The 57,232-nt window shown below is 63.3% G+C and carries 45 protein-coding genes and 1 pseudogene (1 of these 46 cut by a window edge); 25 read left to right on the top strand and 21 right to left on the bottom strand.

Annotated features, from left to right (window positions below):
- The 3 genes and pseudogenes from AC5ZG5_RS34770 to AC5ZG5_RS34760 all read right to left on the bottom strand — a co-directional run.
- Positions 1-1,287, bottom strand: the 5' portion of a protein-coding gene (locus AC5ZG5_RS34770; RefSeq protein WP_456645437.1) for a PQQ-dependent dehydrogenase, methanol/ethanol family. It extends 900 nt beyond the left edge of the window; only the first 1,287 of its 2,187 coding nucleotides appear in the window; its start codon is at positions 1,285-1,287; its stop codon lies off the left edge, out of view.
- A 254-nt stretch (positions 1,288-1,541) separates the two neighbouring features.
- Positions 1,542-2,103: pseudogene (locus AC5ZG5_RS34765) on the bottom strand (carboxymuconolactone decarboxylase family protein).
- A gap of 116 nt (positions 2,104-2,219) precedes the next feature.
- Positions 2,220-2,684 carry an Lrp/AsnC family transcriptional regulator gene (locus tag AC5ZG5_RS34760; RefSeq protein ID WP_208829249.1) on the bottom strand — a complete coding sequence of 155 codons (465 nt, stop codon included), beginning with the start codon at positions 2,682-2,684 and terminating at the stop codon, positions 2,220-2,222.
- 161 nt (positions 2,685-2,845) lie between these two features.
- Here AC5ZG5_RS34760 and AC5ZG5_RS34755 point away from each other — a divergent pair, with 161 nt between their 5' ends.
- Together AC5ZG5_RS34755 and AC5ZG5_RS34750 are read left to right on the top strand one after the other, a co-directional pair.
- Positions 2,846-3,859 (top strand): 1-aminocyclopropane-1-carboxylate deaminase, encoded by a 1,014-nt coding sequence (locus AC5ZG5_RS34755; RefSeq protein ID WP_130226718.1) that lies wholly within the window; start codon positions 2,846-2,848, stop codon positions 3,857-3,859.
- Between the two features lie 224 nt (positions 3,860-4,083).
- Positions 4,084-5,358: a S1C family serine protease gene (locus tag AC5ZG5_RS34750; RefSeq protein WP_456645438.1), complete on the top strand. Its 1,275-nt coding sequence runs from the start codon at positions 4,084-4,086 to the stop codon at positions 5,356-5,358.
- A 228-nt stretch (positions 5,359-5,586) separates the two neighbouring features.
- Here AC5ZG5_RS34750 and AC5ZG5_RS34745 read toward each other — a convergent pair whose 3' ends face one another.
- Entirely contained in the window at positions 5,587-6,528 is a 942-nt protein-coding gene (locus AC5ZG5_RS34745; protein ID WP_456645439.1) for a metallophosphoesterase, read from the bottom strand.
- 53 nt (positions 6,529-6,581) lie between these two features.
- Positions 6,582-8,444 carry a DNA helicase RecQ gene (gene recQ / locus AC5ZG5_RS34740; RefSeq protein ID WP_456645440.1) on the bottom strand — a complete coding sequence of 621 codons (1,863 nt, stop codon included), beginning with the start codon at positions 8,442-8,444 and terminating at the stop codon, positions 6,582-6,584.
- 107 nt (positions 8,445-8,551) lie between these two features.
- Between recQ and AC5ZG5_RS34735 the strand changes: the two genes are divergently transcribed.
- From AC5ZG5_RS34735 to AC5ZG5_RS34725, 3 genes are read left to right on the top strand one after another with little or no spacing between them, the layout of a single operon-like run.
- Positions 8,552-9,901: a cytochrome c gene (locus tag AC5ZG5_RS34735; protein WP_456645441.1), complete on the top strand. Its 1,350-nt coding sequence runs from the start codon at positions 8,552-8,554 to the stop codon at positions 9,899-9,901.
- Positions 9,898-10,392: a (2Fe-2S)-binding protein gene (locus tag AC5ZG5_RS34730; protein WP_028168700.1), complete on the top strand. Its 495-nt coding sequence runs from the start codon at positions 9,898-9,900 to the stop codon at positions 10,390-10,392. The genes AC5ZG5_RS34735 and AC5ZG5_RS34730 overlap by 4 nt, the downstream gene beginning before the upstream one ends.
- Positions 10,389-12,611, top strand: a complete 2,223-nt coding sequence (locus AC5ZG5_RS34725; protein WP_456645442.1) for a xanthine dehydrogenase family protein molybdopterin-binding subunit — start codon at positions 10,389-10,391, stop codon at positions 12,609-12,611. The genes AC5ZG5_RS34730 and AC5ZG5_RS34725 overlap by 4 nt, the downstream gene beginning before the upstream one ends.
- Positions 12,612-12,869: 258 nt before the next feature.
- Here the strand turns inward: AC5ZG5_RS34725 and AC5ZG5_RS34720 are convergent, their stop codons facing one another.
- The 3 genes from AC5ZG5_RS34720 to AC5ZG5_RS34710 all read right to left on the bottom strand — a co-directional run bounded on the left by AC5ZG5_RS34720 (position 12,870) and on the right by AC5ZG5_RS34710 (position 15,688).
- The gene (locus AC5ZG5_RS34720; RefSeq protein WP_456645443.1) at positions 12,870-14,249 is read right to left on the bottom strand and encodes a vWA domain-containing protein; all 1,380 of its coding nucleotides are present in this window, start codon (positions 14,247-14,249) and stop codon (positions 12,870-12,872) included.
- A 5-nt stretch (positions 14,250-14,254) separates the two neighbouring features.
- Entirely contained in the window at positions 14,255-15,202 is a 948-nt protein-coding gene (locus AC5ZG5_RS34715; protein ID WP_456645444.1) for an AAA family ATPase, read from the bottom strand.
- Between the two features lie 231 nt (positions 15,203-15,433).
- Positions 15,434-15,688, bottom strand: coding sequence for a hypothetical protein (locus AC5ZG5_RS34710; protein WP_456645445.1), 255 nt, complete (start codon positions 15,686-15,688; stop codon positions 15,434-15,436).
- 137 nt (positions 15,689-15,825) lie between these two features.
- On the opposite strand from AC5ZG5_RS34710, the gene AC5ZG5_RS34705 reads away from it, so the two are divergent.
- The 4 genes from AC5ZG5_RS34705 (at position 15,826) to AC5ZG5_RS34690 (ending at position 19,960) form a co-directional block, all read left to right on the top strand.
- Complete coding sequence (locus AC5ZG5_RS34705) at positions 15,826-17,214, top strand: FAD-dependent oxidoreductase (protein ID WP_456645446.1); 1,389 nt, start codon at positions 15,826-15,828, stop codon at positions 17,212-17,214.
- 11 nt (positions 17,215-17,225) lie between these two features.
- The gene (locus AC5ZG5_RS34700; protein ID WP_456645447.1) at positions 17,226-18,230 is read left to right on the top strand and encodes an ABC transporter substrate-binding protein; all 1,005 of its coding nucleotides are present in this window, start codon (positions 17,226-17,228) and stop codon (positions 18,228-18,230) included.
- A 136-nt stretch (positions 18,231-18,366) separates the two neighbouring features.
- On the top strand, positions 18,367-19,140 hold the full coding sequence (locus AC5ZG5_RS34695) for an ABC transporter ATP-binding protein (protein WP_456645467.1): 774 nt from the start codon (positions 18,367-18,369) through the stop codon (positions 19,138-19,140).
- Entirely contained in the window at positions 19,133-19,960 is an 828-nt protein-coding gene (locus AC5ZG5_RS34690) for an ABC transporter permease (protein ID WP_165435163.1), read from the top strand. The genes AC5ZG5_RS34695 and AC5ZG5_RS34690 overlap by 8 nt, the downstream gene beginning before the upstream one ends.
- A gap of 124 nt (positions 19,961-20,084) precedes the next feature.
- On the opposite strand, the gene gtdA is transcribed toward AC5ZG5_RS34690, so the two are convergent.
- Positions 20,085-21,125 (bottom strand): gentisate 1,2-dioxygenase, encoded by a 1,041-nt coding sequence (gene gtdA, locus AC5ZG5_RS34685; protein ID WP_456645448.1) that lies wholly within the window; start codon positions 21,123-21,125, stop codon positions 20,085-20,087.
- Between the two features lie 104 nt (positions 21,126-21,229).
- Between gtdA and maiA the strand changes: the two genes are divergently transcribed.
- From maiA to AC5ZG5_RS34670, 3 genes are read left to right on the top strand one after another with little or no spacing between them, the layout of a single operon-like run.
- Positions 21,230-21,862: a maleylacetoacetate isomerase gene (gene maiA, locus AC5ZG5_RS34680; RefSeq protein WP_130225259.1), complete on the top strand. Its 633-nt coding sequence runs from the start codon at positions 21,230-21,232 to the stop codon at positions 21,860-21,862.
- Positions 21,852-22,367: a MarR family winged helix-turn-helix transcriptional regulator gene (locus AC5ZG5_RS34675; RefSeq protein ID WP_028167905.1), complete on the top strand. Its 516-nt coding sequence runs from the start codon at positions 21,852-21,854 to the stop codon at positions 22,365-22,367. Before maiA ends, AC5ZG5_RS34675 begins: the two co-directional genes overlap by 11 nt.
- A complete protein-coding gene (locus AC5ZG5_RS34670; RefSeq protein WP_456645449.1) occupies positions 22,367-23,554 on the top strand; it encodes a 3-hydroxybenzoate 6-monooxygenase in 1,188 nt (395 codons plus the stop codon). The genes AC5ZG5_RS34675 and AC5ZG5_RS34670 overlap by 1 nt, the downstream gene beginning before the upstream one ends.
- A 271-nt stretch (positions 23,555-23,825) precedes the next feature.
- On the opposite strand, the gene AC5ZG5_RS34665 is transcribed toward AC5ZG5_RS34670, so the two are convergent.
- The 3 genes from AC5ZG5_RS34665 to AC5ZG5_RS34655 all read right to left on the bottom strand — a co-directional run bounded on the left by AC5ZG5_RS34665 (position 23,826) and on the right by AC5ZG5_RS34655 (position 27,485).
- On the bottom strand, positions 23,826-25,436 hold the full coding sequence (locus AC5ZG5_RS34665) for a benzoate-CoA ligase family protein (protein ID WP_456645450.1): 1,611 nt from the start codon (positions 25,434-25,436) through the stop codon (positions 23,826-23,828).
- Positions 25,433-26,563: an FAD-dependent monooxygenase gene (locus tag AC5ZG5_RS34660; RefSeq protein WP_456645451.1), complete on the bottom strand. Its 1,131-nt coding sequence runs from the start codon at positions 26,561-26,563 to the stop codon at positions 25,433-25,435. Before AC5ZG5_RS34660 ends, AC5ZG5_RS34665 begins: the two co-directional genes overlap by 4 nt.
- 145 nt (positions 26,564-26,708) lie before the next feature.
- A complete protein-coding gene (locus tag AC5ZG5_RS34655; protein ID WP_456645452.1) occupies positions 26,709-27,485 on the bottom strand; it encodes a cysteine rich repeat-containing protein in 777 nt (258 codons plus the stop codon).
- 232 nt (positions 27,486-27,717) lie between these two features.
- Between AC5ZG5_RS34655 and AC5ZG5_RS34650 the strand changes: the two genes are divergently transcribed.
- Both AC5ZG5_RS34650 and AC5ZG5_RS34645 read left to right on the top strand, forming a co-directional pair.
- On the top strand, positions 27,718-28,917 hold the full coding sequence (locus tag AC5ZG5_RS34650) for an efflux RND transporter periplasmic adaptor subunit (protein WP_456645453.1): 1,200 nt from the start codon (positions 27,718-27,720) through the stop codon (positions 28,915-28,917).
- Positions 28,918-28,927: 10 nt separating this feature from the next.
- Positions 28,928-32,086 (top strand): efflux RND transporter permease subunit, encoded by a 3,159-nt coding sequence (locus AC5ZG5_RS34645; RefSeq protein ID WP_456645454.1) that lies wholly within the window; start codon positions 28,928-28,930, stop codon positions 32,084-32,086.
- Between the two features lie 180 nt (positions 32,087-32,266).
- Here the strand turns inward: AC5ZG5_RS34645 and AC5ZG5_RS34640 are convergent, their stop codons facing one another.
- Positions 32,267-33,268 (bottom strand): NADP-dependent oxidoreductase, encoded by a 1,002-nt coding sequence (locus AC5ZG5_RS34640; protein WP_456645455.1) that lies wholly within the window; start codon positions 33,266-33,268, stop codon positions 32,267-32,269.
- A 212-nt stretch (positions 33,269-33,480) separates the two neighbouring features.
- On the opposite strand from AC5ZG5_RS34640, the gene AC5ZG5_RS34635 reads away from it, so the two are divergent.
- Entirely contained in the window at positions 33,481-34,770 is a 1,290-nt protein-coding gene (locus tag AC5ZG5_RS34635) for a dicarboxylate/amino acid:cation symporter (RefSeq protein WP_028167897.1), read from the top strand.
- A 12-nt stretch (positions 34,771-34,782) separates the two neighbouring features.
- Positions 34,783-35,694 (top strand): amino acid ABC transporter substrate-binding protein, encoded by a 912-nt coding sequence (locus AC5ZG5_RS34630; protein WP_456645456.1) that lies wholly within the window; start codon positions 34,783-34,785, stop codon positions 35,692-35,694.
- A gap of 234 nt (positions 35,695-35,928) precedes the next feature.
- On the opposite strand, the gene AC5ZG5_RS34625 is transcribed toward AC5ZG5_RS34630, so the two are convergent.
- The gene (locus AC5ZG5_RS34625; RefSeq protein WP_456645457.1) at positions 35,929-36,882 is read right to left on the bottom strand and encodes an ATP-grasp domain-containing protein; all 954 of its coding nucleotides are present in this window, start codon (positions 36,880-36,882) and stop codon (positions 35,929-35,931) included.
- 286 nt (positions 36,883-37,168) lie between these two features.
- Between AC5ZG5_RS34625 and AC5ZG5_RS34620 the strand changes: the two genes are divergently transcribed.
- Together AC5ZG5_RS34620 and AC5ZG5_RS34615 are read left to right on the top strand one after the other, a co-directional pair.
- Complete coding sequence (locus AC5ZG5_RS34620) at positions 37,169-37,942, top strand: ferredoxin--NADP reductase (protein ID WP_028163358.1); 774 nt, start codon at positions 37,169-37,171, stop codon at positions 37,940-37,942.
- 318 nt (positions 37,943-38,260) lie between these two features.
- Positions 38,261-39,886 carry an FMN-binding glutamate synthase family protein gene (locus tag AC5ZG5_RS34615; RefSeq protein WP_456645458.1) on the top strand — a complete coding sequence of 542 codons (1,626 nt, stop codon included), beginning with the start codon at positions 38,261-38,263 and terminating at the stop codon, positions 39,884-39,886.
- Positions 39,887-40,106: 220 nt separating this feature from the next.
- On the opposite strand, the gene AC5ZG5_RS34610 is transcribed toward AC5ZG5_RS34615, so the two are convergent.
- From AC5ZG5_RS34610 to AC5ZG5_RS34595, 4 genes are all read right to left on the bottom strand, one after another.
- On the bottom strand, positions 40,107-41,420 hold the full coding sequence (locus tag AC5ZG5_RS34610; RefSeq protein ID WP_130225267.1) for an ABC transporter ATP-binding protein: 1,314 nt from the start codon (positions 41,418-41,420) through the stop codon (positions 40,107-40,109).
- 104 nt (positions 41,421-41,524) lie between these two features.
- Complete coding sequence (locus tag AC5ZG5_RS34605) at positions 41,525-43,513, bottom strand: carbohydrate porin (protein ID WP_456645459.1); 1,989 nt, start codon at positions 43,511-43,513, stop codon at positions 41,525-41,527.
- Between the two features lie 490 nt (positions 43,514-44,003).
- Positions 44,004-44,279 carry a hypothetical protein gene (locus tag AC5ZG5_RS34600; protein ID WP_456645460.1) on the bottom strand — a complete coding sequence of 92 codons (276 nt, stop codon included), beginning with the start codon at positions 44,277-44,279 and terminating at the stop codon, positions 44,004-44,006.
- A gap of 119 nt (positions 44,280-44,398) precedes the next feature.
- The gene (locus AC5ZG5_RS34595; RefSeq protein ID WP_456645461.1) at positions 44,399-45,232 is read right to left on the bottom strand and encodes a creatininase family protein; all 834 of its coding nucleotides are present in this window, start codon (positions 45,230-45,232) and stop codon (positions 44,399-44,401) included.
- Between the two features lie 114 nt (positions 45,233-45,346).
- Between AC5ZG5_RS34595 and AC5ZG5_RS34590 the strand changes: the two genes are divergently transcribed.
- Genes AC5ZG5_RS34590 through AC5ZG5_RS34570 form a run of 5 tightly spaced genes read left to right on the top strand, consistent with a single transcriptional unit; the run spans position 45,347 to position 49,679 of the window.
- A complete protein-coding gene (locus AC5ZG5_RS34590) occupies positions 45,347-46,366 on the top strand; it encodes an ABC transporter substrate-binding protein (protein ID WP_456645462.1) in 1,020 nt (339 codons plus the stop codon).
- Between the two features lie 20 nt (positions 46,367-46,386).
- Positions 46,387-47,196, top strand: a complete 810-nt coding sequence (locus AC5ZG5_RS34585; RefSeq protein ID WP_130225272.1) for an ABC transporter ATP-binding protein — start codon at positions 46,387-46,389, stop codon at positions 47,194-47,196.
- Positions 47,193-47,981 carry an ABC transporter permease gene (locus AC5ZG5_RS34580; protein WP_208829218.1) on the top strand — a complete coding sequence of 263 codons (789 nt, stop codon included), beginning with the start codon at positions 47,193-47,195 and terminating at the stop codon, positions 47,979-47,981. The genes AC5ZG5_RS34585 and AC5ZG5_RS34580 overlap by 4 nt, the downstream gene beginning before the upstream one ends.
- On the top strand, positions 47,981-48,967 hold the full coding sequence (locus AC5ZG5_RS34575) for a 2-hydroxyacid dehydrogenase (protein WP_028163367.1): 987 nt from the start codon (positions 47,981-47,983) through the stop codon (positions 48,965-48,967). The genes AC5ZG5_RS34580 and AC5ZG5_RS34575 overlap by 1 nt, the downstream gene beginning before the upstream one ends.
- Before the next feature lie 13 nt (positions 48,968-48,980).
- Positions 48,981-49,679: an AprI/Inh family metalloprotease inhibitor gene (locus AC5ZG5_RS34570; protein ID WP_456645463.1), complete on the top strand. Its 699-nt coding sequence runs from the start codon at positions 48,981-48,983 to the stop codon at positions 49,677-49,679.
- A 249-nt stretch (positions 49,680-49,928) separates the two neighbouring features.
- Here the strand turns inward: AC5ZG5_RS34570 and AC5ZG5_RS34565 are convergent, their stop codons facing one another.
- Positions 49,929-51,596 carry a methyl-accepting chemotaxis protein gene (locus AC5ZG5_RS34565; RefSeq protein WP_456645464.1) on the bottom strand — a complete coding sequence of 556 codons (1,668 nt, stop codon included), beginning with the start codon at positions 51,594-51,596 and terminating at the stop codon, positions 49,929-49,931.
- A 321-nt stretch (positions 51,597-51,917) separates the two neighbouring features.
- On the opposite strand from AC5ZG5_RS34565, the gene AC5ZG5_RS34560 reads away from it, so the two are divergent.
- Positions 51,918-52,292 (top strand): hypothetical protein, encoded by a 375-nt coding sequence (locus AC5ZG5_RS34560; RefSeq protein WP_028163370.1) that lies wholly within the window; start codon positions 51,918-51,920, stop codon positions 52,290-52,292.
- A gap of 89 nt (positions 52,293-52,381) precedes the next feature.
- On the opposite strand, the gene AC5ZG5_RS34555 is transcribed toward AC5ZG5_RS34560, so the two are convergent.
- Positions 52,382-52,573, bottom strand: a complete 192-nt coding sequence (locus AC5ZG5_RS34555; RefSeq protein WP_130225277.1) for a hypothetical protein — start codon at positions 52,571-52,573, stop codon at positions 52,382-52,384.
- Between the two features lie 202 nt (positions 52,574-52,775).
- Here AC5ZG5_RS34555 and AC5ZG5_RS34550 point away from each other — a divergent pair, with 202 nt between their 5' ends.
- A complete protein-coding gene (locus tag AC5ZG5_RS34550; protein WP_456645465.1) occupies positions 52,776-56,642 on the top strand; it encodes a DUF4082 domain-containing protein in 3,867 nt (1,288 codons plus the stop codon).
- Between the two features lie 60 nt (positions 56,643-56,702).
- Here the strand turns inward: AC5ZG5_RS34550 and AC5ZG5_RS34545 are convergent, their stop codons facing one another.
- Positions 56,703-57,131 (bottom strand): GNAT family N-acetyltransferase, encoded by a 429-nt coding sequence (locus AC5ZG5_RS34545; RefSeq protein ID WP_456645466.1) that lies wholly within the window; start codon positions 57,129-57,131, stop codon positions 56,703-56,705.
- Positions 57,132-57,232: the final 101 nt, after the last annotated feature.

Below are 57,232 nucleotides of genomic sequence, written 5' to 3'. Positions count from 1 at the left end.
GTCGCCGCGCGCAGGCGGCAACTCGATCGGCCGCCCGTTGGCGTCGTATCCCGTCGCCCAATTCACATCGACGAAGTTCTTCGCCGAGATAAACTTGCCGTTGGTACGATCGATAACGAAGAAGAAGCCATTCTTCGGCGCGTGCAAGATCACCTTACGCAGTACACGGTCGATCATGATGTCGGCGAGGATCATCGGCTGGGTTGACGTGTAGTCCCAATTATCGCCGGGCGTCTCCTGGTAGTGCCAGATATATTGGCCGGTGTCGGCGTTGAGCGCGACGAGCGAGGCGAGGTAGAGATTATCGCCGCCCGACGGACTGCGGAATTTGCGATTCCAGGGAGAACCATTTCCAGTACCGATATAGACCATGTTCAAGTCGGGATCGAACGTGATCGCGTCCCACGGAGTCCCGCCGCCACCGTTGATCCAGTATTTGCCTGCCGGGTCCCAGGTCTTGGCCGCGGCTTCCATCGAAGCGTCTTCAAACGGCTTCGATGGATCCCCGGGCACAGTGAACCAGCGCCAGAGTTGATTACCTGTCTCGGTGTCGTAGGCCGTGACATACCCGCGCGCACCGTACTCGGCGCCGCTCTGGCCGATCACGACCTTGCCGTTGAACGCGCGAGGCGCGCCGGTGATCGTATAGGAATGCGCGTGGTCGATCAGCGTATCTTTTTCCCAGACCTTCGCGCCGGTCGCGGCATCGAGCGCGATCAGGCGGCCGTCATAGGCCCCCACGAATACCTTGCCCTTGTAAATGGCGACGCCACGGTTGACCACGTCGCAGCAGCCCTTGTAGCCCTTTGACCGGTCGACACCTGGATCGAACGACCAGAGTTTTTTTCCGGTCCGCGCGTCAATCGCATGGACCACGCTCCAAGGCGCCGACTGATACATGATGCCGTCGACGACGACGGGTGTCGCCTCGACACCGCGTGATGATTCAAGATTGTAGCTCCAGACCAGCCCAAGATCCTTCACGTTGTCGGTGTTGATCTGATTGAGCTTGCTGAACCGCGTTTCGGCGTAGTCGAGGCCGATGGTTGGCCAATCCTTGGATGTTGTGGCGTTTGCCTTGATGAAGTTGCTGTCGACCGCCGAGGTACTCGCCTTGATGCGGTCGAGCGTCGCGTCGGTGATGCTCTGCGCCGATGCATTGAAAGGGAGAGAAAGACCAAGGAGAACCGCAAGAACAACTTTTATGTTATTGGAGGAACTCTGGATCTTGAACCGATATCCAGGTGTCGTCCCTGGCCATTCACCCTTCAAGTTTGATAGCGCCATGTGTCGTCCCCGGCCTACGCCTTGCGCTGGTTGATATGGCGTATTCAAACTGTCTTCCCGCTACGGCACTATTTCAGTCTCCCGAAAAACGGTTGCAGTTGTAGGCGTGCGGCCGTCACATGGCGGGGACTGCCGATGCCGTTGCCCGGGTGGAGCGTTAGCGTAACCCGGGGCTGCTCGTCGTGTTGATACGGATGTCCCGGGTTTCGCGTTCGCTCCACCCGGGCTACGCAGAGAGACGAACTCGGCTCTTGTCAATCCGGCACCGGCACGTCGAACGTGTTCAGCGTGACAGAGACCATGCAGTAGATGCCGACGAGATAGGACAGCTCGGCTGCGCCGTGCTCGCCGAACTCCTGCACCGCCGCGCGATAGGTCAGTTCCGGCAGCACGCCGCCGTTCACGAGCGCCGAGGCCATGTCAAAGGCGACCGCTTCCTGCCGAGTCAGGTCGACCGGGCGCTGGCCGGCGACGATGGTGGCGAGCTTTTCGTCGGAGAGGCCGCGCGCCTCGGCGACCAGCACGTGAGCATAGAGCTCATAGCCCGAGCGAAAATGCGACCCGGTGACGAGGATCGCGACCTCGCGCACCGGTGCCGGCAGCAGCGGGTTCGAGGCGACGGCCTTCACCAGATCCCAGACCGGCTTGCCGAACCTCGGCTCGCGCAGCCAGGGATTCCAGGGGCCGAGCAGCGCGCCGTCGGCGCGCATGTTCACGAAGCCCTTGAAAATGGCGTTCGATGCCCTTGCGCATGTCATCGTAGAGCGGCTTCTGCTCGTCGGTCAGTTCGGTCGGATCGAGGATCGGAAGGCGCACGGCAAAGCTCCTCTCTCTGATGAAAGCCCAAAGAAGAGTTGAGCGTCGCGTGCATGGCGGCACGAAGCAAGTGAAGTTGCCGTGACATGCGATCGGCAAGATGCGGCCGATCCGGTTCAAAACTCCAGCGGTGCATTGTCCACCACCTCCTTCATCACGAAGAAGGTTCGCGTCTGCCGGACGCCAGGCAGCGCGATCAATTGCTCGCCGTGGATGCGGTTGAAATCTTCCATATCGCCGACGCGGATTTTCAGGAAGTAGTCGAAGTCGCCGGCGACGAGGTGACAGTCGAGGACGAATTTGAGCTTCGCGATCGCCTGCTCGAAGGACGCAAAGCTTTCGGGCGTGGAGCGATCGAGTACGACGCCGACCATGACGAGCGCGCCCTTGTCCACCTTGCGTGGGGCGACGATCGCGCGGACTTCCCTCACGAAGCCTTCCTCGAACAGGCGCTGGGTGCGGCGGTGACAGGTGGCGGGGCTGACGCCGGCCTTCTCAGCCAGTTCGGCGTTGCTCAGTCGGCCATTCTTCTGCAGCAATCGCAGGATCTTGAGGTCGATGCGATCGAGCTTGGCAGTCATGGAAGATTCCTTCATTATTCGACCGGTCTGTGAGAGAAATGGCGGCATGAACGCACATTTGGCGTAGCAGAGCATAAAGCAGTCACTCGAAATAGAGAGCACCTTTCGCGCAGCCGGTGCTAGGAATCCGCATCGACACCACGCCATCAAGGGGGACCACGATGCTGGAAAAATTCGCGCGCTATCCGCTCACCTTCGGGCCGACGCATATCGAGAAACTGGAGCGGCTGTCGAAGCATCTCGGTGGCAAGGTCGAGATCTTTGCCAAGCGCGAGGACTGCAATTCGGGGCTCGCCTTCGGCGGCAATAAATTGCGCAAGCTGGAATACATCATTCCTGATGCGATCGCGTCCAACGCTGACACGCTGGTTTCGATCGGCGGCGTGCAGTCGAACCACACCCGCATGGTCGCGGCCGTCGCCGCCAAGCTCGGCATGAAGTGCCGCCTGGTGCAGGAAAGCTGGGTGCCGCATGAGGACGCGGTCTATGACCGTGTCGGCAACATCCTGCTCAGCCGCGTGATGGGCGCCGACGTGCGGCTGGTCGATGACGGCTTTGATATCGGCATCCGCAAGAGCTGGGAGCAGGCGATCGAGGAGGTGAAGGCCGCGGGCGGCAAGCCCTATGCGATTCCGGCTGGCGCCTCCGTGCACAAATATGGCGGGCTCGGCTATGTCGGCTTCGCCGAGGAGGTGCGGGCGCAGGAGAAGCAGCTGGGCTTCAGCTTCGACTACATCGTGGTCTGCACCGTGACCGGCTCGACCCATGCCGGCATGCTGGTCGGCTTCGCCGCCGACGGCCGCGCGCGAAACGTGATCGGCATCGATGCCTCCTTCACGCCGGCGCAGACGAAGTCGCAGGTGCTCTCGATCGCACGCAATACCGCCGCTCTCGTCGAGCTCGGCCGCGAGATCGTCGAGGACGATGTGGTGCTGCTCGAGGATTACGCCTATCCCGCCTACGGCGTGCCGTCGGACGCGACCAAGGAAGCGATCCGGCTGTGTGCACGGCTGGAAGGCATGATCACCGACCCCGTCTATGAGGGCAAATCCATGCAAGGCATGATCGACCTCGTGCAGAAAGGCTTCTTCCCGGCCGGCTCACGTGTGCTCTACGCCCATCTCGGCGGCGCGCCGGCGATCAATGGGTATGCTTACACGTTCCGAAATGGGTGACGGCATCCACCCCACTGCCGTAGCCCGAATGGAGCGCAGTGCAATCCGGGATTGGCGCGCCCGCGGCATGAGGCCCCGGATTGCGCTTCGCTCCATCCGGGCTACGGGAAACACTTTGTGGTTGACGGATTTTGATTCAAAGAACAAAATAGGAACATTGCGCGCGCAACTTGCGGATGACTTGCGAAGCTTCCTATGATGGGGCGCTGGCTGGGGAGTGAAGTATGAGGTTTGCGATCAGCGCGGTTGTCGCGGCCGCGTGCGTTGTTTTGTCCGTGACGTCGTTGCATGCGCGCGGGCCGTATGGCTCGATCACGATAGGCAACTGGCAGGGCGGCGCCTATACCGACGACAACAGCGGCAACTTCACGCATTGCGCCGCCGGTGCCTCCTACCAGAGCGGCATTTATTTTCTGGTCCTGATCGACGCCCGCGGCAATTGGCGCCTGGGATTTTCCCATCAGGGCTGGCGGTTGACGGCCGGCGAATCCTTTCCGATGACGCTGACCTTTGACGGCCAGCAGCCCTTCAACGTGTATGGGCGGCCGCTTGGGACACAGCTCGTAGCGGTCGACATGCCGCTCAATTCGGCGCTCATCAATCAATTCCGCAAGGCGCGGACGATGAGCGCGTTCGCCGAGGGCCAGCTCTTCCAGTTCAACCTGAACCAGACCGCGCAGCTATTGCCCGCGCTGGTCACTTGCGTCGAAAGCGTCAGGAAGAACGGACTCGCCAATGCCGGTGAGTTCGCGGTCGCACCGCCGAAGCCGGCCCCATCAACGCCGGCCGCGCCGAGTGCCGCCGCACCCAATGCTGCCGCACCGAAGCAGGCCAGGGGCCAGACCGGCACCGGCATCGTGATCTCCAGCAATGGTCACGTGGTCACCAATCACCATGTCATCGATGGCTGCGGCGAGATCACGGGCAATCTCAGCGGCGAGGCACCCGTCAAGCTGCGGCTGGTTTCCGGCGACGAGACCAACGACCTCGCACTGCTGCAGGCGCCGACCCCGTTCAAGGAGGCCGCGGTGATCAGGGAAAATTCCGTGCAAACCGGGGACGGCGTGATCGCGATCGGCTATCCCTTTCACGGGCTCTTGACGTCCGATTTCACCGTGACCACGGGCATCGTCAGTTCGCTGAGCGGCGTTTTCAACGACACCCGCCATTTGCAGATCAGCGCGGCGGTGCAGCCGGGCAATAGCGGCGGGCCGCTGCTCGACTTCACCGGCGCTTTGGTCGGCGTGGTCGCAGCCAAGCTGAACGCGCTCAAGGTCGCGCGGGCAACCGGCAACATCCCCGAGAATATCAACTTCGCCATCAAGACCGGCGCGCTCAGGGATTTTCTCGACAACAGCGTCGTGATGTACCGGGTGACCGAGCGGCGCGAGATGAAGAAGGAGACGGCCGAGATCGCCAAAAGTGCCCGCGGCTTCACGCTTCTGATCTCCTGCACGGCGAATGAGCAAAACGCCAGCGCGAAGAAGCCGGGCAATTAGTCCAACGCATGATTCGAATCAGGTTGAACTGTAGCCGCGGTGAAGCTGCGCTCCCTCTCCCGCTTGCGGGGGAGGGCTGGGGTGGGGGTGCCTCCGCATTGGGACTCCCCGAGTGGAGAGAGCCCCACCCGGCGCTTGCGCGCCGACCTCCCCCGCAAGCGGGAGAGGTGAAGCCAATCCGTAACCGCTTCAATCTGATCGGCTCTCGCTCTGACGCGCGCCTGCGCGTCACTCCGCCCCTCGCAACGTGTGCAGCGTGATCTCCGCCGGGCAGTTGAGGCGAACCGGCAGCAGGCTAGTGCCGGCGCCCACCGAGGTGTAGCCGGCCATCTTGCCGTAGCGCCAGGCGCCGGCGCCGAACTTGCGCGGCAGCCAGGCTTCGAGCTTGATCGCGATGCCGCCGGGCAGGCAGAGCTGGCCGCCATGGGTGTGCCCGCTCAGCATCAGGTCAAAGCTTGCGGCTGCCGCCGCCCGGTACACTTCCGGCGTATGCGAAAGCAGGATTGAGAAGGCGTCGGCTGGAATCGGAGCGGCGGCCTTGCCGATGTCGTCGGCGCGATAGAAATGCGCATCGTCGACGCCGGCGAGATAGATTGCCTCATTGCCGCGCCGGATCACTTCGCACTCGTTGAACAGCATCCGGATGCCCATCGCTTCCAATGCCGGTGTCATTCGGATCGTGTCGTGATTGCCGAGGATGCCGTAGACCGGCGGCTTCAAAGCCGCGATCACCGGCGCAAGATAGTCAAGGCTCTTGTCGAAGGGACCAAAGGTCTGACCGCGATAGTCACCGGTAAGCACGCAAATGTCGTAGGCGAGATCGGCGACCATGCCGGGCAGCCGCCGCATGGCGCCAGCGCTCATGTCGGCGTGCAGGTCGCTGATATGCAGGAGAGTGAAACCGTCAAAGCTCTTCGGCAGCACGGTCGAGGCAAGTTCGTTGCGCCTGATGCACACGAGGTCCGCGTTCTGCCGCGCGCGGCCGTACAGCCCGGTGACTTTCAGCGCCGTCGCGATGACGCCCGGCGCAAGCAGCGAGTTCTCCAGGTTGAAGAACAGCGTGCCCTGGCCGAACAGTTGAGCCTCATGCTCGGTCTCGTCGTTCAGGCGCCGCCGGACATGCTCGGCGCCGATCCGCTTGATCAAGTCCTGAAGGCCCAATTCGTGCATGGCTGCCACCATAGCAAACGGGGATGTCGCCGCCTAACGCCGAGATCGAGGACTTATCCCTCAGTCCTCTTCACCACCGCAACCAACTCGTCGCCGTAATGCTCGAGCTTCTTGTCGCCGATCCCGGCGATGCCGCGAAGCCGGTCGAGCGTCGTCGGGCGCACGGCGGCGATGCCGTCGATGGTGGAATCGTGCAGCACGACATAGGCCGGCACGCCCCGCTGCCGCGCCACCTCGGAACGCCAGGCGCGCAGCGCGGCATGAAGCGCGGGGTTCGCTGCCTTGCCCTGGCCGGTCGCGACCGGCGCTAGCTCGCCGCGCCGCGACTTGGAACGGATGGCGCGGTTGCGCGCGCCTTCCGCCTGCTCGCGCAAGAGAACTTCAGTCTCGCCCTTGAGGACGCCGCGCGCGCTCTCCGTCAGTTTCAGCGCGCCGAAAGCCTCGCCGTCGGCCCAAAGATGCCCCATCGCGACAAGCTGGCGCAGCACCGCGCGCCACTGCTTCTCGTTGAGCTCGCGGCCGACGCCGAACACCGAGAGCTTGTCGTGCCCAAACTGGGTTACGCGCTCGGTGAGGCGGCCGACCAGCACGTCGATCAGGTGCATGGCCCCGAAGCGCTGGCCGGTGCGGTAGACGCAGGACAGCATTTTCTGCGCCAGGATCTTGCCGTCGCGGACGCGCGGCGGGGACAGGCAATTGTCGCAATTGCCGCAATTCTCTTCTGTCAGCGTCTCGCCGAAATAGGCCAGCAGGCGCCGCCGGCGGCAGCCCACGGTTTCCGCCAGCGCCACCAGCGAATCGAGCTTGCCGATCGAGACGCGCTTATAGGCATCCGAGCCGGTGGACTCGTCGATCATGCGGCGCTGCTGCACGATATCGGAGAGGCCATAAGCCATCCACGCGCTGGACGCCTTGCCGTCGCGCCCCGCGCGGCCGGTCTCCTGGTAATAGGCTTCGATGCTCTTCGGCAGATCGAGATGGGCGACGAAGCGCACGTCCGGCTTGTCGATGCCCATCCCGAAAGCAACCGTGGCGACGACGACGATGCCGTCCTCATTGATGAAGCGGTCCTGGTTGCGTGCGCGCACGCTGGGCTCCAGCCCGGCGTGATAAGGCAGCGCCGGGATGCCGGCCGCGCTGAGCGAGGCTGCGACGTCTTCCACCTTGGCGCGCGACAGGCAATAGACCACGCCGGCCTCGCCCGCATGCCGCTCGGTGATGAACGCCTTCAACTGCGCCATCGAATTCACCTTGTCGATGATCTCGTAGCGGATGTTCGGTCGGTCGAAACTCGACACGAAGCGCGGCGCGTCGGTGAGTGACAGCCGTTCGGCGATCTCCTCGCGGGTCAGTTCGTCGGCGGTCGCGGTGAGCGCCATCCGCGGCACGTCGGGAAAGCGCTCGGCGATCACGGAAAGGCCGATATATTCGGGCCGGAAATCATGGCCCCATTGCGAGACGCAATGCGCCTCGTCGATCGCAAACAGCGCGATCTTCGCCTGCGCGAGCAGACTGAGGCAGCGCGACGTCACCAGCCGCTCCGGCGCGACGTAGAGCAGATCGAGATCGCCTGCGATCAGGCGGCGCTCGACTTCGCCTGCTTCCTGCGGCGACAGCGTCGAGTTCAGCACCGCCGCGTTGACGCCGGCCTCGGTGAGGCCCGCGACCTGGTCGCGCATCAGCGCGATCAGCGGCGAGACCACGATGCCGCAGCCCTCGCGCAGCAGCGACGGCAACTGGTAGCAGAGCGATTTGCCGCCGCCGGTCGGCATCAGCACCAGGCAATTGCCGCCATCGGTCACATGCCGAATGATCTCTTCCTGCGCGCCCCGGAACGCGGTGAGGCCGAACACGGAATTGAGCACGCCAAGCGCATCGCTGGTCTCGCCGGACGGACGGTTGAGGACAGAATCCATGTCGGTTTCAGACGCAGTCAAGAAGCGGTGATCGGGAGCCCCGCCGGCGAACGATGCCGGGATATCCGTGTTAAAACACGGTCCAACCACAAACTCAAATGGCCGGCATGGCGAGATCGCCACGGATCATCGCAGGCATTGTCGCTGTCGCGCTGGCCGCAGGCGCAGCGGCGGCCTTTGCGATCGTGTGGCAACCCGCAATCGCCGCGATCGAACCGCCGCCACCGGCATCGTTCGATCCGGCCGTTGTCAAGCGTGGCCGCGAGCTCGCTGCACTGGGAAATTGCAGTAGCTGTCATACCGTGCGTGGCGGCCAGGATTTTGCCGGCGGCGTGCCGGTCCCGACCCCGTTCGGTGTGGTCTTCTCCTCCAACATCACGCCGGATCCGGAGACCGGCATCGGCAGGTGGTCGGAAGAGGCTTTCGGGCGTGCCATGAGCACCGGCGTCAATCGCGAGGGCCAGCATCTCTATCCGACCTTCCCCTATGACCACTTCACCAATGTCACCGATGAGGACGACCGGGCGCTTTATGCGTTCCTGATGACCCGGCCGCCGGTGCATGCGGTGGCCCGGCCGAACGAACTCGTCTTTCCGCTGGATCAGCGACCCATCATCGCCGGATGGAAATTGCTGTTCCTGCGCCGCGAGACGTTCCAGCCGGATCCGGCAAAGAGCGCCCAATGGAACCGCGGCGCCTATCTGGTCGACGGCCTCGCCCATTGCGGCGCCTGCCACACGCCGCGCAATGCGCTGGGCGCCGAGCGTGTGAGCGCGCAGTTTGCCGGCGGCGAGGCCGACAATTGGCACGCTTATGCCCTTAACGACCGCGCGCATGCGCCGGTGCCGTGGAACACGGAGTCACTTTATGCCTATTTGCGCAACGGCTGGCATCCCGATCATGGCACCGCGCGCGGGCCGATGGCGGAGGTGGTGAGCAACCTCTCCACGGTGCCCGACACCGACGTGCGCGCCATCGCCATCTATATGATGGACGTCTCCGGCGCGGCGAAGCCGGAACGCGATCGCAGCGCTGTGCTCGCCCAAGCCGAATCAGCACCGGCGCAAGGAGACCCGACGGGTGCCGCGATCTACGTCGCGGCCTGCGCCTCCTGCCATGAATCCGGCCGGCCGCTGCCTTATGGCGGCGTCAACCTTGCGCTGAGCACTGCGGTCACCAGTCCTGATCCCCGCAACCTCGCCAATCTCATTTTGGCCGGCGTTCCGGCGGTGGCGGGCGAACGCAGTCCGATCATGCCGGGCTTCGCCGACAGCATGACCGACGCGCAGGTTACTTCGCTCCTCAATTACCTGCGCACGCGTTTCAGCAAGGAACAGCCCTGGACTGACGTTGAAAAGACCGTTGCGGATGCGCGCCGCACCCAGACCGCGCTTCTCCAGACTTCCATTGGGCCGCGCAATGCGGCAGCCGACCCTTCGCAGCGAGACCAGCCATGATGACATTGAAGGTCAACGGCCAGGAAAATCACATCGATGCCGATCCGGATACGCCGCTGCTCTACGTGCTGCGCGACGACCTGAAGCTCAACGCTGCCAAGTTCGGCTGCGGGCTCGGCCAATGCGGCTCGTGCACCGTCATCGTCGATGGCAAGGCCGTGCTGTCCTGCGTGACGCCGCTGGTGCTGCTCGAAGGCAAGCAGGTGACGACGCTGGAAGGTCTCGGCACCGTGTCCGCGCCGGCGCCGATCCAGCGCGCCTTCATGGAGGAGCAGGCGGCGCAATGCGGCTATTGCATCGCCGGCATGATGATGCGGGCGCAGGCGCTGCTGCTCAGGAATCCGAAGCCGACCGATGCGCAGATCCGTGCCGAGCTGCAACCCAATCTTTGCCGTTGCGGCACCCATATGCGCATCCTGCGCGCGGTGCATCGCGCCGCGCGATTGATGGATACGGCGGATGCATCCGCAAACGAGAGGAGCGGCCAATGAATGCGCCTGTCATCCTCGATCGCCGCCGCGTACTGCAGGGTGGCGGCGCCCTCGTTGTCAGCTTCTCGCTCGGCCGTGCATTCGCGGAAGAAGGGACGCCGGCGGCTGCAAAGCGGCCGGGCAGCCTCGCGACCGCGCCCTATCTCGATTCTTGGCTCCGCATCGACGCCGATGGCCGCATCACCGCCTTCACCGGCAAGGCGGAGCTCGGGCAGGGATTCAAGACGGCGTTCCAGCAGATCGCCGCGGAACAGCTCGATGTGCCTTTTGAGGCGATCCACGTCGTCACCGCGGACACGCAACTCACGGCCAACGAGGGTTATACATCAGGCAGCCACTCGATGCAGGATTCCGGCACCGCGATCCTGAATGCCGCCGCGCAGGTACGCGAACTCCTGATCGCGGAGGCGGCGCGGCGGTTCGCCCTCGCCGCCGAGAGCCTGAAGACCGACAACGGCGCGGTCGTTGCTCGGGATGGCAGGCGGCTCACCTACGGTGAACTGGTCGCTGCCGACATGCTTCATGTGCAGGCGCAGCCGCAATCGAAATTGAAAGATCCGGCGACTTTCAAGATCATGGGCCGCCCCGTGCCGCGCGTGGACATCCCGGCGAAGGTCACGGGCGGCGAAGCCTATGTACAGGACACGCGGCTGCCTGACATGGTGCATGCGCGCGTGGTGCGGCCGCCGAGCTATGGCGCGCAGCTCGTCGAATGCGACAGCTCGTCCGTCGAGAAACTGCCCGGCGTCGTCAAGGTGGTGCGCGATGGCAATTTTCTCGCTGTCGTCGCGGACAAGGAGTTTCGGGCGGTCAAGGCGATGAACGCGCTCGCCGCCGCCGCGAAATGGAAGGAAAGCCCGAGCCTGCCGAAGCAGGATGATCTGCTCGATGTGCTCACGAGCTTGCCTTCCCATGATTCCACCATCTTCAATCGCAGCGATCCTTCCGTCTCCGGTCGAAAGACCGTTGAGGCCACTTACACGCGCCCCTATCAGTCGCATGGCTCGATCGGGCCATCCTGCGCGGTGGCGCATTTCGTGGGCGACGCAATGACGGTCTGGACGCACACCCAAGGTGTCTGCCCGGATCGCCAGGCGATTGCGGAGATGCTGCGGATGCCGCCCGCGAGCGTCCGCCTGATCCATGTCGAGGGCTCCGGCTGCTACGGCCACAATGGTGCCGACGACGTTGCGGCCGACGCCGCGCTGATCGCGCGGGCGCTGCCCGGGCGGCCTGTGCGCGTGCAATGGATGCGCGAGCAGGAGCACGCCTGGGAGCCGTTCGGGCCGGCGATGGTGACGAAGCTGAAGGCCTCGCTCGACGCCGATGGCCGCATCGCCGACTGGAATTTTGCGGTGTGGAGCAACACCCATTCGATGCGGCCGGGCAACGCCGGCACGCTGCTCGCCGCGCAGCACATGGCGCAGGGCTTTGCCGTTCCGCCGCCAAAGCCGTTGCCTTTGCCGGAAGGCGGCGGCGACCGCAACGCGATCCCGCTCTACAATTTTGCCAACGCGCACGTGGTGCATCATTTCATTCCAGCGATGCCGCTGCGGATTTCGGCGATGCGCGCGCTCGGCGCCTATCACAATGTGTTCTCGATCGAGAGCTTCATGGATGAGCTTGCCGGGCTCGCCGGCGCCGATGCGGTCGAGTTTCGCTTGCGGCATCTCGAGGACGCGCGCGGACGCGACGTCATCGAAAAGGCCGCGCAGGAATTTGGCTGGACGCGAGATCAGAAACCGCAAGCCGGCCGCGGCTACGGCTTTGCCTTCGCGCGTTACAAGAACCTTGCGGCCTATTGCGCCATCGCTTCGGAAGTCGAAGTCAATCGCGAGACCGGACGTGCGCGGCTGCTGCGCGCGGTCGCCGCTGTCGATTCTGGGCAGGTCGTCAATCCGGATGGGCTGACCAACCAGATCGAGGGCGCGATCATGCAATCGATGAGCTGGACGCTGTATGAGAGCGTCAGCTTCGACGACACCAGGATCACCAGCATCGACTGGCAGACCTATCCGATCCTGCGCTTCGACGCGGTGCCTGACCGCATCGATGTCCACATCATCAACCGCCCTGGCCAGCCGTTCCTCGGCAGCGGCGAGACCGGTCAGGGCCCCGCCGCAGCCTCGATCGCCAACGCCATCGCCCACGCCACCGGCAAACGTCTGCGCAACCTGCCGCTGACGCGCAAACGCATCAAAGACGCGATCGACGCGTGAACGGTAAGAGTATCGCGCTGACATCGTGCGCGCCGTCTCCACTTGTTCGGACGCGCCTCTCCCCTTGTGGGAGAGGCCGTATCGCATGCAGCGAAGCGGAATGCGATGCGGGTGAGGGGTCTCTCTCCACGCACTGTGCTCGCGGAGGCGGACCCCTCACCCGGAATTCAAGCTGCGCTTGAATTCCGACCTCTCCCACAAGGGGAGAGGTGGCGTTCGCCGCGCCAGCGTCGCGCAACGTTTCACGCCGCCCGCGGTTTATTGATAAGTCGCGACGATATCGGAGACCGCGCGTTCGAGCTGCTGGGCGGTGGCGCATTGCCGCACCACGCTGCAGAAGGTCGCGTAGCGCGGCATCTCGGAATCGCCGAAGCCCCAGGTCAGACGGCCTTCCGGGTTGAGCCAGACCAGGCGTTTCGAACGCTCGGCGATGCGGCGCAAGATGTCGGCGCGCGGATCGAGGTTGTTGCTGCGGGCGTCCCCGAGCACGATCACGGTGGTCTGCGGCGTGATCGTGTCCATCCAGCCCTTCTCGAAATCGGCAAGCGAATTGCCATAGTCGGAAGAGCCGAAGCCGACCTTCGACATGATCTCGGCCATCGCCGCCTCAGGCGATTTGTCCTCCAATATGTCGCTCACCTCGATCAGATGGCCGGAGAAGGCAAAGGAGCGGACATCGTCGACCACTTCGTGCAGCGAGTGGATCAACAGCAGGAAGAAATCGGACACGCGCGCGACCGAGCCGGAGACGTCGCAGAGCGCGACGATCTTCGGCCGGTCGCGGTGCTTGCGCTTCCAGGCGGTCAGGAAGGGCACGCCGCCCCAGGCCGCGTTTCGCCGCAGCGTGCGGCGCACGTCGAGATGGCCGCGGCGCTGGCGCTTGCGCGGCTTGGAGTAGCGTTCGCGCAGGCGGCGGGCGATCTGGCGGATCAGCGCGCGCATCTGCTCGACCTGGCGCGGCTCGATCCGGGCGAGCGGCGCATTGCGCAGGATCTCGTTGCGCAGGTTCTCTGTCTCCTCGCGGCCGTAGAGCAGAAGCGCCTGCGAGACCGTGTCGCGGACGGTGCCGCGCAATCCGTCGAGTGCCGCCTGCAGCCGCTCGGCCAATGCCGGATTGGTCGCGGTCAGGTTGTCGAGATCGTCGCGCAGGCGCTGGATGCCCATGGCGTCCAGGATGCGGCCCGAGAAGATGCCGCGTTGGGTGAAGTATCTGATGTTTGAGAGCGAGGCCGCGCCGGAGGCGTTGGCGATCGCCGCCGCTATCGCATTACGGTCCTGCGACAGCAGCATCTGCGCGAGGGGGCCAAGATTCTGGGCCTGATCGCCGCTGCCGCTTTCGCTCGAGGAATCAGAGCCAGCGCTTGAATCCGCCCGCTCGGCATCGTCCGACTTGCTCTCGTCCTGCGCCGTATCCTGCGCCGGCTCGGGCTGGCTGAAGAACAGATCAAAACATTCGCCGAGCGCGCGCTTCTCGTCCTGCGACTTCGCAAGCGTCAGCAGGAAAGTGTCGCGCAGGACGCCGCGATCGGCAAAGCCGACCTTTGAGACCGCGCGCATCGCATCGATGCTTTCGGCAGGCGAGACCCGGACCCCGGCTCCGCGCGCGGCACGAAGGAACCGATGCAGGTTCTCGCGCATGGCGTCTACCCGAACACGCCCTGCCGCGACGCCTTGGCGATGAAGGTGGTGAGTTGCGGCTGCGCGGCCTCGATGTCGGCCTCGTATTTGAGCAGGACGTTCAGCGTGTCCTTGACGATCTCGTGGTCGAGCTCGGTTGCCTGCAGCAGCACCAGCACGCGCGCCCAATCGATGGTCTCGCTGACCGACGGCAGCTTCTTCAGGTCGAGGGTGCGGATTTCATGAATAAAGCCGACCATCTGCCGGCGCAGCGTCTGCGAGATGCCGGGCACGCGGCTCTCGACAATGCGTTCTTCCAGCTTCTGTTCGGGAAAGCCGATATGCAGATGCAGGCAGCGCCGCTTTAGGGCGTCGCCGAGATCGCGCTCGCTGTTGGAGGTCAGGATCACGGTCGGCGGCGCGATCGCCGAAACCGTGCCGAGCTCGGGAATGGTGACCTGGAAATCGCTGAGGATTTCGAGGAGCAGCGACTCGAACTCGGCGTCCGACTTGTCGATCTCGTCGATCAGGAGCACGCAGCCCGCCGGCTGCTCCAGCGCCTGCAGCAGCGGCCGCGGCTCGACGAATTCCTTGGAGAAGAACACGTCGCCGAAGGTGTGGAGCTGGTCGAGCGCCTGATGCAGCGTCTGCGCGCCGCCCAGCACCTCGCCGAGCTTGTCCTTCAAGATCTGCGTATAGAGGAGCTGTTTGGCGTATTTCCACTCATACAGCGCCTTGGCCTCATCGAGGCCCTCATAGCACTGCAGGCGGATCATCTTCATGCCGCGCCAGGCGGCGATCGCCTTCGCCAGCTCGGTCTTGCCGACGCCCGCGGGCCCTTCGACCAGGATCGGTTTCTCGATCTCTCGCGAAAGATAAACCGCGGTCGCGATCTGCCGGCTCGCGATATAGCCTTGCGCGGCGAGGCCGCTTTCGACGGCCTCGATCGAGGCCGCAGGCCGATTGTCAGCCACCGATGTGAGCTCCGGATTTGCCTTGGTGCATCAGGTTGTTCTGCCTCCCTCCCCGGCAAAGCACAAGGCTCATTTGCGCGAGGGCGGACCTGGTTCCGGGATTTTCCGCCTAGCGATATTTGTTCTCCAACCGGGAGCCCCCCGCGATTCCATCTGTCACGGTGTTTGCGGAGGCCGCCCCAACCCTCCCCCCGTAAGAATGGGGAGAGGGGGAAGTACCGTCGACGCCGCTCAGCAGCCGCGGCAGATGCTGCGCAAGCTCTTGTAGACTTCTTCGTCATCCCGCCGCATCTGCTGCAGCGATTCCATCGGCTTGCTGTCGTAGACCGGCTCCGGCTTGCGCTTGGCCTCGAGCGCCACGGCCTGCCGCTCATAGCAGGCTTCCCGCTCGGCTTTCGCCTGGATGAACCGGCATTGCTCGACCGCTGCCGAGGGAGGGGCGAAGCCGACCAGAAGGCCGAGGGTTATGAGGCTGAGGCGTTTCATGTCGCCCGTCCTTTACCGGCCCCTTGTCTCAGTTCCGTGAAACGCGAGCAACATCAACTTTGCGCGCGAGCCATTTCCTGACCGAGCTTTCTTTGCTAGCCCGTTGTTGCGATAACAAAATCCTCCAGCCCGTCATGATGGCGGGTCACTTTTGGGAAGCAAGCGTGCCAAAGACGATCGACGAACCCGCACGGCGCGTGCCGATCTATGGCGAATATGAAGTCGCGGTGCTCGGCGGTGGGCCTGCCGGGATCGCGGCAGCGGTTGCCGCAGCGCGTGCGGGGCGGCGCACGCTCCTGATCGAGCGCTACGGCTTTCTCGGCGGCATGGGCACCGCCGCGGGCGTGACCAACTTTTGCGGATTGCACGCCAATGTCCACGGCGAAGCGCATCGGGTGGTGCAGGGCATCGCCTCCGACCTGCTGGATCGAATCGACCGTCTCGGCGGGCTGAACAAGCCGCATCTGATCCTCGGCAAGATCCTGGCGCAGGCCTATGACACCGCGGCCTACAAGATCGCGGCCGATGATCTCCTGGCGGGCCACAAGGTCGATATCCTTTTCCATGCGCTCGGTGCCGGCGTCGTGATGGATGGCGAGAAGCGCATCGGCGCGCTGATGGTAGAGACTAAGGCTGGCCGCCGCGCGGTATTGGCCAGCATCTTCATCGATTGCTCAGGTGACGGCGATCTCGCCGCCTGGGCCGGCGCGCCGTTCGAGGTCGGCGATAGCAAGGGCAGCATGCTCTATCCCTCGATGATGTTCCGTCTCAACGGCATCGACCCCGAAAAGGCCGGTGACGCCTGGCGCACGATTCCGGCGCTGATGGAAAAGGTGGAAGCCGCCGGTACCCACAAGTTTCCACGCAAGGCCGCGATCGTGCGGCCACAGCGCTCTCAGATCGAATGGCGGGTGAACTTCACCCAGCTCGCGCGCGAGGACGGCACCGCCATCAACGGTTTGGAGCCTGATGACCTGACCCGCGGCGAGATCGACGGCCGCCGCCAGGCGATCCAGGCGTTCGAATTCCTGCGCACGGTGCCGGGCTTCGAGAATTCCTACATCGTCGACCTGCCGCCGCAGCTCGGCATCCGCGAAACGCGGCGCGTGATCGGTGGTTACAAGCTCAGCGGCGAGGATGTGCTCGGCTGCGCCTCTTTCGAGGATTCCATCGGCGTCAATGGCTGGCCGATCGAGGCGCATGTCGCCGGCGATGTCATCTTCAAGTTCCCGCCGATCCCGCAATCGCGCGGCTTCAACGAGCTGCCCTATCGCATGCTGGTGCCCGAATGCGTCGACAATCTCCTCATTGCCGGGCGCTGCGCCTCGATGACCCATGAGGGGCAGTCGGCGGCGCGCGTCTCCGGCGCCTGCTTTGCGATGGGGGAAGCGGCAGGCTCGGCCGCCGCGCTCGCGCTGTCCGGCAATACCAGGCCGCGCGACATCGCTGTAGACAGACTGCAACAGGAACTGAAACAGCAGGACGCCTTCATCGGGCGCGAGCAGAAAGTTCCTGACGGATTGTGAGGAGGAAGCGGATGAAGGGTTTTGTGCGGCTCGCGCTTGCGGGCCTGCTGGCGCTGACGGCGAGCGGGACAGCGCCTGCCGATGAGCTGCTGAAGGCCAAGATCGGCGCGCTCCGGCTGTCGTCCTCGGCGCCGGTGTTCATCGCGCAGGACAAGGGCTATTTCCGCGAGGCCGGGCTCGATGTTGAACTGGATTTCTTTGACGCGGCGCAGCCGATCGCGGTCGCCACCACTTCGGGCGATGTCGATTTCGGCGTCACGGCCTTCACCGCCGGGCTCTACAATCTCGCCGGCAAGGGCACGCTGAAGGTGATCGGCGGCATGAGCCGCGAGAAGGCCGGGTACCCCTTGATCGGCTATTTCGCCTCAAACAACGCCTATGCGGCCGGGCTGAAGACGCCGAAGGATCTTGCGGGCAAGCGCGTGGCGGTGACGCAGGTCGGCTCCAGCTTTCATTATTCGCTCGGCCTGCTCGCCGACAAATATGGCTTCAAGCTTGCGGACGTGAAGGTGGTGCCGCTGCAATCGCTTTCGAACGCGGCCGCCGCGCTGAAGGGCGAAACCGTCGATGCGGCGCTGCTGCCGGTCTCGACCGCGCGCCCGCTGATGGAGACGAACGGCGCCAAACTCCTCGGCTGGGTCGGCGACGAGACGCCGTGGCAGCTTGGCGCTGTGTTCGCTTCGCCAAAGACGCTTTCAAACAAGGCGCTGGTGACGAAAGTGCTTGCAGCTTTGGTGAGGGCCGACCGCGAATATCACGACGTGATCCTGGCTGCGATGAAGAACGGCACAGCACCGATCAACGAAAAGACAAAACCGCTGCTCGACATCATCGCCAAATACACAAATCTGCCAGTTGAGCAGGTGGTCGGCAATTGCGCCTATATCGATCCCGACGGCAAGCTCGACGTCAAGAACGTCGCCAACCAGATTTCCTGGCTGCAGGAGCAGGGCTTTGTCGACAAGGGCTTTGATGCGGACAGCATCATCGCGAAGGAATATGTGAAGCCGGATTGATACCGTAGTCGCCGTCATGGCCGGGCTTGTCCCGGCCATCCACGCACTTTGTGGCCAGGGAAGGAAAGACGTGGATGCCCGGGACAAGCCCGGGCATGACGAGCGAGAACGAAGTGCGGAGCCAAGCAAGAGCCAGATGGACCTGATCGCCGACCATATCAGCCACCGCTTCGACACGCTCGACGTGCTCGACGACGTCTCGTTCACGGTGCGGGCGGGCGAGGTGGTTGCGATTGTCGGCCCCTCCGGCTGCGGCAAGAGCACGCTGCTCTCGATCCTCGGCGGCCTGTTGCGGCCGAGCGGCGGCGCGGCCGAGCTGTGCGGTGCGCCGCCAAAGGACAGCCTTAATCCGCTGACCTTCGTGTTCCAGGATTTTGCGTTGCTGCCCTGGTGCGCGGTGGAGGAGAACGTCGCGTTCCCGCTCGAGCATACGGCACTCAGTGCTGCGGAGCGCCGCGGCATCGTCGATGATGCGCTCCGCCGCACCGGGCTTTTCGATTTTCGTGGGACCTACCCAAAACAGCTTTCCGGCGGCATGCGCCAGCGCGTCGGCATTGCGCGGGCGCTGGCCGTAAAGCCGGCAATCCTCCTGATGGACGAGCCGCTCTCGGCGCTGGATTCGCAGACACGCGAACTCCTGATGGAGGATTTCGTCCGCCTGCTTGCCGACGGCGCGATGGGCGCGGTCTATGTCACGCATAATCTGGAGGAAGCGGTGCGGCTTGCAGACCGCATCGTGGTGCTGTCGCGCCGGCCCGGACGCATCCGCAAAGTCGTGCCCATAGCGATGACACGCAGCGAGCGCGGCGACAGGAATGCGCGCGAAAAACTGCTGGTGCTGCAGGACGAGCTATGGTCGCTGATCCGCGAAGAGGCGATCGATGCCGAGCGCGAGGTGCAGCATGCTTGAGCGCGCGCCACCAGAGACACCATCGGATATCGACGCCAAGCCGCGGCCGGTCGCGTTTCGCGGCGCCGGCTTCACGCCGAGCACGGGGCGCGCGTCGGGCTGGATCGCGCTCGCGCTCGTCATTGCACTGTGGCAACTGGCGGGCAGTGCCGGATGGGTCAATCCGCTGTTCCTGCCCCCGCCATCGGCGATCGCGGTCGCGACCTATAAGCTCGCGATGTCGGGCGCGCTCTGGCAGCATCTCGGCTGGTCGGTGATGCGGATCGGCGTTGGCTGGCTGCTTGGCACGGTGGCCGGCGTCATCGTCGGTTTTGCGATCGGCCTGTCGACGCTGGCGCGCGGCGTGGGCATCACCTTCATCTCGGCGCTGTTTCCGATCCCGAAGATCGCGCTGCTGCCATTGTTGATCCTCTGGCTCGGGATCGGGGAAGAACCCAAGATCGCGACCATTGCGCTCGGGGTGTTCTTCTCCACCGCGATCTCGGTCTATAGCGGCGTCGATGCGGTGCCGCGCAATCTGATCCGCATGGCGCAAAGCTTCAACGTGCCGTTTCATGCCATCGTGCGGCGCGTGATCTGGCCGGGCGCGCTGCCCTCGATCCTGGCGGGTTTTCGCATCACCGCCTCGGTCGCGCTGCTATTGGTGGTGAGCGCCGAGATGATCGGCGCGCAGTACGGCATCGGCGCTTTCGTGCTGCAGGCCGGCAATTTGATGCAAACCGATCAACTGCTCGCCGGCGTCGTGATCCTGTCGCTGTTCGGGCTCGCAGTGGGGAAGCTGATCAATTTGCTTGAGGCGAGGCTGCTCCACTGGCGATGAGAGGTGGTTCCGCTCCACCACAGCCGTCATGCCCGGGCTTGTCCCGGGCATCCACGCTCTTGCTCTCCTGTTGCGCCAAAGGCGTGGCTGGCCGGGTCAAGCCCGGCCATGACGGAGAGAGCGGCTATGCATTGCCGCGGTCTTCACGGAACAGGTCGAGCTTCTGCTGCACCGGGCGGTCGGAGAAGCTGAAAAGCACCGAATCGACATCCGCCTCATGCGTGACCCAGTGCCAGCTCGGCACCACGAACAGGTCGCGCGGGCCCCATTCGAAGGTCTGCTCGCCGATCCTGGTGCGACCCTTGCCCTCGATCGCGGCGAATACGGTCGCATCCGTTGAGCGATAGCGCGCGGTCTTGAAGCCCTTCGGCAGGAGCTGGATGAAAGTGCCGATGGTCGGCATCGCATAGTCGCCGGTCTCGGGATTGGAGAATTTCAGCTTCAGGCCGTGACAGGCGTCCCATTCGTCGCACGCCTTGGCCTGCTCCAGCGCTTCGCGGGTGTAGCTGTAGGGATAGTTGAAGATCGGCGACGTCTTCGACGCGCGCTTCTGGTCGACCGGCAGCAGGTTGTGACCATAGCGCGCAAAGCTGTCGCCGGCGGGTTTCGTGATCTGCTGCTGATCTTCCTTCGCGCCCTCGGCGAAGGAAGCGTCGAAGAACTGCACCATTGGGATGTCGAGCCCGTCGAGCCAGAACATCGGCTCGCTGGTTTCGTTGGAATGGTCGTGCCAGGTCATCGACGGCGTGATCACGAAATCGCCCGGCGACATCGCGGTGCGCTCACCGTCGACGGACGTATAAGCGCCCTTGCCCTCGAGCACAAAGCGCAGCGCCGATTGGCTGTGGCGGTGGGCCGGGGCGATATCGCCGGGCACCACCATCTGCACGCCGGCAAACAGCGACGTCGTGATCTTCGATTGCCCGCGCAGGCCGGGGTTTTCCAGCACGAGCACTCGACGCTCGGCTTCCTTGGCCGTGATCAGCTTGCCTGCCTCATTCATGTAGTCGCGGATCTGGTCGAACTTCCACAGGTGCGGCCGGCAAGCGCTCCTCGGCTCCGGCGTGATCAGATCGTTCATCACGTTCCAGAGTGCGGAAAGATTCTCGCCGTCGATCTTCTTGTAGAACGCCTCGCGCTCCGGCGTCTTCTGCACCGCTTCCATGGCAGGCCTCCCGTCCATTTCTATGTTGTTCGCTGATTGACAGCATACTGACAATATGGCTAGCGTCAACTTGAAGAAAATCAGAAGACACCAGGGAGGTTCCGATGAAGCTGCACGGCTATTTCCGCAGCAGCGCCGCGTATCGGGTGCGGATCGCGCTGAACCTGAAGGGGCTCACCGTTGAGCATCTGCCGCATCATCTTCGCAAAGGCGAACAATGCGCGCCCGCCTATCTCGCAATCAATCCGCAAGGGTTGGTGCCGACATTGGAAAGCGACGCGGGCGCGATACTGACCCAGTCGCTCGCCATCATCGAATGGCTCGACGAGAGCCATCCAGAACCGCCGCTATTGCCGACGGATTCGCTGCAGCGCGCAAAAGTCCGCGCCTTCGCGCAGGCCATCGCCTGCGACACCCATCCGGTCCAAAACCTGAAAGTGCTGGCGCGGCTGCGACAGCTTGGCCTGCCTGAAGAAAAGGTAACGGAATGGGCGGCCTGGGCTAACCGCGAGGGGCTTTCGGCCTGCGAGATATTGGCTGCGGGCGGAGCGGGGCCGTTCTGCTTTGGAGCTATGCCGACGCTGGCCGACCTTTGCCTGGTGCCGCAGCTTGCTAATGCGCGGCGTTTCGGTGTCGATGTCAGCGCTTTTCCGCGGCTGCTCAAGGCGGAAGCCGCAGCCAAGGCAATGAGGGCGTTTGCCGACGCCGCTCCGGACAAGCAAGGCGATGCCGAATAATAACAAGCCAACCCTTGTTACCATGGACGCGGTCTATACCGCGCCCGGCTATCTGTTCCGGCGGATGCAGCAGATCGCTGTCTCGATTTTTGTCGAGGAGTGCAGGGCGTTCGACCTGACGCCGGTGCAATATGCCGCGCTGATCGCAATCCACACCCATCCCGGCATCGATGCGACGCGGCTGTCCGCCGTGATCGCCTTCGATCGCTCCACGCTCGGCAATGTGATCGAGCGGCTGCAGACCAAGGGTCTGATCGAGCGCAAGTCCGATTCCGATGACAAGCGCGTCAAGCTGCTCACCATCACCCGGCAGGGCGCTTCGCTGCTGCGCGAGATCATGCCCGTGGTTGACCGTGCCCAGGCGCGGATGCTGCAGCCGCTCAAGCCTGCCGACCGCAAGACGCTGATGGCGCTGCTCGCACAGCTCGTCGATCTCAACAACGAGGCCTCGCGCGTGCCGCTGCGCGCCGAGGACGCCCTCGAACATCTCGGGAAGTCGGGCTGATGGCAAAGAGCAACCTGCCGGTCCTGATCGCAGGTGGCGGCATCGGCGGCCTTGCCGCGGCGCTCGGGCTTGCGCAGAAGGGCATTCGCTCGATCCTGCTGGAAAAGTCCGCCACGCTCGGCGAGATCGGCGCCGGCATCCAGCTCGGCCCGAACGCATTCCATGCCTTCGACTATCTCGGCGTCGGCGAGGCCGCACGGCGCATGGCCGTCTATATCGACCAGCTCCGCCTGATGGATGCACTCACCGCCGAAGAGATCACCCATGTCGATCTGCGCGAGCCGTTCCGAACCAGGTTCGGCAATCCCTATGCTGTGGTGCATCGCGGCGATTTGCATGGCGTGTTCCTGCGCGCCTGCCGCGAGCACGAACTGATCGAGCTGCGCGTCAGCAGCGAGGTGACCGGCTACGAGCAGGACGGTGCCTCGGTCACCGCGCAACTCGCCAATGGCGAGCGCGTCACCGGCCGGCTCCTGATCGGCGCTGATGGCTTATGGTCGAACATCCGCAAGCAGGTCACATCGGATGGGCCGCCGCGCGTGTCCGGCCACACCACCTACCGTTCGGTGATCCCGACCGAAGAGATGCCGGAGGATCTGCGCTGGAACGCGGCGACGCTGTGGGCCGGGCCGAAATGCCATATCGTGCATTATCCGCTGTCGGACTGGAAGGTATTCAACCTCGTCGTCACCTATCACAACGACGCGCCGGAGCCGGTCGCGGGAAAGCCGGTCAGCGATGAAGAGGTGATGCAGGGCTTTCGGCACGTCCATGCGCGTGCGCAAAACATCATCCGTCACGGCAAGAACTGGCGGCTCTGGGTGTTGTGCGACCGCGATCCGAACGAGCGCTGGGTCGACGGCCGCGTCGCGCTGCTCGGCGATGCCGCGCATCCGATGCTGCAATATTTCGCGCAAGGCGCGTGCCAGGCGATGGAGGATGCGGTGTGTCTGTCGCACATGCTGTCGCATCACGACGACCACGCGGTCGCGCTGGAGCATTACCGAGCACAACGCTTCCCGCGCACCGCGCAGGTGCAGCTTTGGTCGCGCGCGATCGGTGAGCACATCTATCACCCCGCCGGCGACCACGCCCGTTTCCGCAACGCCATCATGGGCGCGAAGACGTCCGAGGATTACTATCGTGATCTCGCCTGGCTGTACGGGGGGACGGGGTTGAACGCGTAACCACCCATACTCCGCCGTCGTCCCGGGCTTGACCCGGGACCCATAACCACGAATGTTGATGTGACGTGATGTCCGTGCGGCAAGCTCCACCTCTCCCCTTGTGGGAGAGGTCGGAATCCAAGCGCAGCTTGGATTCCGGGTGAGGGGTATGCCTCCGCGAGTCGTGGTCCCTCGATAGACCGCGACCCCTCACCCGGATCTCATTCCGCTTCGCTACATGCGCTCGGGCCTCTCCCACAAGGGGAGAGGCGGGCAGTTGCGTAAGCGGATATCACATCTTCATCACCGCCTGCCGGTCGATCTTGCCTGTTCCCGTTTTCGGCAGCTCGTCAATAAACTTGATCTCGCGCGGATATTTGTACGGCAGCAGCTTTGCCTTCACGTAATCCTGCAGCCGCTTCGCCGTCTCCTCCGCATCGAACGCGCGGTCGTTCATCACCAGCACCGCCTTCAGCGTCATGCGTCTATCAGGCAGTTCGGCGGCGAAGACCGCGCATTCGCGCACGTCGGGATGATCGGCGAGGCAGAGCTCGACCTCCAGCGGATAGACCCATTGGCCTGATATCTTGATCAGGTCGTCGGCGCGGCCGCGGAAGAAATGGAAGCCGTCGCGGTCGCGGACGAAGCGGTCGCCGGTGTAGATCCAGCCGCCATCGCGCACGGTCTCGGCGGTCTTGTCGGGACGATTCCAGTACAGCGGCGTGTTCGAATCGCCGCGCACCCACAAAATGCCTTCTTCGTTGTCGGCGACCTCGCGGCCGTCCTTGTCGCGCAGCAGGATCTCGTAGCCGGGGACGCGTACGCCTGCGGCGCCCAGCTTCTTCCTCTCCGCACGGTTGCAGAGATAGATGTGCAGCACCTCGGTCGAGCCGAGACCTTCGATGATCTCCAGCCCGGTCAGTGCCTTCCAACCGTTGAAGACGTCAGCCGAGAGCACCTCCGCGGCCGAGATCGCCATGCGCAGTGAGGAGAAATCGGCCTTGTCAGCACCGTCGGCCTTGGTCAGCGCGGTGTAGAGCGTCGGCAGTCCGAAGAACACGGTCGGACGATACTGCTCGATCGCGGCGAAGATCGATGCCGGCTTCGGCTGGCCGGGCAAGAGCAGCGTGGCGGCGCCGACCGAGAACGGGAAAGTGATGGAATTGCCGAAGCCATAGGCGAAGAAAATCTTCGGCACCGAGAAGCAGATGTCGCCGGGCGTCAGCTTCAGCACGCTGCGGGAGAATGCCTGCTCGCTATAGGCCATGTCGTGGTGTAGATGCACGATGCCCTTCGGTCGGCCGGTCGAGCCGGAGGAATACATCCAGAACGCCATCTCGTTGCGGTGGGTGTCGGCTGTGGCGAGCTCGGTCGAAAAACGCGGCAGCCATTCATCGGCCAGCAGGGCCTGCGGTACGGCAGGCTCGCCGGCCGCGCCATTGACCACGATCAGCGTTTGCAGCGGCGTGTCCTTGCAGGCCTCAGTGTTGAAGCGCGAACAGAACTCGGCATCGGCAACCGCGATCGTCGCGCTCGCGTCCGAAAGATAGAACTGCAGGAGGTCCGGTGGCGTCAGCGTGTTGATGAGCAGCGGCACGAAGCCGGCGCCGATAGCACCGAAGAAGGCCGCCGGATAGGCGGGGGTGTCGTCAAGGAACAGCAGGATGCGATCGCCGCGCTTCAGGCCCAGAGAAGCGAAGCCATGGCCCCAGCGCGCGGCGTCGGCGCAGAGTTCGCGGTAGGTCCGCGTTCCCGCCGGGCCGGTCAACGCCGTCAAATCCCCGCGGCCCTGCGCGAGATTGTCGAACAGGATGCGGCTTGCGTTGTAGCGCTCGGACAGCGCAAAGCCGATCTCGCGCGCGCCCGGACTGTCCGATGGTACCTGGTCGGCGATCTCGTTCACGACTTGCTCCTCGAGGCCTCGTAGCCTGCCATGAAGTTCGGCGACATCGTGCGCAGCCGCGCGTCGTCGATCCGTCCCGAACGGGTGATGTAACTGAAGGCAAAATCCATCGGGTCGAGCTTCATGTGTTCGGGGAATTTCTCGTACCAGTCGGCGCTGGTGCGCGCCGCCGTCACCAGCTTCTTCACGATCGGTTTGCGTTCGGCTTCATAGCGGTGAAGGGCGGTGGAGACATGCGCCTCGGATTCGAGCGCCTTCGTCAGCGCAATCGCGTCCTCGATCGCAAGGCGGGTGCCGGAGCCGATCGAGAAATGCGCCGAGTGCAGGGCGTCGCCGATCAGCACCATGTTCTTGAACGACCAGTGCTCGTTCCAGATCCACGGGAAGTTGCGCCACAGCGATTTGTTCGAGATCAGCGGCTGTCCGCCGAGCGTCTCGGCAAACACCTCCTCGCACACGGCCTTGGCGTGATCGGCGTCCTTGTTGGCGAAGCCATAGGCGTGCCAGGTGGCACGGTCACACTCGACCAGGAACGTGCTCATGGTCGGCGAATAGCGATAGTGGTGGGCATTGAAGGCGCCGCGTTCGGTCTTGACGAAGGTCTGCGATAGCGTCTCGAACCGCTTCGCGGTGCCGTACCAGACGAACTTGTTGGACGAATAGGACAGCGAGGTCCCGAAGTCGCCCTCAAAACTCCGGCGCACCAGCGAGTTCAGCCCGTCCGCGGCGACGATCAGGTCATAGCCTTGCAGCGCGTCGACCGACTGGATCGGTTTTTCGAATTGCGGGGTGACGCCGACCGCGCGGACGCGCTCCTGCAACAGGGAAAGCAGCGCAAGTCGGCCGATCGAGGAGAAGCCGACGCCGTCGATCTCGACGCTCTCCCCGCGCAGGTTGAGCGTGATGTTCTTCCAGCTTTCCATGTTCGGCGCGATGGCGTCGACCGTATCGGGATCGTCGGCGCGCAGGAATTCCAGCGCCTGGTCCGAGAACACGACGCCGAACCCCCAGGTCGCATCGGCCGGGTTCTGCTCGAACAATTCGACGACCGCGTCCGGGTGGCGCCGCTTCCAGAGATAGGCAAAATAGAGGCCGCCGGGACCTCCGCCGATCACGGCGATACGCACGATATTCCTCCCGATTGACAGTGTACTTACGATTTTGCGCCTAGACTATCCGCAGGGCGCGCGCGGCGCCACCGGAAAGTTTCGGTCAGGCCTATTCAGCTCATTCTCGTGTTCCGCTGCGCGGAGCCGGCCGGTCGCGGCGGGCTCATCGCGCCGCGAACTGTCCCAGCACTTCCTTGCAGGCGGGCGACAGCGAGGCGGCATTCGAGGCCAGGCACTGCGCGATCCGGCCGCCTCCCGGCGCAACGCCGCCACACAGCGAGCGTACGTCGGCGCCGCAGGCCGACCGCACGACGAGCAGTTCTTCGCGCGGACGCAAGGGCCGCAGTACGATCCCTGCCGCAGGCGCCGCCGGTGCGGTAGCCGCAGCGGTGGAGCCGTCGCCTGCCGCTGGCGCCGCACCACCACTTGCGGCCGCAACTGCCTCACCGCAAGCGGGCGAGAGCCTCGCCTTGTTCTTCTCGAGGCATCGCAGTGCGGGGGCGCCGCCGGTCGGCACGCCGGGACAGACCTTCTGATAGTCGGAACGGCAGGCGCTGCGGATCGCGGAAACCTGCGCCTCGGTCGGCTTGGCCTGCGTGCGCGCCGCTTTCGGCTTCGCTGCGCTGGTTGTCGCCGCCGGCGCCTCGGTCTTGGTAGGGGCCGGCGCCGTCTCCGCCTTCGGTGCGGCCGGTGCTTCTACTGCACGCACCGCACTGGCGCAGCCTGCAGACAAGCTCGACATGTTCTTCTGCAGACATTGCAGCGAAGCTTCGCCGCCGGGCGGAATGCTGGAGCAATGCGCCATGTAATCGTTGCGGCATTGCGACTTGATCGCCTCACGCTGGGCCTCGCTCGGCGCCTGCGCCAGCGCTGCGGTCGCAAACAGCACGACGGAAAACGGCAGTGCGCGCCCGCATGCGCGCTTCAATGTCTTGATCATGTAAGCAAACCCTTTGTTGTCGACGGAAGCCGCCGCTTCAACCGAAGTTCATTCTTGCGAAGTTCGTTCTTGAAGAAGGTCGCTCTTGAAAAGTCTGGTACGGCAATCTTAGTGGGCGGTATCATTTTCTGTTTCGGGTTCCACTGCAAGCCAATTGTTGCTATGGATGCATCGCGACAGTCGTCTCCGGATGAACGCCTCTTTGCGGGGCAAGTTGAACTGGTGCACGGAAATGAAGCTTGCGCGCCCATCGGCCTGTTGCGGATCGAACCATGGCGCGCGACCGGCCGTCACGCCCCTGTTACGTATCGGTTTCCTGCTCTCTGCCTTAGTTGGCTTAAATGGCTGCGAGCAGAATACTTTCGTGCCACCGCCGCCGCCAAAGGTGGAAGTCGCGATTCCGGTGCAGCGCAGCATTACGCGTTTCCTGGAGACAACCGGCACCACCGCGCCGGTCAAGAGCGTTGACCTGGTGGCGCGCGTGCAGGGTTTTCTGCAGTCGATCGATTATCAGGACGGCACCTTCGTCAAGCAAGGCACCACGCTGTTCACGATCGAGCCTGAGACCTACAAGTTGAAGCTCGAGCAGGCAAAGGCGGCGGAGGTGGGCGCACAAGCGACGCTGAAGCAGGCCGAGACCGATTTCAAGCGCCAGATCGACCTGGTGCAGCGACAGGCGGTCTCGCAGGCGACACTCGATACGTCGACGGCGAATCGCGACAACGCCCAGGCCAGCCTGCAGCAGGCGCAAGCCAATACCCGGATCGCAGAGGTCAATTACGGCTACACCAATGTGACGGCGCCGTTCGACGGCATCGTCAGCGCGCACCTCGTCTCGGTCGGCGAACTCGTCGGCTCGACTTCGCCGACGCAGCTTGCCAGCATCGTCCAGCTCGATCCGATCTGGGTCAATTTCAACGTCAACGAACAGGACGTGTTGCGCATCCGCGAGGACGCGAGGCGGCGTGGTCTCTCCGTGGCCGAGCTGCGTCAGTTGCCGGTCGAGGTCGGCCTGCAGACGGAGACCGGCTATCCGCACAAGGGCAAGCTCGACTACATCTCGCCGATCCTCACCCAGTCGACCGGCACGCTGCCGGTGCGCGGCATCTTCGACAATCCCGACCGCACGTTGTTGCCGGGCTTTTTTGTCCGCGTCCGCGTGCCCTATGACCAGCAGCAGGACGCGCTGCTGGTGCCCGCTACCGCGCTCGGCAGCGACCAGGCCGGCCGCTATGTGCTGGTCGTCAACGCCGACAACGTGGTCGAGCAGCGCAAGGTGGAAACCGGACAGCTCGAAGGCGAATTGCGCGTCATCGATAGCGGGCTGAAGCCGGACGACCGCGTCCTCATCGCCGGATTGTTGCGCGCGATCCCCGGCCAGAAGGTCGATCCGCAACTGCAGAAGATCGAAGCCTCCGCATCGGCGAAGTGAGGGGGCGGCCATGATCTCGAAATTCTTCATCGAGCGGCCGGTCCTTTCCAACGTCATCGCGATCCTGATGATCCTGATCGGCGGCGTGGCGCTGCTCAACCTGCCGGTCGCGCAATATCCCGACGTGGTGCCGCCGACCGTGCAGGTGACGACCCGCTATCCCGGCGCGTCCGCCAAGACCGTGATCGACACCGTGGCGCTGCCGATCGAGCAGCAGGTCAATGGTGTCGAGGACATGCTCTATATGCAGTCCTATAGCGGCGCCGATGGCACCTATACGCTGACGGTCACCTTCAAGATCGGTACCGATCTCAATTTCGCGCAGGTGCTGGTGCAGAACCGGGTGTCGAGCGCGCTGTCGCAATTGCCGCAGTCGGTGCAGAGCCAGGGCGTCACGGTGCAGAAGCGGTCGACCTCGATCCTGCTGTTCGTGACGCTGACCTCGCCGAACAAGACCTATGACAGCCTGTTCCTTTCCAACTACGCCACCATCAGCATCAGGGATGAGCTGTCGCGGCTGTCAGGGGTCGGCAACGTCACCGTGTTCGGCGCCGGCCAATACTCGATGCGGGTCTGGCTCGATCCGAACCAATTGCAGGCACGCGATCTGGTGCCGCAGGACGTCATCCAGGCGATCCAGCAGCAGAGCCAGCAGGTCACGGCGGGACAGGTCGGCATGCCGCCGACGCCGCCCGGCCAGGCGTTCCAGTACACGCTGAACGTTGCCGGCCGGCTTGATGACACGAGCCAGTTCGAGAACATCATCGTCAAGACCGGAAACGTCGGCGACGTCACCCGCGTCCGCGACGTCGGCTGGGTCGAGCTCGGCGCCCAGACCTACAGCCAGATCTTCTCGCTCAACAATAAGCCTTCCACCGGCATCGGCGTGTTCCTGTCGCCCGGCGCCAACGCGCTCGAGGTCGAGAAGGCGGTGGAGAAGAAGATGGTGGAACTGGCCAAGCAGTTCCCGCAGGACATCAAATACGACACGCCGTTCGACACCACGATCTTCGTCCAGGCCTCGATCAACGAGGTCTACAAGACGCTGATCGAGGCCGGCCTCTTGGTGCTGATCGTGATCCTCGTCTTCCTGCAGGACTGGCGCGCGATGCTGGTGCCGGCGACCACAGTGCCGGTAACCATCATCGGCGCGTTCGCGGCGATGGCGGCGCTCGGCTTTTCCATCAATCTCTCGACGCTGTTTGCGATCGTGCTGGCGATCGGCATCGTGGTCGACGACGCCATCGTCGTGGTCGAGGGCGCCGCGCACAATATCGAGCGTGGCCTGTCCGGCCATGATGCGGCGATCAAGGCGATGGATGAATTGTTCGCGCCGATCGTCGGCATCACGCTGGTGCTGATCTCGGTGTTCCTGCCGGCGGCGTTCCTGCCGGGCCTCACCGGGCGCATGTACGCGCAGTTCGCGCTGGTGATCGCCGCGACCGCTCTGATCAGCGCCATCAATGCCGCGACCCTGAAGCCGACGCAGTGTGCGCTGTGGCTGCGCCGGCCGGTGCCGCTGGAGCAGCGCAATGCCTTCTACCGCGGCTTCAATGCCCTCTATGAGCGGCTGGAGCGCGCCTATGCGCGCCTGATCGGCAGTCTCGTAAGGCACAGCAATGTGTCGGTCGTGGCTGCGCTGATCCTGATCGGTCTTGCCGGCTACGGCCTGTCGCGGGTGCCGACCGGCTTCATCCCGATCGAGGACCAGGGCTATCTGCTGGCTGCAGTGCAATTACCCGATGGTGCTGCGTTGGATCGGACACAACGTGTCCTCGAAAGGGTCAGCGAGATGGCCGGCAAGTCGCCCGGCGTGCAGCAGGTGGTCTCCATCGCCGGCATCTCCGCGCTCGACAACAGTTCGAGCCTGGCGAATGCCGGCGTCGCTTATTTGATCCTGAAGGATTGGAGCCAGCGCGGGCCTGGCGAGGATCTGCGCTCTCTGGTGTTTGGGCTGAACGACAAGCTGGCCGAGATCGAGGAGGCGCGCATCCTGGTGATTCCCCCGCCGCCGATCCAGGGCATCGGCAATGCCGCCGGCTTCGCGATGCAGGTCGAACTCCGCGACGGCAATGCCGATTACGCCAAGCTGCAGGCGATCACCGGCGCGGTCGTCGCCAATGCGCAGACGCAAAGCGCGCTGCAGCGGGTCAGCTCGTCCTTCCGCTCCATGGTGCCGCAATACGACGTCGAGGTCGACCGGACCAAGACCCAGACGCTGAACGTCACGACCGACCAGATCTTCTCGACGCTATCGAGCTATCTCGGCGCGAGCTACGTCAACCAGTTCAACAAATTCGGCCGCACCTTCCAGGTCTATGTGCAGGCGGATTCGAAATTCCGCCTGAACCTGCGCGACATCCAGAACCTGATGGTGCGCAACAGCCAGGGCGAAATGGTCCCGCTTGGCACCGTCGCCACGATCACGCCGTCGGTCGGGCCGTCGCTGATCAGCCTCTATAATCTCTATCCGTCCGCCTCCATCATCGGCCTGCCGGCGCAGGGCTACAGCTCGGGACAGTCAATGGCGTTGATGGAGCAGATCGCCGCAAAGACGCTGCCGCCGGGTACGGGCTTTGAGTGGACGGCGATGTCGTATCAGGAGAAGGCAGTCAGCAACCAGATCTACTATGCATTCGGCCTTGCCTTACTGCTGGTCTACCTGGTGCTGGCCGGTCAGTATGAGAGCTGGTACGCGCCGATCTCGGTGATACTCGCTGTGCCGCTGTCGTTGCTCGGCCCGATGCTGGTGTTGTCAGCCTTGCGGATCGACAACAACCTCTACACCCAGATCGGCATCATCTTGTTGATCGCACTGTCGGCGAAGAATGCGATCCTGATCGTCGAGGTCGCGCTCGAGCATCACGTGCGAGGCCGCGAGCCGCTGATCGAATCGGCGATCGCGGCGGCACGCGCCAGGTTCCGCCCGATCCTGATGACGTCCTTTGCCTTCATCCTCGGTGTGGTGCCGCTGGTGCTCGCGACCGGCGCCGGAGCCAATGCGCGCAAGTCGATCGGCATCACCGTGTTCTCCGGCATGATCGCCTCGACCTGCCTTGCTGTGCTGTTCGTGCCCGCGTTCTTCGTTGTGGTGCAGGGCTTCGAGAATTGGCGCAAGTCGCGCAAGGCGAAGGCGCCGGCTACGGGGATTGTCCCGCAGGCGCCGTAACGGCTCCTTCACTGCACCTCGCCCCGCTCGCGGGGAGAGGTCGGATCGCATCGCAGATGCGATCCGGGTGAGGGGGAGTCTCCGCGAACTCAGCTATTACCGTGTTTGCGGAGAGAGCCCCTCACCCCAACCCTCTCCCCGTAAGAACGGGGAGAGGGAGAAGGCCGCATCGCCAGAACATCACACCCGGATCATGCGCTTGCCGCGGTTCTCGCCGGCGAGCAGGCCGATCAGCGCGGCCGGCGCGTTCTCCAGCCCGTCGATCACGTCCTCCTGCACCTTCAGCCTGCCGGAGGCGATCCAGGACTGCAGGTCGGCGAGCGCAGCGTCGCGCTGGTCCATGAAGTCCATCACGATGAAGCCCTGCATGATCAGCCGCTTGACAACGATCAATCCGGGCACGCCGCGCGGGCCGTGAGCGGAGGGGACGCCGTCATATTGCGAGATCGCACCGCAGCAGGCGATGCGGCCGCGATTGTTCATCTGCGGCAGGCAAGCCTCCAGGATGTCGCCGCCGACATTGTCGAAATAGACGTCGATGCCATCAGGCGCAGCCGACCGTAGCGCCTTGTAGGTGCCGCCGTCCTTGTAATCGACCGCGGCGTCGAAGCCGAGTTCGCTGGTCAGCCAGTGGCACTTGTCCTTGCCGCCGGCAATGCCGACCACGCGGCAGCCCTTGATTTTTGCGATCTGTCCAACGATCGAGCCCACCGAGCCGGCGGCTGCCGAGACCACGACGGTCTCGCCTTCCTTGGGCTTGCCGACATGGAGCAGGCCGAAATAGGCGGTGAGGCCGGCGATGCCGTGGACGCTGAGCAAATGCGTCATCGGCTCGAGCTTTGGCATCTTGGTCAGATGTTTTGCCTGCACCGCGGCATAATCCTGCCAGCCGGTGTCCCCGAACACGATGTCGCCCGGCGCAAGGCCTGAGGCCTTAGACGCCACCACCTCGGCGATGCCGCCACCGGACATCACGGTGTTGGCCTCGACCGCGGCGCGGTAGGTCGCGCCGTGCATCCAGGCGCGGTTGGCGGCATCGAGCGAGAGATAGCGCAGCCGCAGCAAGGCCTCGCCGTCCTTCGGCTCGGGGATGCTGCCATTGACCATCCTGAAGTGCTCAGGTCCGAGCCTCCCGGTCGGCTTCTCCACCAGCAGGATCTGACGATTATTAGCTTCGCTCATGGTGTCCCTCCCTTGTTGGTCAATCCCGATGCAACTGCGTGCGCGTTGCGCGCCAGATTGCACAGATTGTGCGCTGCCATGACGCTAATCCCCGCGTGTCTATTCCACAACTGGAACATGCAGCTCTGCTCGCACAGAGCGAAAGCGTGTTGCGCGCCTGCGTAAATCTGCCACACTCCATCGCTTGCCGGGTGACTTACGGGAGTAAGAGCATGTCGAGCAGGTTCACGCAGTACATCCTCATCGCGATGGTGCTGGGCATCGTGATGGGTGCCTTCGTCTACAACTTCCTGCCCGACAGCCGGGCGGAGATCGCGGCCGATGTAAACCTGATCGCGATGCTGTTCCTGCGGCTGATCAAGATGATCATCGCGCCGCTGGTGTTCGCGACATTGGTCGGCGGCATCGCGCATATGGGAAGTGGCGCGCGGCTTGGGCGCATCTTCGCGAAGACCATGGGCTGGTTCGTCAGCGCCTCCTTCGTCTCGCTCCTGCTCGGCCTCGTCATGGTCAACCTGCTGCAGCCCGGCGCCAACTTTCCGGGCACGCTGCCCGACAAAGCCCAGTCGACCGGCCTGCCGGTCTCGGCCTTTTCATTTGAGAAATTTTTGATCCACCTGGTGCCGACCTCGATCGCGGACGCGATGGCGCAGAACGAGATCCTGCAGATCGTGGTGTTCGCGGTGTTCTTCGCGGTCGCGCTCGGCGCAATGCCGGAGCGGGCGAAGCCGATCATGGCCCTGATCGACGACCTCGCCCACATCATGCTGAAGGTCACGAGCTATGTGATGCTGTTCGCGCCGCTTGCGGTGTGGGCCGCCATCATGGCGACGGTGTCGAAAAACGGACTTGGGGTGCTCTGGAAGCTCGTCGTGTTCATGGGCGGCTTCTACGTCTCGCTCCTAATCCTGTGGGCGATCCTGGTCGTCGTCGGCTTCATCGTGATCGGGCCGCGCTACAGCCACCTGTTGCGGCTGATCCGTGAGCCATTGATGATCGCGTTCTCGACCGCCTCGTCGGAGGCCGCCTATCCGAAGACGCTGGAGGGATTGAACCGTTTCGGCGCCTCGGCGCGGATTTCGGCGTTCGTGCTGCCGCTCGGCTATTCGTTCAACCTCGACGGCACGATGATGTACTGCACCTTTGCCAGCATCTTCATCGCGCAGACCTATCATATCGACATGTCGCTCGGCACCCAGCTCGCGATGCTGGCCACCTTGATGATCACCTCCAAGGGCGTCGCCGGCGTGCCGCGCGCCTCCCTCGTCGTGATCGCCTCGACACTCAGCCAGTTCGGCATTCCCGAGGCGGGCCTGCTAATGATCATGGGCATCGACACCTTCCTCGACATGGGCCGCAGCGCCACCAATGTGATCGGCAATTCGCTCGCCACCGCCGTGGTCGCCAAGTGGGAAGGCGAGTTGAAGGAAGAGCACGAGCTTGGGCCTGACGATGCGGTGCCGTCCGATGCGGTGCCGGGTGCGGTGATGGCCGGCCATTGATGGGAGGGGTGCATGCATCACGCCCGAAGCTTGGCCGCGGCGCTGTTGTCAGCAAGCCTGCTGGCCGGCGCCGCGGTCGCTCAAACGGTGGAGGGCCTTAGCCCGACGCTCGCCAATATCAAGAACACCCATGTGGTGCGGCTCGGCTACCGCGAGAGCTCGCCGCCGTTTTCTTTCCTCGATCAATCCAACCGGCCGATCGGCTACAGCCTCGAACTGTGCGAGGCGATCGTGGAGGAGATCGGCGTCGAGGTCGACGACCCCAATCTCAGGATCGACTACGTCAAGGTCACCTCCGACGATCGCATTCCTGCTGTTGTGCAGGGCAAGGTCGATCTCGAATGCGGGTCGACCACGGCGAATGCCGAGCGGGCCAGGCAGGTCGCGTTCTCTCCTTTGATCTTCGTCGCCGGCACCAAATTGATGGTGCCGAAGACCTCTTCCATCTCCGGCGTGACCGATCTCAAGGGCAAGACGGTGGTGGTGACCAAGGGGACCACCAACGAACAGGCCATGCACAATGTCGACAAGAAATTTTCGCTCGGGCTGAATATCGTGACGTCCCCTGATCACGAGCAGTCCTACCAGATGTTGGCCGACGGCAAGGCGGATGCGTTCGCGACTGACGACATCCTGCTCTACGGCCTGATCGCGCGGCACAAGTCGCAGGACAGGTTCCGCGTGGTCGGCGACTACCTGTCCTACGATCCCTACGGCATCATGTACCGCAAGGGCGAGCCGCAGTTGAAGGACGTGGTCGAGCGCACCTTCCGCAAGCTCGGCTCCGGCCGCGACCTGATTCCGCTCTACAACAAATGGTTCATCGCGCGGCTTCCCACCGGCGAACGCCTCAACGTCGCGATCTCGCCGCAGCTCGAGGAAGCTTTCAAGGCGCTGGACGATAACGAGGGGACGAGCAATTAGCTTCTCGTCCGTCATTGCGAGCGCAGCGAAGCAATCCACGCTTCCGCAAGCGGCGCCATGGATTGCTTCGCTACGCTCGCAATGACGGGGAGAGAGCGCCGCATTCCGACTTCTCCCCTCACCCCGAGGAGGCCGCGCAGCGACCGTTTCGAAGGGCGAGGCACCGGCGAGGCCTCATGGTTCGAGACGCGCGTTCCGCGCTCCTCACGATGAGGGTCTCACAGCGTCACTGCCTTACTGCGCAAACACCCTATCCAGCGCCGCTTCATACGCGGCATAAGCCAATTCCGGGTGCGAGCGGCTCAGCGCTTCCATCTTCACGCCGGCGTTGACTTCGAGGATCCGCCAGGCGCCATCAGTGCGTACGACGTCGATCGAGCCGAAGCGGATGCCGATCGCGCGGGCGGCCTTGATCGCGATCTCGATGCAGGTGTCGCGCGTCTCGCCCTGTTTCAGCAGCACCGGTCGCGCGCCGGAATCGAGGTTGTGGCGCCAGTTGAGGATGCGCCGCTCGCCCTCCGGGACGATCGCATCGAGCTCGGTCCGCCCGATCGCCGCGATCAGGCCGGGCAGCGCGGTCGATCGCCGCTCGGCAGGCATGGCCGCGAGCGCAAGCTCGAGCAGCGAATGCCTGCCGTCGCCGATCACGAACGGGCGCTCCTTGCTGTAGACGACGACCGGGAGATCATCGACCAGGACAACACGAATCTCGTCCTCGATCTCGACATAGGGCGAGATGGCGAGGCTTGGGTAGGCCGCCAGGATCCTGCCGACCGCGAGCTCGAGCGCATGCTTGGTCGTCACCCGGAAGACTCCCTCGCCCGACGTGCCCTCGTTTGGCTTGACGACGAGCCCGTTGGGATGCTCGGCCAGCAGGCGGAGCATCGTTTCCCAGGAGCCGGCCGACCGCGTATAGGCCGCGAGCTTCGGCCCAAGGAACAGGGTGTGGGGGATGCAGGGCACCCCAAAACATTGTAGCACCTCGGCGGTAGCCGCCTTGTCGTTGGCGATCTGGTGCGCGACCGCGCTGTTCAGCCCGACGTCATACGCGAAGGCGAGGTGCCGCCGCTGCCCACGTTGCATGACGATCAGCCAGGCCTCCGACCGCACCTCGACCGTAATGTTACGGGCCAGGCAATATTTCGTGACCGCGTCGACAAAAATCCGCTGGCTGATCGGGATCGCCAAGTCGATTTTCCTCTCTCAATGGTGCCGTGTGGAATTAATTGCTCTACCGGCATCGTTTCCAGCAAGTTAATTGCGCCGCGCCGGAAACCTTAACAACGATGTTTTGATTCTGCGAAATCAATCGACAGCCATGCTGAGTTCGCAATTGCACAATGGATGAATTCCATTATGTGTGTCAGCGGCGCGACGGGCAGGCGGGCTTCCCCTTGATGTCAGTCAATTACGTGCGGTCGAGCAGCCGCTACTCGACCTCGTTTATGTAAGGTCAATCGGAAAAACCAGACACATGAGCGCGTTCTATCGAGAGAAGGTCCTTTCTGTTCGTCACTGGACCGATACGCTTTTCAGCTTCCGAGCCACCCGCGATTCCGGCTTCCGCTTCCAGAACGGCCAGTTCGCCATGATCGGCCTCGAGATCGATGGCCGGCCGCTGCTGCGCGCCTATTCGATGGCGAGCGCCAATCACGAGGAAGAGCTCGAGTTCTTCTCGATCAAGGTGCAGGACGGTCCGCTGACCTCCAAGCTGCAGAAGATCCGGGAAGGCGACATCATCCTGGTCGGCCGCAAGGCGACCGGCACGCTGATCACCGACAATCTCATCCCCGGCAAGCGGCTGCTGCTGCTGTCGACCGGCACGGGTCTGGCTCCCTTCGCGAGCCTGATCAAAGACCCCGAGGTCTATGACCGCTACGAGACCATTGTGCTGGTCCATGGCTGCCGCCAGGTCGCCGAGCTCGCCTATGGCGAGGATCTGGTCGCCAATCTGCGCGACGACGAATTGTTCGGTCCGCTGCTCGCCGAGAAGCTGCTCTATTATCCGACCGTGACCCGCGAGCCGTTCCGCAACCGCGGCCGCATCACCGACCTGATCACGTCGGATCAGCTCTTCAACGACATCCACCAGCCGCCGCTCGATCTTGAGACCGACCGCATCATGATGTGCGGCAGCCCGGCGATGCTGGAGGACCTGCGCAAGCTGTTCGAGGGCCGCGGCTTCACCGAAGGCAGCCACAGCACGCCCGGCCATTTCGTGATCGAAAAGGCCTTCGTCGAGCGCTGATCGGCTCCGAGTTTTAAGCCAACTCTCTCGCCCGTCATTCGGGGGCGCGCGCAGCGCGAGCCCGGAATCCATTTCTCCGCGGCGTTTGTGGCCCGATGGATTCCGGGCCCGATGCTTCGCATCGACCCGGAATGACGGCGGGGTGCCTCTTCCCCCTTTCGTTGCAGCGCAATACACCACCCCGGATCGTGTAGCGTCGGTGTCACATCCGTGAACCCGAAGACCCATTATACCGTGTAGCGTGTGGCGGACGGCGCGGGATCGATTAGGCTTTCCGCCCGCCGATAACCAGTTCGGCAGGATCCGCTGAGGGGTTTCATGGCAACGCTGCTGCTTCCGTTCTCGCCGCGCTTCATCGTGCTCACGATCTGCTCGGTGGTCACTGCGCTCCTGCTCGTGTTCGGCATCGTCGACCGGAAGCTGATCGACGTCATCCTGATTCCCTTACTGATCTTCGGCGCGCTGACGCTGCTGGGTGTCCGCGACCTCATGCAGAAGCATCACGCGGTGCTGCGCAACTATCCGATCTCGGCGCATCTGCGCTTCCTGCTCGAAGAGATCCGCCCGGAGATGCGGCAGTATTTCTTCGAGAGCGAGAAGGACGGCATGCCGTTCTCCCGCGACACCCGCGCCGTCGTCTATCAGCGCGCCAAGATGGTGCTCGACAAGCGGCCGTTCGGCACCCAGGAGGACGTCTACCGCGAGGGCTACGAATGGATGCACCATTCGGTGGCGCCGAAGCCCCATTCGAACGAGAAATTCCGCATCACCATCGGCGGTCCCGACTGCGCGAAGCCTTATTCGGCCTCTGTCTTCAACATCTCCGCGATGAGCTTCGGCGCGCTGAGCCCGAACGCGGTGCGCGCGCTGAACGCCGGCGCCAGGAAAGGCGGCTTTGCGCATGACACCGGCGAAGGCGGCGTCAGCCCGTACCACCGCGAGAAGGGCGGCGACATCATCTGGGAGATCGGCTCCGGCTATTTCGGCTGTCGTAATCGCGACGGCACGTTCAATCCGGACGAGTTCGCGCGCGTCGCCACTGAGGAGCAGATCAAGATGGTCGAGCTCAAGATGAGCCAGGGCGCCAAGCCCGGCCATGGCGGTGTGCTGCCGGCGGCGAAGGTCTCGGAGGAGATCGCCAAGATCAGGGGCGTTCCCCTAGGGGAAGATTGCATTTCGCCGGCCTCGCACAAGGCGTTCTCGACGCCGCTTGAGATGATGGCTTTCATCGGCGAGATGCGCCGGCTGTCGGGCGGCAAGCCGGCCGGTTTCAAGCTGTGCATCGGCCATCCCTGGGAATTCCTCGCGATCTGCAAGGCGATGCTCGAGAGCGGGATCTATCCCGACTTCATCGTGATCGACGGCAATGAGGGCGGCACGGGCGCTGCGCCGCTGGAATTCATGGATCATCTGGGCATGCCGATGCGTGAGGGCGTCAATTTTGCCCACAATGCGCTGGTCGGCATCAATGCGCGCAACCGCATCAAGTTAGGTGCCTCCGGCAAGATCGCGACTGCCTTCGACATGGCGCGCGCGATGTCGATCGGCGCCGACTGGTGCAATTCCGCGCGCGGCTTCATGTTCGCGCTCGGCTGCATCCAGTCCTTGAGCTGCCACACCGACCGCTGCCCGACCGGCGTGACCTCGCAGGACCCGATCCGCAACCGCGCGCTCTACGTGCCCGACAAGATCGAGCGCGTCTCCAACTATCATCACGCGACGCTGCATGCGCTGGCGGAACTGCTCGCCGCCGCCGGCCTCGAGCATCCGCAGGAGTTGCGGCCAATCCATTTCACGCAGCGGACGTCGACCACGGAAGTCCGCACCTTTGCCGAACTGTACCCGGCGCTGCGTCCGGGCGAATTGCTCGAAGGCACCCAGGACCGCCGCTTCCGCGACGCCTGGGCCATGGCCCGCCCCGATTCGTTCCAGCCAGCGGGGTGAGCACGTTTCCCTCTCCCCGCAAGAACGTGGAGAAGGCGAACCGCCCATCCCGGTCATTCCGGGGCGCCACGCAGTGGCGAGCTATGATGTGCAATTGCACATCAGAGAATCCATGTTTCCACCCGCATCTGTTGCTCGATGGATTCCGGGCTCGCCGCTTCGCGTCGCCCCGGAATGACAGGGTTTGTTGCGGCGGCGAGGTAGGGACAGGCCGCGTCGGCTAATGCGGGTTCTCCAGGCTGAACGTCTCCGACTGTTCGTCATAGGCGAACAGCTCGGCATAGCGTCCCCATGAGACGATGGTCTTCAGCGTCTCGTCCGCATAATCCTCGGACATGTAGTCCTCGAGCTCGTTGCGGAATCGCGCGGCGGGGGCTGTGTGGGACGGGCGTTCGTCAAGCACGCGTTTGATCAGGCCCATCACCGGCACGTAGCTGATCAGATGTTCGGCGAACAGTTTCTTGCGCGCGTCGGTTTCGAGATTGGCAAAGCGCAGACCGGCTTCGGTCAGCACCAGGTCGCCCTCGCTTAAGCGCGCGAACCGCAACAGCTGCAGCGCCTCGCCGAGATGCAGGATCTCGTCCGTCTCCATTTGCAGGCTGCCGGCGAGAACCGGCAGGTCGGCGTGGCCGTGATAGGGCGGCCCTGCCAGCGTCTCGATCAAGCCGGACAGTTCGTTGGACGAGACATGGCCGAGCGCCGTGCCGACGCCCGCGCCGGAAGCCGCCTCGGCTGCTGTGGTCGACTTGCCGTCGGTCCGCTGCGTCATGCGCCCATAGATGTTGTCGACGAGCTGCCGGAACGCCGGATCGAGGCGGTTGCGCGGATGCGGGAAATCGACCTTGATCTCGGTCGCCACTCTGCCGGGATTGGACGAGAACACGAGAATGCGGTCGCACATCAGCACCGCCTCCTCGATATTGTGCGTCACCATCAGCACCGATTTGATCGGCAGGCGGCCGTCGGTCCACAGATCGATCAGGTCGGTGCGCAGCGTTTCGGCGGTCAGGACGTCGAGCGCCGAGAACGGCTCGTCCATCAACAGCAGGTCCGGATGCACCACCAGGGCGCGCGCGAAGCCGACGCGCTGGCGCATGCCGCCGGACAATTCCTTGGGGTAGGCGGATTCGAAACCGTCGAGGCCGATCAGGTCGATCGCGGCGAGCGCGCGGGTGCGTCGTTCTGCGGCATCGATGCCGAGTGCTTCGAGCCCGAGCTCGACATTCTGCAGCACCGTGAGCCAGGGAAACAGCGCAAACGACTGGAACACCATCGCGACGCCGTTGGGGGGACCTGCGATCTTCTTGCCGCGGCAGACCGCCTCTCCCGAGGACGGGTCGACGAGGCCGGCGATGATCCGGAGCAGCGTCGATTTGCCGGAGCCGGAGCGGCCGAGCAGGCCGACGATCTCGCCGGCGCGGATGGTCAGGTCGACGTTTTCGAGCACCAGCAGGTTCTCGCCGCTGCCCTTGGGAAAGGAGCGACAGACGCCGCGGATATCGATGAGGTTAGGCTGAGCGGATTGTTCGAGCATGGCGGCTCCTCATCACCCGAGGCGAAGGCGGCGGGACAATGGCTCCTTGAACCGATCTCCCGCGATCCTTTCATTTGAGCACGATCTTCCTGTGAAGAGATGCTCTAGAATTCCCCGTGCAGCCTTCCCGCGAAGATGTGCACGGGGCCACGGTCGGCGTTATAGGCGGGGTTTGTGATGAACTGATAGTCCGCCGTCAAGGTGAAGTTCTTGCTGATCGAATACGCGTAGTACGTCTCGAAGATGCGCTCGTGGCTGTAGTTGAGCCGGCCGTCGCCGATCAGGAGGCCGAGGCCGCCAGCCGCCAGGAAATCGCGATGCGCGGCGGACAGGCCGTTGATCGCGCCGCCAATGCCGAACGTGTCGCTTGGCCGGCCCCAATAGCTGCCCTTGACCGACAGGCCGCCCGAAACGCTGCGGTCGACGTCGGTGAACGAGAGGATTTCGGCGCGGCCGTCGTTCCAGCTCGCGCGGGCAAACAGGCCAATGTCCGTGGCGAGCTGCTGCTCGAGGTTGGCGTAGAAGCCGTATTTGAGATTGTCGCGGCGGATGGCCGTCATCACGTTATTGATGTCGAGCGCCGGGTTCAGGCTCTCGATATCCAACGCCTCCTGATAGATGCCGGTATTGCCGCGATTGGCAAATGCGCCGAGCCGCAGCTTGCCGGGCTTGTCGGAGAGCGCATAGCGCCCTTCGAACTCGACCGCGGTGCCGCCGGTCTTAAAGGTCAGGACGTCGCTGTTGGGCGCATCAGGCACCTGGAACAGGCCGGCGCGCACCGCCCAGTCCTTGCGGTTGAACTCGACCACCGCGCCGCGCGTATAGCCAGGCAGGTCGGCCGGGAAGTCGTAGGCGGCAGAGGCCCACATCGCCCAGTTCATGAAATCGGCGCGCGGGTCCTTTGCATAGGAATTGCCGTCGAAGAAGTCGCCGACCGCAAAGCGCCCGACGACGACGGTGATGCGGTTGATGTCGCGCTTGCCCGGCAACTGGTTGGGACCATCGGCGACCTCTTCCTGCTCGCCTCCAAGTCCAAAGGTCTGCTTGAGGAAGTAGCGTTGCGGCCGCAGCTTCGGAAAGGCCGCTCCTGCCTTTTGCGCTTCGCCGTTGGGGAAACCGGCAAGGCCGAGCGTGCCGTTGATGCCGAAGCCCTGCGCCAGCTCCGGATTGAAATAGAGCTCGCCGCCTTCCCACAGCCTGAGGCCGAGAAACGCCGTCGTGGTCCAGGTCGCCTGGAGTTGTCCAGGCCCCGGCAGGCTGTTGGTGCCCATGTAGGGCGAGCGGAACGACGGATAGCCCTGCGGCAGGAACGTGGTCTGCGCATGCACATTCCAGTCGTTCGACTCGGGAAGTTTGGTCGGGCTTGCCGCGACCGGCCAAGGCGCGTCGCCAAACTGATAGTTCAAGCCGAACTTCAGCAGATGGAGATCGGGCTTGATGCTGACGGAGGGCAAGCCGAATTCGCCGAGGTCGTAGGTCCGTTGCGCGAGGTTGACATAATCGTATTCGAGCTTCGCGCTCCAATTGCCGCTCAGCGCGAATTCGGCACCTGCGCCGACGGTCCAGCCGGTGTGATATCGACCGGGGGTCGAGACGATCTCGCCGTCGGCGTCGTTGATCCTGACATGGCTGTGCCCCCAGGCGAAGCCGCCGGTCAGATAGGGCATCCACCATCCGAATGCGTAGCCGACGCGGCCACGCAAGGTGCCGGTGTAGTCGATCGAGCTCTGGAAAGGGCCCGGCACCAGCCGCGGCACGTCCGTGGGGCTGGTGAAGGTGGCGTCGGCCTCGATGCCGAGCACCATGCGATTGAAGAATTGGCGATTGTATCCGGCCTGGTAGCCGCCGAGCAGCCCGGTAACGGTCGGTGGAAAGAACACGGACTGTTCGGGGAGGGGATTGGTGCGTGGGCCCAGGCTGCCATCGCCGTAGCCGGTGTGGCCCCCCAGATAAAAGCCGGTCCAATCGTAGACGGCGGCGTAGGCGGGAGCCTTGAAGGCGATATCGGCGGCAACCGCCGGGCCGCTCAAGGCGACGGTCGCGGCCGCCGCGTGGCCGAGAATCTTCGCAAAGGATCGGCTGCAGGGCGGCATGGCGGAGATGCTTCCAAACTGGACGTCGCGAGGGTTCGGCGTGCCCGTTCCCGAAGCGTTGCTACGACGCCTTCCCGCACACGAAATCATCACGCCGCCTTTGCCCCGGTCGCATGTCCTGATTCCCCTCCATCGCGCCAGATCGGGGAAGCTACACCGTACCACAATCCCTATTGCGAATAATTCGCAATAGCAAGAAGCGGCGAGGCATTACCGCTGGATGGCATCGCTCAATGACAGTTTTGCAACGGAAGGCGCGATCATCTTGTCGCGGCCAGATCCGGATGTGGATGACCCGCCCGGGGGGACAGCCGGGCGGGTCCGGGTACGACACGGGGTGGATGAGGCGCCCGTGCCGGACGCACAATCCACGGTCGACGTGTTTTCGAGCGAAGGAGGTTTACCGGTTCGCGCCGCAATCAAGTTTACGCAGATTGCGTGGACTTATCTGTGCAGAAAACGCGTCAACCAAAACCGCTCCGTCGATCGATCAGAAATTGCAGGTACGCACGCGGCCCATGTAATTGCCGAACGCATCGTACTGGCGAACCCAGCCGCAGCGGCGATAGCCGTCGTAGTAGTAGCCGTTGTTCGCGGCGATGGCGCTGCCGACAACCGCTGCGCCGACGAGGCCGGCACCGACGCCCAAGCCCCAGTGGTGGTGGTGGAACGGCTTGGCTTGCGCCTGGGTGGTCGACGTCGCGATCGTGCCGGTGACAACGAGCGCGGCGAGAGCGAGAGCAGCAATCTTGGTCTTGATCGACATGGATAACTCCATCCTGTTGAAGGCGGCGCCGGGATGGCCCGCACGCACCGTTGGACGGAGCCTCCGCGATTTGGGTTCGAAGCGGAGGAGGAAGGCTATGGCTGTCGATTATTTTGCTGTCAGAACAGAGGCTTAGTGGATGAGCGCGGCCCGGCTGCGAGCTTGTTCACGTCGAAGTTATCGACGTCGATAAGCAGCTCGCAGAACGCGCGTGCGCCGTGATCGAGCAGGCGCTCGCCCTTCTCCGCGGCAGCCTTGGTCGCATCGCCGACCGCGCCGCTTGCGTGCAGGTCTTGCGTTTGCCAGGCGAACGGCGCGGGCCGTTGCGTCGACAGCCAGCGGTGATCCTTTTCGATGGCGATGCTGGCGGGACGAAAATCCGCGATCGCTTCGTTGCGCACCGTCTGCGGATAGCGCGCCAGCATGATCGAGGTCTCGGCCGCGCCGCCATGAATGCCGTGACGCACTTCTTCCGCATCGAACAGCTTGTCCGCCGCGCTCAGCCGCGACCAGCTTGTGGTGACCACCAGCATTTCATGTTGCGCACGCAGATCCTGCGCGACCAGGCTCATCGCGGCGCTGTTGCCGCCATGGCTCGTGACCATCACCAGCTTTTTGACGCCTGCGCGCGCCACGCTGTCGCCGAGCGTCGTCCACGTCTTCAATGCGACATCGGCCGGCAGCGTCAGCGTGCCAGGAAAGTCGATATGCTCGGTGGAAATGCCAACCGGCTGCAGCGGCAGGAAGGTCGCGGGGAGGCCGACGGGCAACAGCTCGCGCACCAGCGCCAGATAGGCTTCGGCGATCATGACGTCGGTGCCGAGGGGCAGATGCGGCCCGTGTTGCTCGGTCGCCGCGAGCGGCAATACCGCGATCCAGCGCGCCGGATCGGCGCCAGCGATCTCCGGCCAGCGGATTTCGGTCCAGTCGCGGGGTGGAACAGTCGAAGTCATTTCTCTGCCAAGCGTTCCTTTGCACGGATTTGCGAGGTAATTTGCCGGCCCTGCCGCGGGCGCATTCGGCGTCCATCACCCATCATGGGCCATAACCAGCGACGGAGTCCAACCATGAAGCGGGCCTTTTTGCTGCGAGCGTTAACCATAGCCGTGTGCGCCCTGGTTGCAGCCTTTGCGCCCGCAAAGGCGCAGAGCCTGGACAAGGTTTCGTTCGGCACCAACTGGGTCGCGGAGGCCGAGCATGGCGGCTTCTTCCAGGCGGTGGCCGACGGCACCTACAACAAATACGGCCTCGACGTCACCATCGTTCCCGGCGGTCCCAACAACAACAATCGCATCCTCCTGATCGCCGGCAAGATCGATTTCTTCATGAGTGCGAACTCGCTGCAATCCTTCGACGCGGTCACCAACAACGTGCCGCTGGTCGCCGTCGCCGCGATGTTCCAGAAGGATCCGCAGGTGCTGTTGACCCATCCTGACATCAAGGCAACCAAGCTCGAGGATCTGAAGCCGCTGACGCTGCTCGTCTCCAAGGAGGGTATGACGACCTACTTCCAGTGGCTCAAATCCGAATACGGATTCAGCGAGAGCAAGGTGAAGCCGTACACCTTCAACCCGCAGCCCTTCATCGTCGACAAGAAAAGCGCGATGCAGGGCTATGTCACCTCGGAGCCGTTCGCGGTGGAGAAGGCCGCAAGCTTCAAGCCCGGTATCTTCCTGCTCGCCGATTACGGCTTCAACACCTACTCGACCCTGATCGAGACCCGCCGCGACATGGTCGAGAAGAAGCCCGATCTCGTGCAGCGCTTCGTCGACGCCTCCATCATCGGCTGGTACAACTATCTCTACGGCGACAATGCCGCCGCGAATGCCATGATCAAGAAGCTCAATCCGGAAATGACCGACGAACTGCTCAGCTATTCCATCGACAAGATGAAGGAATACGGCATCGTCGATTCCGGCGACTCGCTGAAGAACGGCATCGGCGCCATGACCGACGAGCGGATGGCGAGCTTCTTCGACAAGATGGTGCGGGCCGGCGTCGTTCGCTCCGATATCGACTTCCGCCAGGCCTATACGCTGCGCTTCGTCAACAAGGGCGTTGGGCTCGACCTGCGGCCGAAGAACTAGGCACGAAGAGAGCTCTCGTGATGGCCGAGCCAGCCCCGAGCGAACTGGACGCCGGCTCCTCGCTTGCGGTGAGCCTGCGTGGGGTCACGAAGGTTTATGACAGCGGCGTCGCGGCGCTCGGCCCGCTCGATCTCGAGGTCAAGCGGGGAGAATTCGTGACGCTGGTCGGGCCGTCGGGGTGTGGCAAATCCACTGCGCTGCGGCTGATCGCTGGCCTTGCGGCGCCGACCGCCGGCACCGTCAGCGTCTCGCATCTCGCGGCGGAAGTACGCGGCCATCACTCGATCGGCTTCGTGTTCCAGGAGCCGACCCTGATGCCGTGGGCGAGCGTGCGTGACAATGTCCGCCTGCCGCTGAAGCTTGCCCATGCGCCGACGAGCGAGGCGGATGCGCGCATCGACGAGGCGTTGGCGCAGGTCGGGCTCGCCGAATTCGCACACGCCTATCCGCGCGAACTGTCCGGCGGCATGAAGATGCGCGTCTCGTTGGCCAGGGCGCTGGTCACCGATCCCGATATTCTCCTGATGGACGAGCCGTTCGCGGCGCTGGACGAGATCACGCGTTTCCGCCTCAACAACGATCTGCTCGCGCTCTGGCGCAAGCTGCACAAGACCGTGATCTTCGTCACCCATTCGGTGTTCGAGTCGGTGTATCTCTCGCAGCGCGTGATCGTGATGACGGCGCGGCCGGGGCGGATCGGCGCGGAGTTTCGCATCAGCGCGACCGAGCCGCGCAGCGAGGAATTCCGCACCTCCGCCGAATATGCCGGCTTCTGCCGCCAGGTCTCCAACGCGCTGGCGCCTGCCTATGCGGGACAGGCCGGCGCATGAAGTCCTCGCGGCATGCGGTCCGCCTGCTCTTGCCGGTCGTCGTCTTCGCGGCTGCCATCCTGCTGTGGGAAGCGATCGTTCGCGTCAACAATATCCAGCCCTATGTGCTGCCGGGGCCGGTGGCGGTGTTCCAGACACTGATTGGCGACTGGCCGGTGCTGTCGCAATCGCTGGGCGTCACGCTGCTGACCACGCTCGAAGGTTTCGTGGCGGCCGCGATCGGCGGCATCGCGCTGGCGCTGTTGTTCAACCAGTCGAAATGGCTGGAATATTCGCTGTTCCCCTATGCGGTGATCCTGCAGGTCACGCCGGTGATTGCGATCGCGCCACTGCTTCTGATCTATCTGCAGCAACAGACCGCGGTGGTGGTCTGCGCCTGGATCGTCGCCTTCTTTCCGGTCCTGTCCAACACCACGCTCGGGCTCAATTCGGTCGACCGCAACCTCGCCGGATTGTTCCAGCTCTACGGCGCGACGCGGCTGCAGACGTTATGCTTTCTGAAACTGCCCGCGGCGTTGCCGTTCATCCTCGGGGGGTTAAGGATCGCGGGCGGCCTGTCGCTGATCGGCGCCGTCGTGGCCGAGATCGCGGCCGGCACCGCGGGCGCAGGCTCCGGTCTCGCGTTCCGCATTGCCGAGTCCGGCTATCGTCTCAACATTCCACGTATGTTTGCGGCGTTGTTCCTGCTCTCGGTCGCCGGGATTGTCATCTATGGGGTGCTGGCGCTAATTTCGCACCTGGTATTGCGGCGCTGGCACGAGAGCGCGCTTGGAAAGGAAAGCTGATGGCTGCAACTATCTCTTCTGACAAGATCGACCTTTTGGTTTACGGGCCGATCCGTCCCATTCTGCAGAATGGCTTTCCCGATCAGTTCATCCTGCACACTGCGGAAAACCGCGCCGATCTCGAACGCTTGACGCCGGAGACCAAGGCCAGGATCCGCGGCATGGCCGTGACCTATCACACCGTGTCGACCGACAGGACCGTGCTGGCGCAATTCCCGAAGCTCGAGCTCGTCGCGAGCTTCGGCGTCGGCTACGACCATGTCGAGTCCGCCTATGCGCGTGAGCACAACATCATCGTCACCAACACGCCCGACGTTTTGACCGAAGAGGTCGCCGACGTCGCCATGGGCCTTTTGATCGCGACCCTGCGCGAATTCATCAAGGCCGACCGCTATGTGCGCTCCGGCCTCTGGCAGACGCAGAACTATCCCTTGAGCGTCGGCTCGCTGCGCGACCGCAAGGTCGGCATCGTCGGCATGGGTCGGATCGGGCAGGCGATCGGCCGCAGGCTCGAGGCTTCGCTCGTTCCCGTCGTCTATCATTCGCGCAATCCCGCGGCCGGCGTGTCCTACCAGCACTATCCCGACCTGATCGAGATGGCGAAGGCGGTGGATACGCTTGTCGTGATCGTGCCCGGCGGCGCCTCCACTGCGAAAATGATCAATGCCGAGGTGTTGAAGGCGCTCGGCCCGCGGGGCGTGGTGATCAACGTCGCGCGAGGTTCGGTCGTGGACGAGCCGGCGCTGATCGCGGCCTTGAAATCGGGGACCATCCTGGCCGCCGGTCTCGACGTGTTCGCCACCGAGCCGAACGTGCCGGACGAGCTGAAGTCGATGCAGAATGTCGTGGTGCTGCCACATATCGGTTCGGCTTCCGTGGTAACGCGCAATGCCATGGACCAGCTCGTGGTCGACAATCTCAAGAGCTGGTTCGCCGGCAAGCCGCCGCTCACGCCGGTTGCGGAGACCCCGGTAAAGGGACGTTGATCAGGGATCGTCGATGTCAGTCCGCCGTTTCAGCGTCGTGGCCGTGCTGCTGGCAATTGCCGGCGGCGCTGGACCTGCGTCGTCCCAGGATGCCTCGTCGCTGAAACAGGAAATGATCGGGCAGTGGGAGCTTGCCACCACTGAGCGCAGTAAGACCTGCGTCGTGACGCTAAAGGGCGATGCCACGGCGCAAGGCCTCAAGCTCGAACTCGAGCCTTCCTGTCCGGCGGCGCTGCCCTTCACCAAGGACATCGCCGCCTGGAACATCAAGGGCCTCGACATCGTGCGGCTGCAGAATGCGGCCGGCGAGCCGGTAATCGATTTCACCGAGGTCGAGAGCGGCATCTTCGAGGGGCACCGGACCGGCGAGGGCGTCTACATCCTGCAAAACCTCGCCGCGGCCCGCGCGCTCGCCAAATCGATGGACCAGATGATCGGAGACTGGTCCATGGTGCGCGGCAACGGACAGGCGATCTGCGGCCTGACGCTGACCAACACCGAAGCCGGCCAGGACAATTTCCAGGTCTTCCTGAAGCCGAAATGCGATCCGGCGGTGACGGCATTCGCGCCGACGGTTTGGCGGCTCGATCACGGCCAGATGCTGTTGATGTCGGAGAAGGGCGAGACCTGGCAGTTCGAGGCTGACGACAATGCGCAGTGGCGCAAGGTTCCCGACACCGCCGCCCCCCTGATCATGCTGCGTGATCAGTAGCGGCGCCGCAGGGCGTGACGATTCTTGTTTGACTCGGCGTGACCGCCGTTGTTCACCTCTCCCACAGGGAGAGGTCGGCGCGCAGCGCCGGACGACGGGTTACGGTCCCTCGATGGAGTTCATCCCCCTCACCCGGATCGCATTTTGCGATGCGATCCGACCTCTCCCCGATGGGGAGAGGTAAGGCACCTCCGACGTGGTACCAACTCGCCTGATCTCGCGATCCGCGCCCGTGGCGATCCGCTACTATCACCCGATGGCGGCGGCCTCGTTGGCGGCGCGCTGCATGCTCGACGACATCTCGCCGGTGACGACGCTCTGCTCCTCGACTGCGGCCGCGGTCGACGTCACATATTCTCCCACCGCCTCGATCGAGCGGCGGACCGTGCCCAGCGCAGTGACCACGTCGACGGAAATGCCATTGAGCGAGTCGATCTCGACGCCAATCTTGTCGGTCGCCTGCTTGGCCTGGTTGGCGAGGTTCTTGACTTCAGCGGCGACCACCGCAAAGCCACGGCCGGCCTCGCCGGCGCGCGCGGATTCGATGGTCGCGTTCAGCGCGAGCAGGTTGATCTGGCCGGTGATGTCGCCGATCATCTGCAGGATGCCGCTCATCGAGGCGGCCGCGGCGGTCAGCCGCTGCGCCTGGTGGTCGGCGGATTGCACATGGTCGGTGGCGGCCGCAGCCGTTTCCTTCGACTTGACCATCGCCTCCGAGATCTCGCGCACCGAGGCATTCAATTCCTCGGCGCCGGCCGCGACCTGCTCCATCATGCCGCGGACGCGCTCGCTCTTCAGTCGCGCGATCACCTGGGCGGTGACGTCGGAGGAGTATTTGACGACTTTGAACGGCCTGCCATTGAGATCCATGATCGGATTGTAGGAGGCCTGGATCCAGACTTCGCGTCCGCCGGCGCCGACGCGGCGAAACTCACCGGTCTGGTATTCGCCGCGATTCAGCGCAGCCCAGAATTCGCGATAGGCAGGCAGGTCACGCTCGGCCGGATCGACGAACATGCTGTGGTGACGGCCCTGGATGTCGTGCAGCGTGTAGCCCAGCGTCTTCAGGAAATTCGCGTTCGCCGTTTTTACCGTGCCGTCCATCGCGAACTCGATCACGGCCTGCGACTTGTCGATGGCCGCGATCTGGCCGGCAAAATCGGCATTGCGCAGCTTCTGCTCGGTCACGTCGGTGGCGAATTTGACCACCTTGAACGGCTTGCCGTTCTCGTCGAACACCGGATTGTACGACGCGAGAATCCAGACCTCCCTGCCGCCCTTGCCGATCCGCTTGAATTCGCCGGTCTCGAGTTCGCCCCGGTTCAGCTTCTGCCAGAACTCCCGATAGTTCGGGCTGTCGCGGAATGACGCCTCGACAAACATGCTGTGGTGCTTGCCCTGGATCTCGGCCAGCGAATAGCCGAGCGCGCGCAGGAAATTCTCATTGGCGGTGATGACAGTGCCGTCGAGATTGAATTCGATCACCGCCTGGACGCGGCCAATGGCCGTGGTCTGCGCCCGGAAGTCCAGGTTCTGCAGCCGGATCGAAGCATCGGACCATTCCACGGCGAAGCCTGAACGCTGCCCATCGTCGGTGGTCAGCGGCGTGATCATGAGATCAAAGGCACGGCCGCCGAGCCTGATGGTCTCCCGCTGCGGCGCCTTCAACTGTCCCAGAAGGTGGCGCTGGGCGGAATCCCTGTAAAACATGTCGATGCTGCTGCCGATCAGCTTGCCGACCGAGAAGGCCGGAAGCTCCTTGCGGATATCGGCTTCCGCGTCGGTGAGCAGCCTGGTCACCGCACGATTCATGTAGGTGATGGTCAGTGACGCATCTGCGATCATCAGGTTGGCAGTGATGACGTCGGCGGCAGTCTTGGCAATGTCACCGGCACGCGATTTCCGGCTTCCAAACATGTCTGGGTTCCTGCGTTGGCGGGCCAGGCGACGCAATTGTCGATCTGGTATTCATGATCGGCGAATCAAAATTCCAAATGTCACCAGAAGCTTCTCAGCATGGTGTGAACGGTCCCTTAAATATCCCGCTACCGCTGGCAAAATTGCCGAGCTCCGATATTGCGTCGCGGCCGAACACGCAAAACCGCGTGCTCGGCGCTTTCTTCGAGCAGTTCTTCACCCGCTCTCACCTGTCCTTGTGCTGGGACGAGGAACGCCCTTGGCGTGTGCGGCGTTGGCTGTTCATGTCTCGATCCGGCTTCTTCGGACCAGGAGCGCGCTATGGCGACGACCGTGCTTGCAATTGGCATCGATCCCGCATTCGCGGATTTCAGCGCCTTTCCGCAGCTCACGCCGGACCTCATCAGGAACTATATCGACGCGCAGATCGATCAGTTGCGCAGCCACGGCTATGAGGCGGACGCCTGCCTGGTCGACCTCGGCGATACGGCGGAGCAGGTGGTGGCCATGGCGCTCGAGTCGAAGCGGTTCGACTGCGTTGTCATTGGCGCCGGCCTGCGCGAGCCCGCCGAGCAACTGCTGCTGTTCGAGAAGATCATCAACCTCGTGCACCGGCTGGCACCGGAGGCCTCCATCTGTTTCAACGCGTCGCCTGCAGACACGATGGATGCGGTGCGGCGTTGGGTCGGGCCGTAACTCTTCGGCGATGCGAACGATCCGAGTGTTTCTCTCTCGAAGCTCCGCACACAATCACAACACTGATGTACCCCGACCGGGGAATCTGGTCAGGGCGCCGAGGGATGGAGTCTGTCGATGTAGTCGGTTACCTCCTTGTATGTGACCGGCTTGGCAAGGCTTTTCATCGGCGGCTCGCTACCTTTGCGGATCTCCAGGCTTTTTCCGTCACGAGCGTGCGTGACCTGATAACCGCGATACAACCAGGTTTTGCCTTCGGTCCAAGTCGGTCGTTCTTGCATCGGATCATCACTCCCTGACTGATCGGTTAACCTCTGGGGCCGGCGGTTAGTCTCTCAACAATCGAACGTGGTGTCACGGCGCCATCGCAATCGCACTAGATTGTGAACGTCGATTAATGAACGCTCGAGTAGTCGTTCGATACCAAGCTTTGCAGACGACGATTTATTGCAGTCACGTTTCCCACAGCAAAGATGCTAGCAAATGGCACCAAATCCGATCGTTATCGAAAACCAGAACACCGGCACCCCTCAAGAAGTATGGGACCTCAGCGGTCCGGCGGCCACCAATATCGAAGGCTTCGCCACCAGCATCAGCGTCAATAGTGGAAGCCAGATCGGCTTCAAGATCAATACCGATTCGACGAACTACCGGATCGACATCTATCGCCTTGGCTATTACGGCGGCGCCGGCGCTCGTTTCGTAACGTCCATTCAGCAGAACACCGCGTCGATCCAGCCGTCGCAACCGGACGGTGATCCGTCGATCGGTCTGTACGATGCCGCCAATTGGAACGTCACCGTCACGTGGACCGTCCCCGCGACGGCGGTCTCCGGCGTGTATATCGCAAAGCTTGTCCGTCAGGACACGACAGCCGGCGAAAGCCATATTACCTTTGTCGTCCGCAATGACGGTGTGGCGCGGGACATCGTCTTCAAGACCTGCGACACCACATGGCATGCCTACAACGGCTGGGGCGGTGCAAGCCTGTATGGAGGAAATGCGACGCAGAGTGGTGACGGGCGCGCTTTCAAAGTCAGCTACAACCGGCCCTTCGGTACTCGTGACGGCATTGGGCTATATGCTGGCCCGCAGGATTTCGTGTTCAGCGCGGAATATGCGGCAATTCGCTGGCTCGAGCGAAACGGATACGATGTGACCTACATCTCAACCGTCGACGCGGGGCCGGGCAACATCCCGCTGACGAACTACAAGGTGTTCATGTCGGTCGGACACGATGAATATTGGTCCGGCGATCTCCGGACCAATGTAGAGGCCGCACGTGATGCAGGCGTGCATCTCATCTTCATGAGCGGCAACGAGGTTTACTGGAAAACGCGATGGGAAGCGGATGCGAACGGCACGGCGAACCGCATTCTCGTCTGCTACAAGGAAACCCACGCCGCCGCAAAAATCGATCCGACGCCGGAGTGGACCGGCACCTGGCGCGATCCGAGCTTCAGCCCTCCGTCCGATGGAGGACGTCCTGAAAATGCGCTGACCGGCACCATCTTCCAGGTGGATTCATTTCGCGGCGACGCGATCACGATTCCCTCGAACCTCGCACAGTTCAGATTCTGGCGGAATACGGCGGTGCAAGCCGGCACGACCAGCTCTCTGGCAATCGGCATGCTTGGCTACGAATGGGACGAAGCGCCTGACAACGGTTTCCGGCCGGGCGGATTGATTGCAGTGTCATCGACGGTCCTTCCGGTGGACACCTATCTGCTCGATTATGGCAACACCACCGGCGCCCGGACTGCGACACATAATCTCGTCCTGTATCGCGCACCGAGCGGGGCAATCGTGTTCGGTACGGGAACGGTCTTCCTGTCTTTTGGCCTCGACACGACGCACGACTACTGCAACCTTGGCAGTGTGGGGCCGACGCCCGAGGATCCCAACGTACAGCAGGCCATGGTGAACGTGTTTGCGGACATGGGCGTGCAGCCGCAAACCCTGCAGACCAATCTCGTTGCCGCCAGCGCATCAACGGATCACACGCCACCGGTCTCGACGATCTCTACTCCCGCTTCAGGTGCAAGCCTTGTCCAGCAGCAAGCGGTGACGATTTCGGGCACCGCGAGCGATGTCGGCGGGCTGGTTGCGGTCGTCGAGGTCTCGACCGACGGCGGAACGACCTGGCACCCGGCCACAGGCACCACGAACTGGACATACACGTGGTGGCCACTGCAGCCGGGCACGTTTACCATCAAGTCCCGTGCTGTCGACGACAGCCTCAATATGGAGACACCCGCCGCCGGTGTAACCGTAAGCGTTATACCTGGAGCGGTCGTGAGCCTTTTCACGCCTGCTGATGCGCCGTTTGTGGTACTCGCCAACGATCCCTTGGCAATAGAGCTTGGTATCCGAGTGCAGATCAGCTCTGCCGGCACTGTCAGCGGTATCCGTTTCTACAAGGAGCCGCTCAACACCGGCCCGCACGTCGGCAATTTCTGGAGCGCCGACGGAACGTTGCTTGCAACCGCGGCCTTCTCCGGCGAAACGTCGAGCGGCTGGCAGCAGGTCAATTTTTCTACTCCGGTCACTGTCACTGCCGGCGCCACATATGTTGCGTCGTACCACACCGCTACGGGCCTCTATTCGGCGGACTTGAACTACTTCCTCAATACGCGGAGCGCGGGTCCGTTGCGCGCACCGGCCGCCGGCGCCAATGGTGTATTTGCCTATGGATCGACGAGCATTTTTCCCGCGAGTTCAAATCTGAACGGCAATTACTGGGTCGATTTGGTATTCAATCGCGCTGGTGGAACCGGGAACCTTCCACCCATCGCGAATGACGTCGGAGGCTTTATCACCCCTCCGAACTCCGTCCTGTTCATTCCGGCCGCCTCGATCCTGGCTAATGATACGGATCCAAATGGCTACACACTATCCATCTCAAGCGTCAGCAGCCCGGTCAATGGAACTGTAAGCTACGACGCAACAACGCAAGTCGTTAGCTTCACGCCGACGAGCGGTTACCTTGGGACAGCCAGTTTCATTTATACAATCACCAACGGCCATGGCGGCACCGCCTCCGCGACCGTATCGCTGACCGTGAGTGCCGGCACCGTCAGCTTGTTCGGTCCATCGACGACACCGGCAACGATCACAGTCAGCGACGCCAACCCGGTCGAACTCGGGGTCAAGTTCGAGACATCCGTTGCCGGCCAGGTCCTCGGAATTCTTTTCTACAAGGGTCCGCAAAACACAGGCACGCATGTCGTCAATCTGTGGACCTCGACGGGTACCCTGCTGGCCAGTGCAACATCCAGCAACGAAACCGCGAGTGGTTGGCAGACCGTGGGTCTGACCACACCGGTGACCTTGACCGCCAATACGATCTATGTCGCTTCCTATCACACCAACGGCTTCTATTCTGTGGACGGGAACTACTTCGCCACTGACCATACCAGTGGGCCGCTCACGGCCCCCAACAGCGCCGGCAGTAACGGCAATGGAGTCTTCTCCTACGGCGTCAGCGGCAGCTTCCCAACCAGCAGTTTCGACGCAAGCAACTATTGGGTCGATGTCCTTTTCAACCCGAGTGGCAGCGGAAACCTACCTCCCGTTGCGAACAACGACAGCGGATTTACAACGCTCCAGAATACAGTCCTTGCCATTCCGGCCGCTACGATTCTGGCCAATGACTCCGATCCCAACGGCTTTGCCCTGTCGATCTCGAGCGTCGGCGCCCCGATCAACGGAACGGTCAGCTACAATGCAACGACGCAGGTGGTCGATTTCACGCCGACCAGCGGCTACCTCGGAGCGGCGAGCTTCACATACACAATCACCAATGGCCACGGAGGGACCGCCTCGGCAACCGTCTCACTGACTGTTCTCCCATCCGCTGCCATCAGCCTCTTCACCGCCACGACCACCCCGGCAAACATCACGGTCAACGATTCCAATGCGGTCGAACTCGGGGTCAAGTTCGAGACGTCGGCCGGCGGCCTCGTCTTTGCAATTCTCTTTTACAAAGGGCCGCAGAACACTGGTCCGCATATCGTCAACCTATGGACTGAGACCGGGACCCTGCTAGCCAGCGCGACATCCACCAACGAGACCCCCGGCGGCTGGCAAACTGTCAATCTCGCTACACCGGTGGCTTTGACCGCCAACACGATCTACGTCGCTTCTTATCACTGTAACGGCTTTTACTCGGCGGACTCCAACTATTTCGCCGCCGACCATGTCAACGGCGCACTTACGGCGCCGGCCAGCGCGAGCAGCGGAGGCAATGGTGTCTATGTCTACGGCACCAGCAGCAGCTTCCCGACAAATACCTTCGGCGCCAATAACTACTGGGTCGACGTCTTGTTCGTCGCCGGCGCTGGGCCGTAAGCGTGACAAGCGGGAAATGCAAAGTGAACCGGCTGCCGGCTCAACCAATGGCATCACGCTCTAAGCCGAGGCCGCGATCAAGCCCTTCTTGATCGCGGCGTCCTCGCTGCTGAAGATGGCCATTGCCGTGAGCATGCGCCGGAAGCCGAGTTTTTCGTAAAGTCCCTCAGTCCCGGGATTGGCGTACAGGATGATCTTCCTGTGGCCGCGCGACAGATCCCGCAATCGCGTCGCGATCTCCTTGCCGAGGCCGCGCCCCTGAAAATGCGGATGGACCGCAATGTCGCAAATGTAGGAGCAATCGACACCATCAGCGACGGCGCGTCCTGCGCCGGCCAGGATGCCGTCGTCGAACGCGAAGCATTTGTACATGCTGTTTCCGAACGCGCGCTTCAGGTCCTCCGGTTTCTTGTCGCCCAGCGGAGCGATCCGATAGAGCTCGGACAGCACGTTCCAGTCGATCCGGTCCTGGTCGGATGTCCATTCCATGTCGTTGCTCCTCTCGGATCATGTGCTAGGCTGTGTGGACTCTTGGGATTCTCAAATCAGACGGAACGTGATTCAAGGCTTTCTTTTAGGAGGAAGCCTTG

The sequence above is a fragment of the Bradyrhizobium sp. Ses1 genome, from assembly GCF_059512365.1.
This window is presented reverse-complemented; position numbering and strand designations above follow the sequence as displayed.

What these genes read in the sequence shown, in the direction of transcription:
- AC5ZG5_RS34760 (WP_208829249.1), bottom strand. Translation starts at nt 2,684, where the DNA reads ATGACTGCCAAGCTCGATCGCATCGACCTCAAGATCCTGCGATTGCTG.
- AC5ZG5_RS34755 (WP_130226718.1), top strand. Translation starts at nt 2,846, where the DNA reads ATGCTGGAAAAATTCGCGCGCTATCCGCTCACCTTCGGGCCGACGCAT.
- AC5ZG5_RS34750 (WP_456645438.1), top strand. Translation starts at nt 4,084, where the DNA reads ATGAGGTTTGCGATCAGCGCGGTTGTCGCGGCCGCGTGCGTTGTTTTG.
- AC5ZG5_RS34745 (WP_456645439.1), bottom strand. Translation starts at nt 6,528, where the DNA reads ATGCACGAATTGGGCCTTCAGGACTTGATCAAGCGGATCGGCGCCGAG.
- recQ (WP_456645440.1), bottom strand. Translation starts at nt 8,444, where the DNA reads ATGGATTCTGTCCTCAACCGTCCGTCCGGCGAGACCAGCGATGCGCTT.
- AC5ZG5_RS34735 (WP_456645441.1), top strand. Translation starts at nt 8,552, where the DNA reads ATGGCGAGATCGCCACGGATCATCGCAGGCATTGTCGCTGTCGCGCTG.
- AC5ZG5_RS34730 (WP_028168700.1), top strand. Translation starts at nt 9,898, where the DNA reads ATGATGACATTGAAGGTCAACGGCCAGGAAAATCACATCGATGCCGAT.
- AC5ZG5_RS34725 (WP_456645442.1), top strand. Translation starts at nt 10,389, where the DNA reads ATGAATGCGCCTGTCATCCTCGATCGCCGCCGCGTACTGCAGGGTGGC.
- AC5ZG5_RS34720 (WP_456645443.1), bottom strand. Translation starts at nt 14,249, where the DNA reads ATGCGCGAGAACCTGCATCGGTTCCTTCGTGCCGCGCGCGGAGCCGGG.
- AC5ZG5_RS34710 (WP_456645445.1), bottom strand. Translation starts at nt 15,688, where the DNA reads ATGAAACGCCTCAGCCTCATAACCCTCGGCCTTCTGGTCGGCTTCGCC.
- AC5ZG5_RS34705 (WP_456645446.1), top strand. Translation starts at nt 15,826, where the DNA reads ATGGCGGGTCACTTTTGGGAAGCAAGCGTGCCAAAGACGATCGACGAA.
- AC5ZG5_RS34700 (WP_456645447.1), top strand. Translation starts at nt 17,226, where the DNA reads ATGAAGGGTTTTGTGCGGCTCGCGCTTGCGGGCCTGCTGGCGCTGACG.
- AC5ZG5_RS34695 (WP_456645467.1), top strand. Translation starts at nt 18,367, where the DNA reads ATGGACCTGATCGCCGACCATATCAGCCACCGCTTCGACACGCTCGAC.
- AC5ZG5_RS34690 (WP_165435163.1), top strand. Translation starts at nt 19,133, where the DNA reads ATGCTTGAGCGCGCGCCACCAGAGACACCATCGGATATCGACGCCAAG.
- gtdA (WP_456645448.1), bottom strand. Translation starts at nt 21,125, where the DNA reads ATGGAAGCGGTGCAGAAGACGCCGGAGCGCGAGGCGTTCTACAAGAAG.
- maiA (WP_130225259.1), top strand. Translation starts at nt 21,230, where the DNA reads ATGAAGCTGCACGGCTATTTCCGCAGCAGCGCCGCGTATCGGGTGCGG.
- AC5ZG5_RS34675 (WP_028167905.1), top strand. Translation starts at nt 21,852, where the DNA reads ATGCCGAATAATAACAAGCCAACCCTTGTTACCATGGACGCGGTCTAT.
- AC5ZG5_RS34670 (WP_456645449.1), top strand. Translation starts at nt 22,367, where the DNA reads ATGGCAAAGAGCAACCTGCCGGTCCTGATCGCAGGTGGCGGCATCGGC.
- AC5ZG5_RS34655 (WP_456645452.1), bottom strand. Translation starts at nt 27,485, where the DNA reads ATGATCAAGACATTGAAGCGCGCATGCGGGCGCGCACTGCCGTTTTCC.
- AC5ZG5_RS34650 (WP_456645453.1), top strand. Translation starts at nt 27,718, where the DNA reads ATGAAGCTTGCGCGCCCATCGGCCTGTTGCGGATCGAACCATGGCGCG.
- AC5ZG5_RS34645 (WP_456645454.1), top strand. Translation starts at nt 28,928, where the DNA reads ATGATCTCGAAATTCTTCATCGAGCGGCCGGTCCTTTCCAACGTCATC.
- AC5ZG5_RS34640 (WP_456645455.1), bottom strand. Translation starts at nt 33,268, where the DNA reads ATGAGCGAAGCTAATAATCGTCAGATCCTGCTGGTGGAGAAGCCGACC.
- AC5ZG5_RS34635 (WP_028167897.1), top strand. Translation starts at nt 33,481, where the DNA reads ATGTCGAGCAGGTTCACGCAGTACATCCTCATCGCGATGGTGCTGGGC.
- AC5ZG5_RS34630 (WP_456645456.1), top strand. Translation starts at nt 34,783, where the DNA reads ATGCATCACGCCCGAAGCTTGGCCGCGGCGCTGTTGTCAGCAAGCCTG.
- AC5ZG5_RS34620 (WP_028163358.1), top strand. Translation starts at nt 37,169, where the DNA reads ATGAGCGCGTTCTATCGAGAGAAGGTCCTTTCTGTTCGTCACTGGACC.
- AC5ZG5_RS34615 (WP_456645458.1), top strand. Translation starts at nt 38,261, where the DNA reads ATGGCAACGCTGCTGCTTCCGTTCTCGCCGCGCTTCATCGTGCTCACG.
- AC5ZG5_RS34610 (WP_130225267.1), bottom strand. Translation starts at nt 41,420, where the DNA reads ATGCTCGAACAATCCGCTCAGCCTAACCTCATCGATATCCGCGGCGTC.
- AC5ZG5_RS34605 (WP_456645459.1), bottom strand. Translation starts at nt 43,513, where the DNA reads ATGCCGCCCTGCAGCCGATCCTTTGCGAAGATTCTCGGCCACGCGGCG.
- AC5ZG5_RS34600 (WP_456645460.1), bottom strand. Translation starts at nt 44,279, where the DNA reads ATGTCGATCAAGACCAAGATTGCTGCTCTCGCTCTCGCCGCGCTCGTT.
- AC5ZG5_RS34595 (WP_456645461.1), bottom strand. Translation starts at nt 45,232, where the DNA reads ATGACTTCGACTGTTCCACCCCGCGACTGGACCGAAATCCGCTGGCCG.
- AC5ZG5_RS34590 (WP_456645462.1), top strand. Translation starts at nt 45,347, where the DNA reads ATGAAGCGGGCCTTTTTGCTGCGAGCGTTAACCATAGCCGTGTGCGCC.
- AC5ZG5_RS34585 (WP_130225272.1), top strand. Translation starts at nt 46,387, where the DNA reads ATGGCCGAGCCAGCCCCGAGCGAACTGGACGCCGGCTCCTCGCTTGCG.
- AC5ZG5_RS34580 (WP_208829218.1), top strand. Translation starts at nt 47,193, where the DNA reads ATGAAGTCCTCGCGGCATGCGGTCCGCCTGCTCTTGCCGGTCGTCGTC.
- AC5ZG5_RS34575 (WP_028163367.1), top strand. Translation starts at nt 47,981, where the DNA reads ATGGCTGCAACTATCTCTTCTGACAAGATCGACCTTTTGGTTTACGGG.
- AC5ZG5_RS34570 (WP_456645463.1), top strand. Translation starts at nt 48,981, where the DNA reads ATGTCAGTCCGCCGTTTCAGCGTCGTGGCCGTGCTGCTGGCAATTGCC.
- AC5ZG5_RS34565 (WP_456645464.1), bottom strand. Translation starts at nt 51,596, where the DNA reads ATGTTTGGAAGCCGGAAATCGCGTGCCGGTGACATTGCCAAGACTGCC.
- AC5ZG5_RS34560 (WP_028163370.1), top strand. Translation starts at nt 51,918, where the DNA reads ATGGCGACGACCGTGCTTGCAATTGGCATCGATCCCGCATTCGCGGAT.
- AC5ZG5_RS34555 (WP_130225277.1), bottom strand. Translation starts at nt 52,573, where the DNA reads ATGCAAGAACGACCGACTTGGACCGAAGGCAAAACCTGGTTGTATCGC.
- AC5ZG5_RS34550 (WP_456645465.1), top strand. Translation starts at nt 52,776, where the DNA reads ATGGCACCAAATCCGATCGTTATCGAAAACCAGAACACCGGCACCCCT.
- AC5ZG5_RS34545 (WP_456645466.1), bottom strand. Translation starts at nt 57,131, where the DNA reads ATGGAATGGACATCCGACCAGGACCGGATCGACTGGAACGTGCTGTCC.